We start from the raw sequence: 51,455 nt of genomic DNA, 5'->3' as shown, positions 1-51,455 counted from the left end.
GTCTGCAACAGGGGCTTAGCTCAACAGGTAGAGCGCCGGTCTTACAAGCCGGAGGTCGCGGGTTCGAGTCCTGCAGCCCCTACCATTTTCGTCGCATATCGGAGGTTTTCATGGCACTGAAAGGCCCAGGCAGCACATCGGAAGTACCGCATCACCAGATTCCACATAGCGCAGATTCCAGTCAGGAAAACCGATAGGACGGTGCTCCGCGAGTCTGCCTCGCAGAAGGAGCATCCACATGACCATCGTTTTCCGCACTTCCTCTTTTTTCCTGGTGATCGTGTTGACCACCAAGATGGTGGCCGTTTTTTCTGAGGCCATCACCGTCCCGGACGATTCGGCCACCCATGCTTTTGTCGAGCGGGTCGAGAAACTGGTGGACGAAGCCGTCAAGACCCATGGCGAAGCCCGGGAGGCCGCCGAGCAAATCGAAACCATGTCCTTCGCGTTGCGTTTGTTCGGAGATCGGTCTATCGAGTGCCTGCGGGCCATGGCCGGAAGCCTGACCCGCCGTCTTCGGCCGGTTTCCCGGTGGCTGTCCGACAACTTCTCCAGTCTGGAGCGGTTGGCCGAGAACGCCACGATTGGGCCGATGTTCGGCAAGCCTGCGGATAACCAGTCAGGTTATCCGGGGCAATGGTCATTTCTGCACACTCAGCTCATCGGTAGAGCAAGCGACCGATAATCGCTAGGCGGGTGGTTCGATTCCACCAGTGTGCACCACTTTTCGGGACGCCAACTCAGCGGCCAGGGTACCCGCCTTTTAAGCGGGGAGCCCAGGGTTCAAATCCCTGGCGTCCCACCAGCGATTGACAGCTAACCAATACCATTGGTAAACTGTATTCGTCTTGAACGAAAACTTCAGGTTTCCCGATTTCAGCTTCATCGGAGCGTAGCGCAGTCTGGTTAGCGTACCTGGCCTGGAACCAGGGGGTCGCTGGTTCGAATCCAGCCGTTCCGACCATTTTAGTCTTATCGGCGGTCAGCACTTTGGGTGTGCTTTCCGGACAGGAAGCCCGGGCAACGCACTGGCCAGTGCCCAGCCGGGATAACGGAAGACCTGCAGACGCGGGGCCAGCTTCCGTTGGTGGGGTTCGAATCCCCTGCCGCCGACTTTATTTCGGGCCCGTAGCTCAGTTGGGAGAGCGTTCCGTTCGCAACGGAGAGGTCGCCGGTTCGATCCCGGCCAGGTCCACCAAACCTCCTTGCAAGTGACGTGTTCTTTTGCTATACTGTGCGTTGTTCCTAGCAAGGACAACGCCGTCCCACGGACCGGTGAACTGCCGCACAGACAGCTAAGAAACGGCTTGCGCCCATTCCCCGCCCAGGCCGGTAGCCTGGTGGCCAGGCCACGGCCATTCCGATCTTCGGGCGTGTGGCCCGATGGCCTCCTATCGATAGAGGCCCGTAGGCAGGCGAAAGCCGGCTGCGTACTCCGAGGCAGGACGCTGATCTCGTCGACAAGCGGGTTCAGGTGACGCACTGCCGCGTCGGGGAGTCGTCGACTCCCAAGGCTTGTCGCCCGTCCCGCCGGGTAATGCGGGGGCTGGCGGTCGATTCCAGCCGCGGAGCCGGTTGACATCCGGAAATCGAACGTCGTGCAGGGTTGGAAACCTGGGCGCGCCTATTTTGCCGATATCGTCCAATGGCCAGGACTCCGGTCTCCAAAACCGGTAATCGCGGTTCGAGTCCGTGTATCGGTGCCAGTTTCTGATGCGGGATAGGGCAGTCAGGCAGCCCGTCGGGCTCATAATCCGAAGGTCGGTGGTTCGAATCCACCTCCCGCCACCATTCTGAGTAAGTAGAATCATTGCTCCCATCGTCTAGGGGTCCAGGACGGCTGTTTTTCAGGCAGCGTACGTCGGTTCGAATCCGACTGGGAGTGCCAAATTCGGAGCGCCCCGCGCGGGGCACCGAATCCCTGTTGTCCCGGGGGGCCTGGAGCCGGGGACAATCGTTCGGTTGGCCGACCGTCCAACCGTGTTTTGCTCGGAAACGAAGCCCATCGGGCACCGGGAAGCCGTGCCGGCCGTGCCGGGGCGCGAAACTTCGCCTCGCTGGTGGAACAGCAGACACGCCGGTCTCAGAAGCCGGTGCCGAAAGGCTTGCAGGTGCAACTCCTGCGCGGGGCACCAATTCGCGGTATCGAAGCGCCAGGCTCCGCTCGGCCAGAGGCCCAGGCCGTCGGGTTCTCAGCCCGAAAACACCGGTTCGAATCCGGTGCGGAGTACCAATTATGGCGGGGGCTCGCCGCAAATCGGCGCGAATACCCCACTACGCAACGATAGCTCAGCAGGTAGAGCACCTGGTTGAAGACCAGGGTGTCGTCGGTTCGATTCCGGCTCGTTGCACCAATCTGGAGGATTGCGAGAGCGGCCTATTCGCGCTGCTTGGAAAGCAGATGGCTGGGGAACCGGCACGCAGGTTCAAATCCTGCATCCTCCGCCAATGCCAGGGAACGGGCATACGCCTGCTTCCGGAACGCGTGTAACCCGGTCTGGTTCTTTCTTCATACGGCGGGATAGCCCACACCAATTTCATCGGTGGTACATCACAGCGGAGAAGCTCATAATGATCCCTGAAAACACGAATAATCCCGGAATATTCTGGACTGAACACCTGCAGCTTGTGGGTCGCTCCGGAGTGGGGAAATCGACGGCAGCCGCACAACTCGTGTTGGCCAGGCTGGTCTTAGGCCGTCCTGTGGTGATCCTTGATTACGGGCGTTCGTATCTGCATTTGGCCCGTCTGCTCCACGGCAACTATATAGACCTTCGACCTGAACAGCAGTATCACCAGGTGTCAAAAGGAGACTGCTCCCTGTTCGTATATGACTTCGAGTCATTGTGGCTAGACCGCGGTGCGAAACAGATCCCAACCCTTTGGAAAGGTGATCTTCCAGAAGACTCCAGCATTCCCGGAGATCTGCGAGACGGCCTGGTTATCGTAGACGAGCCTGTAAACATTTCGCCGGTGTATCCAGCCTTGCTTCCTACTTTGGCCGAATTTGTCCAGCGGGGGGCGTCAATCGCGGTAACTGGACAGTGTCCAGAAGACGTAGAACCGTTCCGTCCGGTATTAAAAAACGCCAGATTATGGGACATCACGTCCAGTCCCATAGGCTGACAAATGTACTTTTTTGGACCGACCGCTGGCGGGGTTTTATATGGCGGGAATAACGGCCCTGGTAGCTCAGTGGACAGAGCACCTGGCTTCGAACCAGGGGGCCGCGGGTTCGACCCCTGCCCAGGGCGCCAATACCGGCAACTGGTAAGTAATCCTTACCAGTTGCCCAACACGCACATCGGGGTGTAGCGCAGTCTGGTAGCGTGCCTGGTTCGGAACCAGGAGGCCGTGGGTTCGAATCCCGCCATCCCGACCAATAAAAGGACGCTCTCAAATCAACACAAGCGAGGCAATCATGCTGAAAACCGAAATGTACCACCAGATCAAAAACCGGCTGGCCGAAACGGTGCACCTGAAACTGGAGAACGCCGACCCGTTTCAGCTGGGCCTGTTCGACATGCTGGCCAAACTATTGGCGCTGCATGTATTGGTGGCGTTGTCCGATGCGTATGCCCTGCCGATCGATGACGTCAAATCGGCTGTACGGTTTTCCGCGCCGGAAGACCCGGACGCGGACACCGATCTGGCCAGCGCGACCTGGGAGTCTTACCCAGAAGCCCTGCTCTCGCCAGTCACCGATGCCGATTTTCGACGGAAGCTGCGCAGCGCGCCAATACGGAATGTTTTCCAGACCTTACAAGCCTTGTGGGGCCTGCAGGAGATGCTGCGCGGGAAATTGGACCGCGCATCGGTCCACTAAGCCATCGGGAGATCTCTACCCTGTATCCGGCCTATCGACAGTTGCGGATTGACCGGCACCTGGATCTGTCTCGTCCGTTGGCCCATAGCTATCGGCCCGGAATGGTCTTGTGCGGCAACGGCTGGTTTGAGTTGATCGACCGGCTGTGTCTGGACCTCGAGAGCGGCGGTATTCTACACCGTATGCCAGAGTTCGAATCTCTTGCGTCACGCCAACAAAAGCAGAAAGTAAGCCTTGTGCTTTTTTCATTCAAAACCGATCAGGAGGCGTGAATCGACCGGAATAGTGGTAGCTTTTGGAACAATTAGCAGCCTAACGGACGTAGCAGGTTTTGCGGCAACCGTTCATGTGGATAGCGTTCCGCTCAGCAGCGATTGGCTCTCGACGGCCGGGATCCGGACTTGTGATACATTCCGAACACCTATTCCCATGCCGAGGCGTTGGGCCGCACATAACCGGTGGGGACCCCAGAATTGGCCCTTTTGGCGCAGAGGAAAGCGCGTCTGGTTGCGGACCAGAAGGTCGCAGGTTCGAATCCTGCAAAGGGCACCATTATTATGCAAAAATGCGGCTGTAGTTCAGCGGAAAGAACAGCGGCTTTCTACACCGCGTGCCGGGAGTTCGAATCTCTCCAGTCGCGCCATTTCAACCGTAGGGGAGCAGGATCATGGACGTTTGGAACGCTTTGGAGCACCTAACAAAAATCGCCGCGCAACCCGGCGGCCAAGATCTAAACTTAGCGATCCCCGTGTATGCCCCGGGATCGATCGGTGCCTCGCCGACCGTACCGGTAGCCGCCATCTCCGCCGGTATCGATTGGGATCACGGCCGAGTCTTCATGCATCCCGAAGGGCAGCTGTCCCGGCTCACCCCGGAAACGCAGGCGGCCCTGGATCGGTCCATGGCGAAGCTCCGGCTCGAGCGCGAGCACGCGGCGCTCTTGGCCGTGCTGGCCAGGGTTCACGATGCCTGCGCCGATCCATCCAGGCCGAGGCAAGCGGTCGGGGAAATGCTGGCGGCCGCCCTGCGGAAGTTCGGCGAACCGGCCGATCTGGACCGGTAAGAGAAAAATTGAGGTGGCCGGCGCCATGGGATGGAAACTAATCTGGAACCTGCTACTCTTCGTGCTTGTTTTTCATTTTATCACGAGGAGTAAAGTTTTGGCGGAAAAGCCATATGCGGCGTATGCTATTTGGCGAAACGCGTTTGGCAAGTCGTCCCCTTCTCTTGCTGGTGGACAGAGCGCGGCGCTAAGGCTTAACGCTTGGGCCACTGGGGGATTTCTGGCAACACATGGAATGACCGGCGCACCGCTTTGGAGGTTAGGGAGAGTGGCGGTTACTATCGCCTGGTGGTTGTTTGGTTCGTTATTGGCGGCGTTGGTTGGCATCGGCGCATTGCGTGAACAGCCGGACCATTTCGCTGGTTTTGACCTTGCGCTGTACCCGGCTTTCTTGTTTTTTCTGCTGCTTGATGTGTTGCTAGGATCTCTGTAGGCGATATTGGAGCGTGTAGCTGGCATCCCATTCGCGGCGCGGAAGCGATTTGAGGTCTGGTTGAAGCGTAATCCGCTTGGTCCGGCGACGGATGCTGAACAACCCGCGATGGTGTTCGCTAGACTTGCCAAACTGGTCTTTGGGCGCGGACTGAAAGGAGTGCCATGGTGGTTCACGCCCGGCAATCCATTGGTTCGCTGGCCCAGATGGATCCGAGCGCTCGCAAGTCCGCTGGCTGCTGTTTTGGCCGTCATAGTATACGGACTTTTGGAAGGTACACACTTCGCGTTCGGTGACGCTGGCGATATCGTAGTATCTGGGCTTTTCCTGGTGTTCACTTGGGCGGCACCTTTAGAACGCACTCTACAAGCTGCCCCCTGGACAGGTTACACTGATGCTGGTCCGGCGTTTACCGTGTCTTGGATGTTGGAAGATTTTGGAGTTTTCCCAGATTAGTCTCGCCCCGGTATGGTTTGTTTTTTGAACAACAACAGCCACAACCAGGAGGCTTTCTGAACAGTCTGGAGCACTCCGGCTTTGGCCAGGCTATACAGAGCGCACTCCGTTGGCGCAGCAGTGCTTCGTGAGCACATCCAGAAGTTGCAAACGGTAAGAAAAAAAAATGGAGAAAACCATGCTGGCGAAAGAAAACTGGCCATAGTGACGAAAATCTCGCCGAAAACCGGGTTTCCGGAGGAAAGTTGCAAAAAATGCAACCACTGCCAGCGCCCTTCACTCGCCAAACGAAAGGAAACTCTGGATCGGCTGGTGGCCGAGGCCCAGGCGCACGGCGAATACGAGTAACCCGGCCCCTGTAGCTCAGCAGGACAGAGCGCTCGGCTCCTATCCGGGAGGCACTGGTTCGAATCCGGTCAGGGGCGCCATCCCAACTGGCGTGTTTCAATCCACGCCCCTTGCGGGGCGAATTTGGAAGAGGCCACCGGTCAGGCTTTGGTGAAAAATGCACCAGTTCAGTTCGTGCAAAAATTGCACATTGCTTTCATGCTCTCGTGGTGCAATTGGCAGACATGCCGGCCTTAAACCCCGGCGGCTCGCTTTGGCGGGTGTCGGTTCGAATCCGACCGAGAGCACCAATTTCGGATTGCTAACTCAACTGGCAGAGTGCCGGACTCTTACTCCGGAGGTTCCGGGTTCGACTCCCGGGCAGTCCACCACTTCTCATGTATGTCCCCCACAACGCCCCCGTGGTTGGAACAGCAGACACGCCTGCCTCAAGAGCAGGTGCCCGCAAGGGCGTGCCGGTGCGAGTCCGGCCGGGGGTACCATTTCCAGCCATGGGCCAGGAGGCCGCCATGCTCCATCTACTGCGCTTTCCCGTATTCTCCCGGTTGCGCTCGCACCGGGTTCCCGAAGACCGTTCCCGGCTGCGCGCCGGCCGCGGCGAGGAATCCGACCAGCGGAACCAGAAATCTTTCGGCCACAGCGTGGTCGCCTTCGGCACGGGGACCCTTCGCCTGCCTCGGCCCTGACTGATTTCGTCCCGGTAGCTCAGTGGACAGAGCGCTCGCCTCCGAAGCGAAAGGCCGCCGGTTCGATTCCGGCCCGGGGCGCCATATCCCCCCCTTTGCGAGTGTGGCGAAATAGGCAGACGCGCCAGATTTAGGATCTGGTTTCCTGCGGGTTCGACTCCCGCCACTCGTACCATTTCCCGCGTCCTTGGCTCAGCGGGAGAGCGCCTGCCCGACACGCAGGAGACGGCTGGCTCGACCCCCGCAGGACGCACCATCGTTCCGTACTTCCTAAATTATACTTAAACGTGGGAACGATAAGTATAAATTTGGTCAGCGAGGTTGATCCGCATGCGCGTACCACTTCCGAGGTCCAGTTTCTTCCGTTAGGTATTTTCACCTGACAGGAGAAACTCGTGCCTGAGTACACCATCTGTTCCAAATCCAGCCAAGTGTTCGGCCCTTATTCGGCCGATTGGTTGCGCGACTGGATCCGCCGAGAGCGGCCCGCCATCAGTCCGGACGGCACTTTCGGATACTGGACCTGGTCCTGCGGAGAACCGGCGCGGCAAACCTATGATTGGGTCATCCGCGATGCCCAGTTGGAGATTGTCCCCCTGGTGGCGCTTTTTCCGCGCCGGTCACCTCGTACCCGGTTTCGTCGTTTCAGCGGCCGGCATTGCCGCGCACGCCACCGGTGGTTCCGGCGCTGCACGGCGTCACGTACCTATCGGGAGAGCCACGGCTGGTCTCCGGATACCGAGAACCCGGAATGGGCGGAACCGCCCGTTCGTGGGCGTCGCAAGGGCTGGGCCACCGTTTTCGACGACTTCCCCCGGAAACCGGAGAAAAGCTGGAAGTCCCACCGACGCACGCAATACAAGGCCGCCCGGTAGACGGGCAGCCGCCCTTTTCTTTTCGCCGTCGTAGCTCAGGGGCAGAGCACTTCCTTGGTAAGGAAGAGGCCGTGGGTTCGAGCCCCACCGACGGCTCCAATTCCGGATTGGCATCCAACCATACCAAATGGTATACTGTATTTAGATATCTCTGAGGATACGAAGCCATGTCGAACCCTATTCCTCGAGCCCAACAGGACGTTGTCCTTTACCTGCTGCGTCACGGCCAGTGCCGCGGCGATCGGCAACGCCTCTGGTCTCTGCTCTACCTGCTCGACGCCATCAGCTTTGCGGAGACCGGGGAAGGCGCCACGGAGATCCCGTGGGTGGCGGGAATATCCGGCCCTGAACCGGAAGCCGGCACGGTGGTCGCCGAAGATCGGCTCCAGGACCTGGGAAACCCCGAGTTCCAGGGCCGGCTGAGTGAATACCTGGCAGGCTGGCTCGGGTACCTGACCACCGAGCTGTCCGAGTCCGAACTGGAGCCCGCAGTCCTGCCCGGGTGGCCCGCCCGGAATCGGGCCATCGGCCGAAGGCTCCCGTACGCGGGCGCCTTTGACGCCACCCCGTTCGGCAAACAGCGAAAACGGGAGGCCTCTGCCCAACAGAAGGCACTGCGCTGGGGCCGGAGTATCCACACCGAAGCGGCCGGAGGATTCGTTGAAAACGAAAATCATGATCAGGGCGACGGAGGCCTGCCTGCAAATCCTGCATCAGCAGGAACAGGGTCCCTTGCCACGGGAAAAGGCCTACCGGATGATCTTCCTCCTGGACTTCGCTCAATATGGCGAACTGGGCCGTAGTGTCACCGGTACCATCTGGCAGGTTGGTCCAGACGGCCCGGTTCCGGCTCGGAACGATCTGCCAGGCCAGGAGTTTTTGCAGGGGGACCCCATTCACGGCCCCGTCGACCAATGGGACCTCACCCCAAACCAAAGCCGGATGCTGGGGGTTCTTCGGGAGTATGCGGGAGACTGGCTTTCCGCTGCGGAAATCGACATAGGCCGGCTGTTGGAGGACCTGCCATTAGGGGCGGATATTCCGTACACCCGGGCCATCCAGCCGGAATCCGAGCATGGCCGGCTGATCCTGGAACTGGCACACGACCAGGCCCAGTACTGGGCCGCCATGGCCGCCTTCCGGGCGTCGGAACCCGATGTCTGACCAGGATTCCAGCCTTGGTCCCGGATGGGCCATCCGGAGTCTGCCGCAACCGCTTACCAGGGGTGACGCCAGAACCCTGGCCCATCTGTCCGGTTCTCTTTTTGGGGACGGTTACCTGACTGCCCGCCAGCTCCAGATGGAAGCTCCTGCCGTGCTCCTGGCAATCGTGGACGGAAACATCGCGGGCTGGACCACCGCCTACCGCTGGACGGGCCAGAACGAAACTCCGCCCCGGTATTACGCGATGCTGCAAGCGCTCGACGCACCCGTCCACTGGCCGCTTCACGTACTGGGGGAGATCGCCGTACTTCCGGGCTACCGTCGCCGAGGCATCGGCACCGCCCTGCTTCGAGAGGCCCTGGCCAGGCATCGTCATTGGGCCACCTTGCTCTGGGACCGGTCCGACGGGGCCCCCAATCCGTTTCTGCGGTTGGCGGAGGCCAACGGCTTCTCTGGCCAGAAGCGGATCCCCCGTTATTGGGAAGCAGATTCTCTCCAGCGCAAATACGTCTGCCCCGCCTGTCAAGGCACTTGTCACTGCGATGCCCTGCTGATGTGGCGCTGAAACCGGCGCCAAGCTGAAACCGGTCGAGTGGCGTAATTGGTAAACGCGCCAGCTTGAGGTGCTGGTGTCCGCAAGGACGTGCGGGTTCGACTCCCGCTTCGACCACCATTTTGTCTCGCCTGGAGGCCTGTCATGCCAACATCAACCCCGCTCCGGGCTTCGCCCGCAAAGAACCGGAAGAAACCCGTCCAGGCCGTTCTCTCGATACCCGTCCCGGTCGGCGTCAAGCCGGAACTGGAACAGTTGCTGAAGGACTACCTGGCGCTGGAGCCGCTCGACCGCAGGAAGATACAGGCGTTCCTGGATTTGCGGCTACGGCGTAAGCAGCGGCCAAAGCCGGCCCCTACACGGATTAGCCGGCATCCAATTTCGGAATATGGCGCAGCCTGGTAGCGCACCGGTCTGGGGGACCGGGGGCCGCGGGTTCGAATCCCGCTATTCCGACCATTTTCTCGCCCGATTCCACCCATTTTTCAGCCAGGCTCCGTCAGGGGCTTCCAGTGCCGCCGCTATACTCGGTAGGCCAACTACGGAGTACCTCCACATGGGACAATCCAACCCACCCAATCCATTCCGGCAAGCCACCCAGCGCATGCTGGATTATGGCGTGCATGCCGTGGAATTTCTGGTCACTGGCATCGTGCTGACGTTCGCCGCCATCCTGAGCGGCCACCTGCTTGTGGTGCTCTGGCACGTCATCGAAACCTTCGACAAAACCAGCACGGCCATCGGGATCCGCACCGCGGTCACCGAGGCACTGGACGTGCTGATCATGCTGGAACTGGCCCAGGTGTTCATCCGCCTGGAAGCCAAACAACAGATCGGTGTCACCCTGGTGCTGGACACGGCCATTCTGTTTTCCGTGCGGGAAACGATCCTGGAGCTCTACGGCGCCCAGGCGCACCTGACTTCCACGGAAATGGCGGTCGCCGTCTTTGTCGCCCTGCGGATCATCTATTCCTGGAAGAAGACAACCGCCAAGCAACCATCGGCGAAGAAAACGGACGTGTCGGGGGAATTCCCCGGACGGCAGCCCGGTCCGGCACACGAGAACTCACTTAGGGAGGAAGCTTGATGGACATCGAAATTATTGCAGGCGGGAAATCGACGCTCGCTTCGCCGCAACAACGCTGGACAGATATCGATGGCGAATGGGAAGTGATGCAAGTCGCTCGTTTCGCCGGTCAGGAAATGATCGCGATCACGGATGACGCCGGCGCGTTTGACCTCCTGTATTTGGGATTTGCCGCTCGGGGTTTTCCAACCATGGAAGCCGCGAAGGCGGCGGCGCCCGAGTTCGCGAAGCGCGTCCTGGGCCGGATGCTCGAGGCGATCATCGGCTAGCTCGCCATCAGATGGTTGTCCCGCCCAAGCACCATATTGCCCTTGGAGGTTTCTGATGTTGAAACAAGTCATCGTCCTGCGCAAGGACCTCGGTATGCGCAAGGGCAAGATGGTGGCCCAGGGGGCGCATGCCGCCCTGACGGCGGTGCTGGCCCTGCAGGACCAGTATCGAGGCGCGCCGAATCCCGATTGGAAACGCTGGTTCCATGGAGAGCAGACCAAGGTGGTCGTCAGCGTCAACAGCGAGGCGGAATTGCGTGGGCTGCACGCCCGGCTCTGCGCGGCGGGATTGCCAGCAGCCCTGGTCCAGGATCGGGGTCATACCGAATTTCACGGAGTGCCCACGTATACTGCGCTGGCCGTAGGCCCCGCCGACAGCCGGGAGCTAGACCCATTCACCGGAGAGCTCCCCCTTCTTTGAACTTCGCCATTCAAGCCGAACGATCCTTCGTTCGGCTTTTTGTATGGCAGGCGCTTTGATTCGACGGCGGCATCCATGGCGATCCGCCACGGCCTGGCTGGCAGGAATGCCATTCCACGGTTGTTCATAAGCCTGCGGTACGCTATAATATCAAATAAATAGCTCGTCAGGCCGAGCTCCGCGACCAGAGGAAGCTCGAATGCGTTGTCATAGCCTGTGGATTCATCAAGCCTGGGGGCCGGACCAGATTCCGCTGCTACAGTGGCCAGCACTTCAAGAGGAGGCCAACATCCTGGTCCTGAAGGGCACGGAATCCACCCAACATGGGGTCAATACCAGCGTGTGGATCGTTCCCCTGCAACCGGTTTGGCGGGATACCGACCTTTCCGATGCGGATGGTGAGGCGGCTCAGTCGCTTACCTGTCTTGTCCACATGGCCGACGGCGACACTTCGCTACAGGAGGAGCCCACGGGATCCGCGATAAGCCCCCCCCCGATAGAACGCATTGTGCATTCTATTATGAGCGTGGAATCTGGTGGTCCTTGACCGATGAGGACGGTCATGTCTGGGAAGCCGCTGACTCCGCTGTAAGCCAAACACTCACCCGGCAATTGCGGAGCGCCTACCGAAGGGAAGTCGAGGATCCCCGGCTCGAACCGGAGGCCCTGGTCTATCTTCAGGAGTTGGCGGAAACCGGCAGGCTACGGCAGCACGCCGTGCCTATGGGAGACCTGCGCCACCCCGAGGCGATCACGGCGGCGGTAAGCGCCATCTGGAATTTTTAGCCGGGAGATCCGAGTCAGGCAACACTCCGGTTTGTCTCTGCTTCGGATCCAGAACGCTCTGCCGATTTCCGGCAGGACGAGTGCCGACGGTTGGAAACGGTTGACGGCCCTGGCTTCTGGCATGCATGGCAGCAACGGCGGTGTGCCGCTCTGGCTGCCCGCTCGGAAGCGAGACTCGCCGAGGCCTCCGGACCCTGACCGGAATCCCGCGTTGGCGGCCTATACTGGGCAGGCCAAACCATTAGAGGACTTCGTATGTATTCCGCCGATATGATAAGATCTACCGCTACGTTAGAGGAGGCCGTCCGTCGCTATGGCACGCCCCTGGACTTACGCTTGCATTTCCCATTCACTTGGCCGCTCTCGCCCGAGAGTCAGGTCAAGTTCGAGATCCGGCGTTCCCTGGAGGATCCCAGAGACGGGCGGTGCCCCGCAGCCTTGTTGTTGTGGCCGAAGTCCGCGGCTCCCTGGTGCCTGTTGATGGGCCTGCCGGAGTACTCCGGAGATACTGCCGAACAAGGTTACGCCGAAGAAAGGCTTATCCGGTCACTGGTCCAGTCATTCCGCAGGGAATTTAGCGACCCCCTTCTCCGGTCGAACGTGGCTGTCGGCGATTATGGCCTCTGCACGCTCAACCCCCAGGGCCGGGTTACCGGCTGGCGGGAAATATCGCTATGGTCTGACTTTAGCCTGGATCGTTACCCCTGGGAAACCTACCCCCAGACGGTCAAAGCACAGCTCGCGCTCGAACGCACCGCCGGTTACCGGCAGACCGCCGCCGTCCGGGCTTGGAGCCCCATCCTGCAGGAATTGTTTCCCAGCCTCATACTAGACGGCGGCCGCCCATTGCTGAAACCGGAGACACCGCCACGAGACCCTGGCGTTTGGCAATTCTGAATCGGTTCCCTTTCCGCGGCGGGACTCGCATCTGAGTCCCGCCGTTTTTTCGGTATAAAGAATTCCGGTCGCGCGCACAATGAAAAGCCCCTGAAGCAAACTTCAGGGGCGAAACAGGCATTCAGGTGGCTAGACCGGACTTCGTTCTCCGGCGTGGGCGCGGCAATTGGTATGGCAGCGGCCCGAGCGAATCATGCACGTCGATGGTGAATCCCACCATGGATGGCGCCTTATGGCCGAGAACACGGTCCCAGTCCTGCTCTCGCCGGGTCCATGTCTTCCGGGGTATCCCGGATGGCCGATCGGTACTGTTCCAGTACCGGTACTCTCGCACCCCCGGCTGCCGCAGCCAATGGCGAAACCACGAATAATGCTCGGTATAGGCGATCCCCAGGCAGCGTTGCTGTTCGGTATCCGGAATGAATACCAGCCGAAACTCCGTATCGACCGATGGCTCACGGATGCCCTTTTGTACCGTTTTCTCCCGGAGATCGGCCCACAAGCGCCAACCTTTGGCGCGATTGTCCACCATCCCGGCGTTCTGGAGGAACCGTTGTAGCAACTGGATACCCTTCCGATGGATGTACGGCCGGAAGGCGCCCACCGTCGACTGGATTTCCGGCAGGGAATTGGCCTCGATCAGGAAGCCTTGATAGATTCTGGTGCTCATGAATTCCTCCGGTGATGGTCCTGCCCAAGTATAGGCCGACCGTCGGAACCAGAAGATGCACGGGCCGCCAGTCTGGCCAGGAAAAAGCCCCTGAAGCAACGCTCAGGGGCTGAAAGCAGAAAACAGGTCAGGAGATGTTGATATCTCCCGCATCGGTCAGGGCGATTTGGGTGTTTACGTCGTCATAATTCATGGAGATGTTGATCCGCCAGGAATCCGACAATCGCTCCGCAAACAGGTAGCGGGGATCCGCATGGTTGGGCGAGAGCAGCCGTAACTCGGCGCCTTGGACGGTTAACCCCGCCCGGATCGTGGTGGCGGCGGGTTCGTGCTCGTCGACGGCGTACTCCCCGGCGTTGGCATCCCAAGTGCCTGTAATTACCTCGGCGATAGCGCTGACGGGACTTCCCACGGTAAACGGCAGGAGGCGTGCCCCGTACCGGGTCATGTCCTCGGCGGTGAGCTCTTTGCCACGGGCGTCGGCCGGCAACTCCATGACCAGGTGGAGGTACGCTCCCCCACGCCGGCAAACCTCGTAGGCTAGGTGGATGGGCAATGTCCCGATTACCTGATCTCCGCCCTGTACGACCGCCGGGTCGAAATGCGGCGCCAGGACGGCGTCCTCGATCCCCTGTTGTGCCGCCCACTCTACGGCGCCGTGGTGCCGGGAGATGAAATACTTGGTCATCGTCTTATTCCTCTCGAATGTCACGGGACACCCAATACGGGGCCTGCCAAGTATAGGGACCGGTTTTGTTGGGGTATGCCATCCGTTCCGCGGCGCTACACTGGGGGTCCCCACCGATCATGGAGTTGTCTCATGTCCTACCTTGCGCTTACCGACCTGGAAAACCGGCATGCCCTGCTGCGGGAAGCGAGGCTCATCCATACGCCCGGCCTTCAGGCCCGGCTATGCTCGGCCTTGCAGGCCAGCCTGGAGGACATCGAACGACTGCAACGCGAATTGCAACGGAGACCTTTGCAGGCCTGCACGCCGCGCCGGTCTCCCCAACTGGAAGCGCGACAGCCGGTAGCCGACTGAGTGTCGACACTCCGGCTTGGGAACCTGATCCGCAGTTTCGCGCGGTTCGGGTTGCTTACGGCACCCATCCCCTTCCCGAAAACTCCTCCTGTCGGAAGCTACCGGATCGGGCTTTGGCGGTTTTTGATGGGCATAGGACTGCTGACCAGTCTGCTTTTTCTGGGAGCCGGATTGCTGGCGCTCGATTATCTCGCGGGACCGCTGGCCCGGCCGGGTCCTGGTTCCTCCTGGGGATGGACGATGGCGTTCGGAGTCATGGCCTTGAGCGGGGCTCTTTGGGCTCCCCTGTACTATCGAACGGCGCTTCGTTTGTGGGCCAGCCCGTTGCTAAATCACTATCGGTAATGTATTATAAAAAATATGCCTAACGGAGCCATACCATGTCCCCTGCTCGCGCCATGTCATCCCGTTTCCTGCATTCATCCGAGCGATCCGAGATCCTGAAACGCTTGCGGCAGGAGAGCGACCGACAAGGCTTGCCCTTGGATGAACGGCATGACGAGGATCCCCACCTCGCGTATGAAGCCTTGCACGTCCTCGCGGACGGCCTTCCTGATCGGCTGTATGAGATGCTCCACCCGGCATCACTGGGTAGCGACTCTGATGGCAACCCGGGAAGGACTTTCTTGGCTCTGCAGCGGATTGCCCAGCACGGCAGCGGTGCCTTTGACGCGCCGGAAGCCTGATGCTATATTAAAAAAATGGGCATCCGGATTTGAGTGTGGAGAACAACAAATGAGACTGACAACCAAGAAGCTACTTGACCGTCTGACCGCCGCGCGTCCGGGCGTATACCAAGTCGATGAAGCTGATGTGAATGAGGACTCCGAGGTTATTGGTCTTCACAACAGCTACGTGTTGGTCGTCGATGAAGATGCGGCGCTTGCGACGGTATCGCTTGATGAGTTGATGAAGGTGGGAGGTAATGTTCAGATTGCCGATTGGGTTATTACCAGTGACGCCGTTCTCGACCAAGTAGTGACGGTTGCATTAAATGTGTAAACCGGATTTCGGTGTGGTGAAACACAACCAAATCCGGATAGCCAAAAAAATAAGGGGGCGCTTGGCTTTGACAGGGCGTCGGAAGATTCGGATGCACGCGGAGCGGCAGATGCTCCTTAAAAACCTGCAAAACCAGTAACTGCCAACGACGCAGACTTCGCTCCTGCCCTTCTAGCGGCATGAGCCCGCCATGGTGAAGCGCTTGCTTCCACGAAGACACCGGGCGGTCATCAGAACGGAAGCTGGACCGGGGATCCCGTTATACCCGGTCAAGATCGAAAACGGGTAACGGAGTTCGGGTCGGTCGGAGGACCCGAAGGCTGCGAGTGGCACAAACTCCGGCAACGCGTGTGCATCATCCGGATTCAAACCGTTCTGGACGCGGGTTCGACTCCCGCCGCCTCCACCAATAAGCAAGCCCCTGAGTTTCTCAGGGGCTTTGTTTTAGGTGTAGCCCAGCTTGGCTTCCGACCAGGGCCGTAGCCGGCCCTATACTGGGCAGGCCCTGATAGGATAGGAGACGGACATGGGACTACTCAGCGCGAAAATCAGGCAGGCGATCCGGCGGGGTGCCTGGAGCAATACCGCCAGCCAAATGCCGGATGCCTGCCGAGCCAGGTACATTCGGATCAACGGCGTCTTGCGGTTCCACCGTTTAAGCCGGGAAGACGCCGCCTGGCGATGGGCAAACTTGCCGCTAAAACCCAAAGATCGGGCGGTGCTCGAGTACGCCGATGGCCAGGTGATCGCCCTGAAGATTGGCGAGGAACGCCGGCCAGGGTGACCACATCGCCAGCGTGACCAATTTCTCCGCCGCAGAATTCGTTCTGCGGCTTTTCTTTGCACCGGAGCCGGGCTCTGCGACAGGCTACCGCTTCACCGCCTAACCCGATACCTGCTGCAGAACCCGGAGTACGCGCCCGTTGGGGATGCTGATGCCCGGCGGTTCCGGAAGTTTCCGGTAACCCGCGATCCAGCGGGCGACGGCTGCCGACCGGCTCTGCCCCTTTTCGCAATGGACCCTGAACCGCGTATCCAGAGACTGGCGCTCCACGAACACGCGGATCGCTTCGGCCTGCCGCGGCGAAAACCATTCAATCCCGGACCACACCCAGGCCGGTAGGCCCGACAGCGGCGCTGCCACGGGATCCAGGCAAAAGGGCAGACCCATCGCCAGTTCGTCGGCGTCGTCGAAAGACAGCCGGAGCACCTGGGTCGGAAGGTAACCCGGCAGATCGGCCAACCGCTTGCCCGGATTGGTAATGCTGATAATGGCCATGCCGGGCGTGCCCGGCAACGCTTCAGCCACCTTGCGCGACAGGAATACCACGGGGAGGTCCGGCTCCAGTGCCTGGTTTTCCGGGGGAGAAAAAGAAGATTGCGGTTGGCGCGATGCAAGCATATACTGATGGTGCAGTTTAGTTCTCCCAATAATCTATCAAGAGGAAAAGCCGTGCATTTATATAGCAATCTCAAGCGGGGCAACCGACGGGAGGCTTCCGCCTCGGTAGCCTTGCGGCAGCTGCGAATTCTGGCGTCCAATCGGGAGCCGGGCGCCGAGCTGCCGACGCTGGGCCGGTTCCGGAAACATAAAGCCATGAACTGTGGAAAAACCGCCTGTCCGTTCTGTTGCAATCCCCGACATCCCCGGAGCTGGGCCAAGGGCCAGGACAAGCTCACTTTGCCCGAACGGAAAGCCCAGGCCGCCGCAAATGACGCGGTGGCCGACCTTTGGCCAACGTCGCCACTTGTAAAGGGAAAGCTGACGGTATACAATAATCGCCAACAACTAACAAAGGAGTCTGGAACATGCGTTTTACCCTGAATCGCTGGCACAAAATCAACCAACGGCTGGCCGAACGGGCCAACCGGTTACTGGCGGAAGCCCAGGCGGCTTATCGGGGCGTGGTGGTATCCGGCTATCTCAGCCAGGACCAGCAAGCGCAGCTTCGGCTCCAGCAGAAGAATGCCGCCGTGGCCTTGCAGGAAGGCCGTCAGCTCCTGCAGCTGGTCAGCACGGTTCGCGCCCAGATCTCCGAACTGAACAGCCGGACCCGGATCTCGCAGCTGTTGTCGGAAATTTCCGGCTGCCAGAAAGAACTGGCGGCCCTGGAAGGCATCCTGGAATTTCAGACCAGCAACCTGGTGCCAATCGACGAATTGCCGGCGGCGTTGGCGATGGTCGCGTCTGCGAACGCGGCCAGTTCCCGGCCAACGGGACCGGATCGGCTGCAAGCCAGGCTCCTGCCGGAGCACCAGCAGCGCCAGTTGCAGGCGGACGTCGAGTCGCTGCGGATCCAGATTTTCCAGTTGCAGGACCAGGTAGCCGAAGCCAACCAGCACAAGCTGGATATCCAGCTTTCGGAACAGGACGCGGCTCTGCTCCATACGGTTATCGGACAAGTCGCGTAAGCGGCTGGTCCCGTAACAGGCTGGCGGCGCCTGCCCGGTTTCCCGGGGAAGCCGCCCGGAAGAGCGGTACACCTGTGAGCCTATGGGGCTCCGATGCCCCCTATGGTTGACCTCTTCGTTTGATCGACTCCTGACCCGACGCTCCGGCTTGTGGCTTGTTCACATCGAAAACGGAAGATAAACCGTCCTCTCTTGTTGCAGGTTGCAGGTTGCAGGTTGTCCTCACCGCTCTTCCACCCTTTCTTCCCGGAAGGACCGCCCTGGTTGTTCCGGCTTCACCCCGAAAGTCTCTCGTTCCAGCCCCGATTCTATGCTATAATGAACATTATGTTGGATTTCAGACCGAATCAGACCGCTTTTGGACAGGAGGCCCCTGATGCCTTGGATGGATGCAACGACCGCCACTCGCGTTACCCGTAACCCGCCACAACGACCCATTCCGGATTCGGTCATCGACACCGCCACGGCTAAATCCGAACCGCGGTTGCAGGTGGAAGGTGTGGTCAGGTCCGTGACGTTCCATAACCAGGAAAACGGGTACACGGTGTTCCAGCTGCAGTCCGGGGTCTATGAATCGACCATCATCGGAACCACGGCGGGCGTATCCCCCGGGGAATCCGCCCGGTGCATCGGAACCTGGCAGCAAAGCGCCCAGTACGGGCGGCAATTCAAGGCCGAAAGCGTGCATCTGGCCGAACCTACCACCCGGGAAGCCCTGCTGAGATATCTCGGTTCCGGGGTGATCCCGGGCATTGGCGAACACTTTGCCCAGACGCTGGTGGATCACTTCGGTTTGCGCGTATTCGACGTTCTCGATCAGGAACCGGAAAAGATCGCGGCACTACCGGGCATCGGCAAAAAGCGGCGCGAGGCGATCCTCGCCAGCAGACTCAACCAGAAGGAGATGCGCGAGACCATGGTCTTCCTGATGGCGCACGGCCTGGGCGGCGCCCGCGCGGCCAAGGCCTACAAACAGTACGGGGCGAAGACCATCGAATGGCTCTCCGAGAATCCCTACCGGATGGCGCGAGAGCTGCATGGCTTCGGTTTTCAGGTGGCCGACGAGTTCGCCAAACGGCTGGGCATCGCGGCCACCGAACCGGCGCGGCTGTCGGCGGGTCTGGTCCATACGCTCGAAGTCCAGGCCCGTTCCGGGCACTGCGCACTGACCGAACCGCAGTTGCTGAAAACAGCGGCCGAACTGCTGGCCGTTCCGGGGGAACTGCTCCCGTCGGTACTCCGTAGCGAAGTGTCCGGCGGCCGGTTGGCCACGGAAGTCTGGAAGGAGGTTCCGCACTACTACCTGCCCCAACTCCAGCAGGCGGAACGCGCGGTGGCCGCCCAGATGATGCGGTTGCTCCGGGGCCCACTGCCCTGGCAAAGCCTGCTGACTCGTTCCGCGGTCGCTCCCGCCGGAGGCGTTCAGCTTTCGGAAAAACAGCAGGACGCCCTGGAAGCCATGCTCCAGACCAAGGTCGCGGTCATGACCGGCGGACCGGGTGTCGGCAAAACGACCTTGACCCGGAACCTGCTGGACCGGGTTTGCCAGGGTTCACTGCGCGTGCTGCTCTGCGCTCCTACCGGCAAGGCCGCGAAACGGCTGTCGGAGTCCACCGGGCGGGAGGCCCGCACGATCCATCGCTTGCTGGAATTCAATCCGATGGGGGGTTTCGCGCGAAACAGCAGGGATCCGCTGGAGGCCGACCTGATCGTGGTCGATGAGGCCTCGATGATCGATATCGAGCTGATGGCCGCGCTGGTGGACGCGATCGGCCCCGGCGCCGGGTTGTGGCTGGTCGGAGACGCCGACCAGTTGCCATCCGTCGGCCCCGGGGCGGTATTGCACGATCTGATCGCTTCGGCGCGGATCCCCGTCATTCGACTGACGGAGATCTTTCGGCAGGCCGCCAGTTCCAGGATCATCGTCAACGCCCACCGGATTTTGCGCGGCGAGATCCCGCCCAAGCAGGAGCCCGGCGACGTCACCGACTTCTACCTGTTCACGGAGGAAAATAGCGACGCCATCGCGTCTCGCCTGGTGGATATCGTTGCCCGCAAGATCCCCGCCAAATTCGGTTTCGATCCCTTGCGCGACGTCCAGGTGCTGACTCCCATGCGCCGGGGGCCACTCGGCGCCGAGGCCCTGGCCAACGCTCTGCAAGGCGTACTGAATCCGCATCCGGCAGGCGCCCCCGGCAAAGCCAGCGGGGCGCGCGCGTTGACCTATGGCTCGACCACCTACGCCTTGGGCGACAAGGTGATGCAGGTCGTCAACAATTATGAGAAGAGCGTTTTCAACGGGGAGTCCGGATTCGTCGTCCAGGTCGAACCGGAAGACCGGTTGCTGACGGTGGACTTCGACGGTCGACAGATCCTCTACCATGTGACGGAACTGGACGAACTGGTACTGGCCTACGCCCTGTCGATTCACAAGAGCCAGGGTTCGGAATACCCGGTGGTGGTCATCCCGATGACGACCCAGCACTACACCCTGCTGGAACGCAACCTGCTGTATACGGGGGTCACCCGCGGCAAGCAACTGGTGGTGCTGATCGGCCAGCCCCGGGCGCTGGCCGTGGCGGTTCGCACGCACCGGGCCGGCCTGCGGCATACCACGCTGGTGGAGCGTTTGCGCGCGGCCTGAGCCGGTTGTGGCGGCGTCGCCGTCCGGCTGGAGCAGCGGGCCGGTGTGACACACCCCGTAGCTATACTTCCGCATCGAAAAAGCTCAGGCAATCCCGCCTGAGATTTTCTTTGCCGAGGTTGTTCATGACCGACACCGTGGTTATCTGCTGGTCCCGGGCCAGCGCCAGCCGCCTCATACCCGAACACCCCCAGGGGAACCCCGTAGCCGACCACTACCGGCAGTTGTGCCGGCGACTGGTGGGTCTGGCCCTGTCCGCCGCGGCCCGGGAACCCCAAGCGTTGCTCGGAGCGCTGGCGGCTTCCGCCCATTCGGAGCTGGCTATCGAAGCCCGGGAGCTACAGACCGGACTGGCGTCTTGCCCCGAGTGCCTGCGCTATCTGCTCCAACACGAAATCGACCAGGCCGACGCGTGATCGGCGATCGCCCATTGCTCTCCGGCCCCCGGGCTCCGGCGGTATGGGACCTGTCTCCGGCACCGCCGAAGACTTCCCCGCCGGCACGCCCCCTGACTCCCGAAGAGCAATCCCTGCAAGGCACCAAGCGTATCGTCGGCTTTGGTTCCGATCTCCGGCACGCTTGCGGGGCCTGCGCCTCTTTTGCGACGGTCGTCTATCACGCCCGGGGGCAAGCGGATTCCACCGAACAGGTCACCTGGTGCGGTCGCTTCGGCTTCGAAGTCCATGCCCGGGATGCCGGTTGCGGGCATTGGGGACGGAAGCCCACGACCGCCACCGGCCAACTCACGGGGTAACCGTGAAAGGAAACCCTGATGCTCGCTTTTGATAGCGGTTCTTTTTTCATCCCCGCCTGCGAAACATGGAAACGCGAGGCGGCTGCCGGCGGCCATCCCGAATACCTGGGGGATCTGCTCCGGATCCGGACGTTGGTTCCGGCCCGCAACCCCCTGAAGCACCCGTTCGAAATCCTCGCCTATTTCGGCTTGGATGCCGCTCCGCATCGGGTGGGAGAGCGCGTATGGGAATACGTGGAAGACATCCGGCGGCAGGTCTTCACCGAAATGCTGGCCCTGACGTGCGAGGAATATCGCCTGGATTGGTCCCGGGAAGACGGCGCATTCTGCCTGTGGTACCGGCATCGGGATTGCCGGCGGGACGCCACTCGGGAACTGCAGTTCGTCCGGCAACACACCTTGGACCTGTTTCCAGGCACGGAGATCAGAAATAGCGGGATACACGGGTTCGGGTTATTCGCGACGCGAGAGGTCGAAGCCGGCCGGCGGCTGGCACTCCTGGACGGCCAGGTCATCCGGTATGACACGTATGAACGGCTTCGGGCCTGGATGGCTCCGGGCCTAGGCCGGCTGCGCACCCATTTCTTCATGGAGTGGAACGCGCTGGACCAGGAACACCTGCTGGTTCGGCCCTTCCGGACGACGTACAGCTTCATCAACCATTCGGACCATCCCAACCTGGAGCTCAGGAGGACGGCCGGCCAGCCAGAGCTGGAGCTCGCCGCCATCCGTGAAATCCAAACTGGGGAGGAATTCGTCCTGGACTACCGTCAGGAATCGCTCCCCCGCGGCTATTTCGAAACGCCGGGCGCCGCCTACCTTCGGCCAGGGTCTCCCCATGCGTAAGGAATTCCGCACGAACGCCCGTTTCCTGGCGGAGACTCTGCGGTTGGTCCTGCCGCCCCGCTTGCGCGGACTTGATGCCCGTCCGGCCCCAGCCTCCGGCGTTGGCCACCTTGCCCCGCCTCGCCGCAACCCGGTCGGCTCCTGCCGGACGGAGCGCTATCCCGGCGCCCAAGTCTTCGCTGGGCTCTGGTGACCAAGTTCCCAGGCCGGAACGGTGGCTACCGCATCCGGGTGACGAGCCGCAATTGACGACCGCGGGCGCCTACGGCTCCCCCGCTCATCGTAGCCGGAGCGGTGCCAGGCGCCCGGGCGATCCTCGTCAACCCGGTTTTGCTGGAATTATCCATATTCTTTTGCTATACTTAACTACGATTTTATCGCGCACAGGAGTTCCCCATGCAACCCGGATCCCCCCTGTTTCACGAACCATCCGTGGACACCACCACCTGGGGAGTGAGGCCCACCCCCGTACCGATCGACGTAACCACGCCGCGCGAGATGCCAGTCCCCGCGCCGGAAGATCAGGTCATCCGGCTGACGCCACTGGGGAAGATCCTGCGCAAGCTGCGAATCGACCTCGAGATCAGCCAATCCGCCATGGCCCGGGAGATCGGGATCAGCGCTTCCAAGCTATCCAAGGTCGAACTGGTGGACGGTTGGCTGCCGGAACCCATCCTGACTCGCGCGGCGGACGCCTTCGGAGTCGGAGAAACCGCCCGTCGGGAACTGTTCAAGGCGGCGGCTTTTTTCGCTCCGACCGTGACGTTGCGGGTTGCTCCGGAGAACCGGGCGTTGGTCCATCTCCTGGCCGAAAAGCTGCCGGCCCTGACTGATACCCAGCGCAGCCAGATGCAGGATATCCTGCAGATGCCATCCGTTACCGACAGTCCGCCGCCCCAGCTGCGGCATGGGATCCTCCGAGCGTCCGCGCAGCCCGCTCCGGAACCGACGGGCATTCCGGACGATGGTGAAAGCTGCGCATCGCCGGAAGAAGCGGATATAATCCTGGCCAATGTGTCCGCACGGATTCACCTGAAAGACAACGGACAGGGCGGCTTTGAGTATGCGGAAGCACCCATACCTGAACAGGGTCAAACGCCAGAACCGAAACTGGATGATTTTGCCGGTTCTCCCCCGCCCGGTACACCGCTTCCATCTTCGTCCGAAGATCGGTCCAAGCACCTGCTCGCCCTGGGCTCAACGGCCGGCGTCGACGGTCTTCTCTGATGCGCGGATCCGCCGTACGCTACCTGCTGCTGGCGGGGCTCTCCGCCATCGGCGCCATGTCCTGCTGCGTCATTCCGCTGCTTCTGGTGGTGCTGGGCTTCTCCGGGGCATGGCTCGGCATGTTCACCGCCCTGCACCCGTACGATCCCCTGTTCATTGCCGTCACCCTGGCGTTTTTCGCGGCCGCCGGGCGGCAACTCTATCGGAAGCCGCAAGCTTGTGCGGTCGGCAAGGCCTGCGCCTTGCCGGCGGTCCAGCATCGGCAGCGGCTGATCTTCTGGATCAGCCTGGCGATCGTGCTGCCCTTGCTGGCGGCCCCCTATGTCGCGTTCTACGGATTCGGCCAATAATGAAGCGCGTCTACATCGCGGGACCCGACGTATTCCGCCCCGACTGGCCGGACTTTGCCCGGCACGCGACGGCCACGGCCGCCGCCCTGGGCCTGGAAGCCGTCCTGCCCATCCCGGCCATTGCGCTCACCGGACCGGGCGTCACCGAGCCCGGCACCCGCGCCCAGGCCGACCGGGTCTTCCGGGGCTGCCTGGCGGCGATTGCCACCGTAGACGGCATGGTGGCCAATCTCCATCCCTTTCGCGGGCGCGAACCGGATTCCGGGACCATTTTCGAGCTGGCCACGGCACGGGCACAAGGCCTCCCCGTGATCGGTTATGTCGATTCGGCTCAAGCGCTGGAAGACCGATTCGGAACGCCAGACGACGATGGCGCCATCCGTGACGAGGCCGGGTACCTGGTGGAGCGTTTCGGCCTGCCCGTCAACATCATGCCCGCCATGGGCTGCACGGAAATCGTGGTCGGTTCGGTGGACGCGGCCTTGCGCCGATGCGCGGAGCTTACGGCCGCGTGCCCCCGCTGCCAGGGCCATGGCTATATTACGGAAATGGCCCAGGTCGGTACCCCCTATCCGCGGCCCATGTCCTTTCCCTGCCCGGTCTGTCACCCCACCCGCCTTCTGGAGTAAACCGCATGCGCCCCGGTATCCGTTCGATCTTTCCCCTGCTCGTTCTCCTCGCGCTGGCCCCGGTTTCCGGGTTTGCCGCCCAGGCCCCCCTGGGGAACCCCGCACGGGTCGATCCCGGCCTGATGGGTTCCCTGCCGGTCACGCTCGGAACCGCGTTTGGCGACGCCACGTCCTGCGGCGCCAACCCGGTGGCGACCAAGGCCGTTCAGGCCGTGAAACCCGTGGCGGGCACGGCGGTCGCCGTAATCTACGTTCCGGACATGACCTGCGGCCTGTGCCCGCTCATTCTCAAAACGGCACTCGGCCATCTGAACGGCGTCCTTCACACGACGGCGGACCCGGATACCCGGACCGTCACGGTAGCCTTCCAACCAGCGCGGACGTCTGTCCATGCCGTGGAGAAAACCATCGTAGACGCGGGCTACCAGGCCCGGTTGCGCACCCTGGACGGGAAGACCTGCACCACCAAGAGCTGCTAGGCGTCTGCCCATCGGTGGCCATCGCGAACCGGCCCTGCCGGTTTTTTTCGCGCCTTGATTCCGTTCCGGGCTGGACGCCGCCCCATCGAACGGCGTATCCTCCTTCTGATCAGGACTTGAAGTTGGCCCTTCGGGCCGACGACGCGCAACATGACAGGAGGACATTCCCATGGCACTAGGCACCAAAGCAGCGATGATTCTGAGCGCTTTGAAACAATCCGGAGACTGGAAGACGCATGATGAACTCTATAAACAATCCCCCATCCTCCAGCGTGAGTTCGCCACTCCCCTGCTGTTGAGCCGACGGCTGTCGGATTTGTACGGCAATGGCCAATATCTGGACCGGAAACGGGTGGAAGGACCTGGCCAACGACTGCAATACGCCTACAAGGCCAAGGAAGTGGAGGTCGGCATCCGGCCCGCCCGGGAGGCACCCGTCAGCCCGGCCCCCGCTTCCACCGGAGCGCCGCTCAGCCGGATGGCCGCGCTCCGGCAACGCGCCGGAGTGGAAATTCCTACCAGCGGTGGACATCCAACCCTTGAGTTCGCCCCGGAGCCCGCAGTGGCCCGGGCGGCCCCGGAGATTCCCGCCAAGGGGCCGACCGTTCTGCCACCTCCTGCGGCGGCAACCCCAAAGCCGGTGCGGAAGCCCGTTGCGCCCGCCCGCGCGAGCGAAGCCAGGGAAGCACGCCCCGCGGCAGCGGCGATCCCGGAATCCCCCACGGAAACCGGGGCGCCGTCGGTACTGGACTGGGACTCCTGGCCCCAGCCGAAGCCGGCATCGGAGAACCCGCTGGTGGATCTGTTCACGGATCTCTTTTCCGGCCTTTTCGTGCAGGTGATCCGGCAGACCGGACCGGCCTTGCGCGAAGCCCTGTTCCGGGCCAGCAGCAGCCCGGAGGTGAAAGAAGCCATCGCCGAGGTGCTGCAGACGCCGATCGACCATGCCCCGGAGGAGGCCGCCCCGGAGCCCGAGCCGTCGGCGCCGACCGTCCCCCGGGAGGCCATGCCCAAGGTGTTGATCGTCGGGTTGCTGAACCAGCAGGCGGACCAGATCCGCAAGCAGTTCGGGGAACGTCTGGATCTGAGGTTCTGGGCGGCGGATCGGCCGAACCCCCAGTTGCAGGCCTTGCTGGACTCCGCCGATGTGGTTGTCGGGGCCACCAAGTTCATCACCCATTCCATCGACGGCGCTCTGACCCGCTCGAAAAATTACATTCGCATGCATGGGGGCGTCAGCCGCCTGCGGCTGCAGTTGAAAGAACTGCTGGACAGCCACCCCGCCTTGGCCTGACCCTTCTCCGGTAAGAGGCAGGACAACAAGAACGGCGAGCCCAGGCTCGCCGTTTCGATGAAAACTTATCTCGTGCCCGTATGGTCCAGCAGCAGGGCAGCTCCACTCGGGAGTTGCCGAATCACGTCGACGATCCGGCTATCGGGTACCCCGAGATCGCCGACGAGGAGATGTTGTTCCGTGCCCACGGCCCCCAGCAGATACACCAGATCCGTCAGGGTGGCCATTCCATACGTTTCCCCAATTTCGCCAATCGTGCCAAACGTGTCCAACAATTCCTCCAGCAGCGCGGGAGCTTCCATTTCCAGTCCTCCATGGAGAGTGTCTTCCTGGCCTAGTGCCAACCGCAGACCGTCCCGGGGGACGGCCCTTCCCGATACCAATGAATTACTGCGGAGTACCGAGCAACAACCGGAGCCCGGCTTCGTCCACAACCGGGATCGTCAGCGCCACGGCCCTGTCCAGTTTGGATCCCGCCTCCGCGCCGGCCACCACATAGTCGGTTTTGGCCGAAACGGAGCCGGTGACCTTGCCGCCGGCGGCCTCGATGCGGGCTTTGGCTTCCTCCCGGGACCAGGCCGGCAACGTGCCGGTCAGTACCAGGACCTTACCGGCCAAGGGCCCGGTGTTCGCCCCCATTCTGGCGGCAGGCGCTACCGGAGCAACCCCCTGCCGCAGCAGATCGGCCACCAAGGCCTGGTTCGCCAGGGCTCGGAACCAATCGTGGATCTGCTGGGCGACGACGGGGCCCACATCGGGAACCGCCTGCAGGTCCGCCAGACTGGCGTGTCCCAACTGGTCCAGCGTGAAGTGCCGGGCCAGATGCTTCGCGGTCTCGGCCCCGACCTGCGGGATGCCCAGCGCGAACAGGAAACGGGACAAGGCCGGAGTTTTGGCCTCCTCGATGCGCCGCAACAGCTTGGCGGAGGACTGTTTCCCTTGCCGGGGCAGGCCTTCCAGATCGGCCGCCGTTAACCGGAACACGTCGGCCAGGGTGGACACCAGCCCTGCCTGTACCAGCTGTTCGGAAAGCTGTTCCCCGATGCCTTCGATATCCAGGGCGGGACGCGAAGCGAAATGCTGCAACGCGGCGCTCCGCTGGGATGGGCAGTTTCCCCCGCCGGTACACCGGTGGGCGGCCTGCCCGGCTTCCTGGACCACGGGGGATCCACAGGATGGACAGGTGGCCGGCAGGGTCCAAGGCCGGGTCTGCGCCGGGCGATCCGCCAGACTGACGGCGATGATGTCGGGAATGACATCCCCGGCGCGTTTGACCCATACCAGGTCCCCTACCCGCACATCCAGCCGTTGCAACTCTTCCTGATTGTGCAAGGTGGCGCTGGATACGACCACGCCGCCTACCGCGACCGGCTCCAGGTTGGCCACCGGAGTGAGAACCCCCGTACGGCCTACCGACGCCTCGATGCCCAACACCCGGGTACGCACTTCCTCCGCCGGGAACTTCCAGGCCAGCGCCCAGCGCGGGGCGCGGGCCGTAGCCCCCAACGCCTGCCGCAACTGGGCCCCGGACAGCTTGAACACCGCCCCGTCGATCTCGAAGGGCAGCGCGGCCCGCGCCGCCAGCAGCTCGGCATGGTACGCCGGGATTTCCGCCGCGGACAGATGCCGGAGCCAGGGGGAGAGGCTGAACCCCCAAGTCCGGAGCCGGGTGAGCGTTTCGAAATGTTCTCCCAGACGGGAGCCTCCAACGCCGACCCCCCAGGGGAAAAAGGCCAAGGGGCGTTTTGCCGTGATGGCCGGGTCCATCTGCCGGAGACTGCCGGCCGCCGCGTTGCGCGGATTGGCGAACGGTTTCTCCCCGGCAGCCTGCCGTTCCAGATTCACCTGGGCAAAGGCCGCTTTGGGAAATACCACCTCACCCCGGACTTCGAGGATTTCGGGCCAGCCGGAACCCTGGAGGCGCAAGGGTAGATTCCGGATGGTCCGGGCGTTGGCCGTAACGTCTTCGCCGGTCGCTCCGTCTCCCCGGGTGGCCGCCTGGGCCAGCAGGCCGTTTTCATACCGGACGGCCAAGGACAAGCCGTCGAACTTGGGTTCCCCGGTAAACCGCAGGGTATCCAGAGGCGGCAGATCCGGAGTGAGAAGCCGATTTTGCCAGGCCGTGAACTCCTCCGGAGAAAAGGCGTTGTCCAGCGACGTCATGGGCGCGGTGTGGGTCACCGTGGGAAATCCGGACTGGACCTTGCCGCCGACCCGTGCCAAGGGTGAATCGGGCTGGCGCAGATCCGGATGCCGGGTCTCCAGCTGTTGCAGGAACTGCAACAGCTGGTCATATTCGGCGTCAGGGACCAGGGGGTCGTCCAACACGTAGTAGTGGTGATCATATCGCTGGATCTGTCTGATGAGTTCCTGCATCTGCATGACCGGGTCCATCCGTTACCTCCTTCTGGCAATGTCCTGTTTGGGTATAGCGCCGAGACGGCATCAGGCCTCCGCGAGCCGCTCGTTGGCGCCGGGCTGAACCGCCTTTTCGGTCTGCGGGAGATTTTCCTTCCTTCCCTGGAAAATTTCCCGGTAGACCAGATAGGCCAGGGCCGGCCCGAGCGCGCTGCAAGCCAAACCGATGCCGGCGACCAGCCCCAGCGGCGCACCCAGCGCCAGCACGATAATGATGGCCATGGCGCTGGCCGACAGGAATCGTACAGCCCAGCGGATGGTGGTGAGGTCCACGCCTTGGTGTTCGGGAGGCAAGGCCAGCGGGATGCGCAGATCATACAGGATCCAGCAGGCCTTCCATATCCGCCGGGCCGGCAACGCGATGAAGGTCACCGCCGGGGCGAACAGGAGGCCGATCGGCGCCCAGAACACCATCAGCAGGGCCGGCTGCAAGGCGGAAGCCTGGTTCAGTCCCAAGCCCGGTACTCCCGGCATCCCCGGCAGTTCAGCCAAGGCCGCCAGCACGGCCAGCGCCGTCACGGTGACCCCGCTGAGCACGCCGGCCGCCAGCAGGGCTCCCCGCCACTGCACCTGGCGCCAGGACTGGTCATCCGACCGGCTGGCCATCACGATACCCAGCACGTACAGGAACGGATAGGCGGCGGGCATCAGGTCCGGCCCCCAAGGGGCGTAGCTCAGGAGCATCTGGGCCGTCAGCAGACCGGAGAAGCCCAACGGATGCCGAAACACCAGGATCAGGCTGTGTCTCAACCAGCGGACCAGCGTCCGTCGGATCAGGGGGAAGTCGGGGGCCACGCCGTGTCTCCTTGCCATTATGTTTATGTTAGTATACCATAGGTATTTGTTTAGCGACCACACCGTCCTTCCCGCCAACAGGAGCCTCCGCTTGGGCAGTCAGAAGATCGCGCGTCCACCTCGATTCCCGAAGGGAACCGCCTCGTTAGGCCGAACGGAGGTCCCCCGCTTGCGGGCTGAGCAGGATCTGAAGGGGAAGTTCACCCTGGAGATCGCTTCCCTGGGAGATGCGCCTCCCGCCTTGCTGGCGCTGGACCCGGAAAAGCCCCTGATCCATATCCAGGCGGAGCACCCCAGAGCGGAGCACCTGGCCCAGCAGATGGCGGAAGCCCTGTGCGCCGACTTCGGTTTCAGCCAAATCGGCTGGCTGCTGTTCAACGATGACCGTCCAACCCTGGTGCCGCAAGGGCCGCTGATCAAGCCGATCGTTCTGCGCAAAGAGAACCAGTTCGAACAACTGGCGGAGAAGCTGCTCGAAGACTCTGGCCTGCTGGTCGTCAGCTCCCCCCGAAGCCGGGATTTCTCTGCCGGAAAGCTGTGGTATCTGCTCACCCCGCTGATCGACACCTGCATGGCGATCGGGATCCCCCTGCTGCTGATCGCCAATACTCCGCAGGAAGGCATCCTGGCCCGCCCCACGGATGGCCGCTTCGTCTCGCAGTGGGACGCCAGCGTGGAATGGCAGTTTGTCGGGATGGCCGACCATCCGGGGGAGTTCCTGATGACATACCGCCCCACGGGGCAATCGCAGCTCGTCCGGGTTTCTCCGGAAAACACGAAGCCCTAGACGGAAAGACCAGGCGGAACCCGCCTGGTAGCGCCGATTTCCCCGATAAGGCCTGCCGTCATCTTCGCCTCGAGCCCCGGCGGGTAAACCAGAAAGTAACCAGGCCCGCCAGGCCCAGCCCAACCACCGTACAAACGAGTACTTCCCAGATTCCCATGCCCCTGAACAGCTGAAAAATCAGGCCATAGACCAGTCCGTGGATAATGGCGCTGAGCACGGTATGCCCGAACCAACCCAGATGATGTCCGGCCGCTCCGTACGCATGGTAGGCGGGGTGAAATGTTTCAGCGTGTGCATGCCACATGGTGAGCTCCTCTTGCGCCATTCAGGTATAGCGCCTGACAGTCCGATCCGCCCGGTTGGCGAACGTGGGACGGGACCGCGGGGGGCTGGCATTAATTGGGCAGTGCCCTATAAGCCGGACGGAATGATTCCACCCGGGCCGCAACTCCGCATGGCTTACGACTCTTGCTCTGAACGAGGTGCGCATCATGACGAACGAGCACCTTGAGCGGAACTATTTGGAGCACATGACGATGAACCGTATGGGCTGGTGACCAAACTGGCCCACAGAATGAACAGGGGCGGTTTTATCGAATGTATTTTCCGGTCTGAAGCTTCCCCTGAAGAGGATATTTGGAATTGGACAGCGCACCGTCCGGCTTGCCATCCTTACCGGTAACCTCTTCGGTTACGGATTGAAAGGCCGCAGTCTTTAAGACGAAAGATCGCCGCCCGGTAGGGGTGGCGATGAAAGCTTCAGTTCACCCGCTTCTGCACTAGAGACCCCCATATATCCGGCCCTTGACCAGGGCGATCAAATCTCGCGCTCGACGTGTCGATTGTGCACGGGTCCTCCTCTCGATTAGATCAGCCCGATCGCAACCCATCGTCTCAACCATGTCCACCAGCATGAATCCACCCCGAGTAACCACCACCGCACCAAGTTGGGCGGCGTACAAGGTACGCACGTGTCTTTTCGCGGAAAGAAACTCCGGTTTAATCCTTGACGAGTCGTAAGCGTTTCCTGCAAATTGCAAAGGGAAAGCTTTGAGAAATCCTGTAGCCACGCCATGGGTCATCATGTGCCAACGAAGAAGCATTCGCAGTGCCGCCATTCCGTACCCGTTGCTTCTGTGCTCCGCGTTAACCTCTATTCTGTCTATAGTGCAAATGCCGCCTACAGCAAAGGACGTGGCCAGTAAATTGCGACGATGAATGATCGAATCAGCCATATGGGAGTCACTGGAGGAGTACTTATCAAGCGTCCAGTAAAACTCCTCATTAAGTTCCTTGACGCTGTTAAACCAGGCCGCCTTCTCGGCGACATCATGGATTTTTAGAGAAACGCTGCCTACCTCCTTGCATATTCCAGGTAGATGAATGGTCGCCTCAGGCTCCCACACGCTAAAGTAATCGCTATATGGGTTACGCATTATCTGCGGTTTTCTTCGGGTATGAACTTCCAGAATAACGGAGGCGCCCATCATGACGGACAGGATGACGATCTTTGATTTTCTGGCGGATTGAATCGAGGCGATATCCGACTGTGCCGCATTCGACATGGCATTACTCCCAAAAGGACTCTCTGGTTACAGTATATAGTGCGTATTCCGCCTCCACAGCCGGAAATCTCCATGGAAAAGGCCCGGAAAATCCGGGCCGGAAACCACATCAATCCCAGTCCCGCCCTTTATGTTTGGCGGCGCGAGTGCTGGAACGTGCCGCCTTGCGTCGGTCCTGGTGCGCCTGGTTGGCGGGCAGCTCGAAGCCCCGGCGCGGCCGGGACCACGCCGCCAGTTCCTTCAGGTTACCGGCTGCTTTCATGGCTGGCCTCCGGATCGTTGGCGGGGGCCATGGCCCGAAGCTCCTCTTGTTGCTCCGGGGTGAGCGCCAGATCCTGGCGCACCAATACCGGAACCGGCTTGCCGTCCGCATTCCGGTGGACGGCACGACTCATGAACATCACTTTCATCGGGATCCCCTTGGCCTGGTCAACAGTCCCTAATATAGCGCCGCTCTTGACTGGCTTGCCTTCCGAGCTCGCGTTCCTGTAGAACTTCCGAAAGCTTGCGCATGTCCCGCCATAGTCGGGGGGAAACGCGCTTGGCCCGTTTGGGCAGCACGGTGCCGTCGGGACCAGTCGCGTCCGGGTCCTCACGTAATCCTTCCAGATCGGCCCACCAGTTCCAGCCGTGCAGAATGACGCTTGGTTCTTGATCCGTTTCCTGACTTTCCGCCCATACCACGAGGTCCGTGCGGATCTTTTCGAGAAATTTCTCGACCGGCAGCAGGCATCCCAGCCGCCGGATGTCGTACCGATCCGCCTTCAGGTCGCACTTCAAGTTGCCGGGGAGCAGGAAGTCGACGAACGGCGGTTGCACGGCGCTGTTTTCACGTCGGTAGGTGATCGTAAAACAGCGGGCCGAGAAGGAGATATCCTGTCTGGTGAGCCAGGCGGAGAAGGCCAGTTCGGCGGCCTGCCCCATCAGGTTGTTGGCCGGTCGCTGATGTCGGCGGGCGGTCGCCCGTAGCGAGACGTCATTCCCCTTCTCCTGCAGAAACGTCCGGTACTCGGCCAACTGCCGAGCCAGTGCCCAGGCTCGGGGGCTGAGTGATTCTCGAACCGGAACGGGTTCATGGTTTTGTGTGGGGATTGCGGCGGCGCCAGTCATGATGTTAAGTATACCATTGGTATACGAAAGTACAAATAATAGCATGTCGCCCGGTCCCCGGCGGGAAGTCGCCTCCGTTCGTGACCACAAAAAAACGCGCCGGGAAGGCGCGTTTTGCAAAACTACGTCGTTACGCTCGGAGTATCATCTCCGCGACTTCCTGGAACGCTTTCTCGCCGAGAATCGGTTCCAGCCAGGGTTTGGCTTGTTCCAGGCCGTATCGCAGCTGCGCTTCCGTTATCTCTGCATCGGACGCCCCCAGGAAGTAGGGGGTCAAGGCCTCCTCCGGGCCTTCGGTGTCAGAATCCACCAGTTCGAACCAGGCCGGTCCGCGGACGATCGTATTCAGCCGTTGGGCCAATTCGTCCAAGGCCGTATCGGAGTAACCACCTCCGTCCCCGTAGGTGCTGAGATCCAGGTCCAGGATCAGTTTCTGCTCCCGCCAATCGATTTCGTCGTTTGCGAACGCTTGCTGGAAGCTGGATCCCTTGGTTCTCAAGTAGGGATCGAACACCGCCGCCAGTTTCTCATTGGATACGTCGCGGACCGGGATGCTGCCCCGGATAAGGCAATCATGAGACATGGCAATTATCCTCTGGTGATGCGGCGATCGCCGCGTGAATGGCGCCGGTAGCTACCGGCTTTACCGCTAAGATGCCTATGGGGGCAGTTCCCGTCAGGCGGAGTCCTCGAACAGCCCCGGCTGCACGCCGGCGGCACAGGAGCGCTGATACCCGGCCAGCAGGCAGCGAATGAAGCGGGACTCCATTCCGTCGCCTTCCCAATGTTGCTTGCCGGGGGCCTGGGCTCCGGTGCGGTGCGCACAGTTCCGTAGAAACCGTTCGCCGCCCCGCTGGGTAATGGCTTGCTGCAATTTCGGATGCTGCCGCAGCTTGGCATGGATGATCTGGATCAGGAGTCCTTCGTTCTGTTGAGGATCCGGCCCTTTCCGGCCCTGGTAGGCCGCCTCTGCGTCCAGATAGACGACGCCCTGGAACCGTACCGGGTAGGCCTTCTTGATGGCCCCCTTCTGTCGGGCCAATTCGGTCATGTTGGTGAGCGCGCCGCCCAGCCCTGGAGCCCCGCTGTAGATATTGATGCCGGGAACCTCCTGCTGTTCGACCCAGTTCCAGACCGCGCGGCAGGCCAAGGTATCAGCCAAGGCCCGATGCGCGTCTCCGGTCCACTGATGGCCGATGATGGCCACGGCCTTGTCCAGGTTTTGCACCCGGTAGGGAAGCTTGCCCGGATTGCAATGTTCATGCCGATACCGGGTGAACCGGTGCATGGCGCAGGAGACCTCGGCGGCGCAGTCCAGCGCTCCGGGGAAGAATTTCCGGTCGTAGGCCACGTTGTAGGCCACCACCCGGTGGCCGGTCAGCCATTCCCGGATCCGGGGCCAGAGTTCGGCCAGGGTCGGTGCGTTCTTGACCATGGCGTTGGTAATGCCGTGCACATCCGTGGCCACCTTTGGGATATGCTTCCGTGGGTTCACCAGAGTGTCGAGCACGATGCCTCCGCGCTCGTCGACGATGGCGATCTCCACGATTCGGTCGGTTTTGGGGGACAACCCCGTGGTCTCGGTGTCCAGAAAATAGGTGTCCATCGCGCTATCGTTCCTTTGTTGGAATGGTCCTGGCCTCAGTATAGCCAGCCCATCCGGGAAAGCCTGAAATCCCCCAGGAAAAACCGCATGTTCGGAATAGTTCAGCAGTCCAAGGGACTTCGGGTGTTCGACGACGCCCAGTCCGGCATCGTGTTGCGGGCATGGCCTGAACGAGGCCCTACGCAAGAAAACGGAGGCCGGTTAGGGCCTCCGTTGGAAGGGTTATCACTACCCGTTCAGGGCATCATCCCGTACTGGCTGGCGAATTCCTGCGCGTAAGCGGCGGGGATCTGGGCCTTCAAGGCCGTGTCGTAAGCGGCGCCGATCTGATTGTGGTTGGCGTCGATCAGGACCGCTCCGGTAGGCGTCACCACGGTGAAGGCATCCACCCGCGCGTTGGACGTGGAGATGCTGGTGTCATTGGTCCCGATAAAGCGGCGAACCGTATTCATCGTCGACCCAAAAAGGCTGAATACCGGAGTCTTGACCCCCGATTTCAACTGAAGAACCCCTACGGATAGCTGAGACCCGAAATGGTTGGCGCCCATCTGCCGAACTTCGTACGGAGCCACCGGCGACCCAAACAGGGCGTATCGACGGGAAAAATAAATCGTCTGTCCCAAGCTCAGGGCGGTCGTGGCTTGCGTGTAATTCCCGTACGGGCCGGAGAGCGCACTGTTCGGGTTCTTCAGGTAGTAAGCCGCGAACTGAATCGGAGTGTTCCCCGGGTCGATGGTATTTAGGCCAACGATCACGGCGAACATGAAACCGGTGCGCTCGGAGTCCACGATCGGGGGCTCATTCACAAAAGCCGCTGTCGTATGGAAGTACACTTCCGGCTGCACAAAGGAATTGCCCTGGCCCGTTACCGTGGACAAAATGGCCCCGTTCTTGGTCAGAACTTCATGGGCGGAGTACTGATCATAGTTCACGCCGGTAGCTTCCAGACGATACCAACCGCCACCGGGGGCAGGCGTCGCGAAAATCGCGTTGGACGGCCCGGATACCCGGTGTCCTCCGGCAGTCAATCCAAAGTAGCTGAACAGTGGAACCCGGCCATCCCCTGCATTGGGGTTTTCCCGCAACCATCCCGACAACCGCTGCACATAGAAGGCGGCCTTGGTCTGAAACACCTGATCCGTCGGCCGCAGGTCCAGATGGGCCACTTCCTTGACCGTCTGGCCCGCCGCCGTCACGTCGAACAGTTCCAGCTTGGCCGCACCCTGCAACTCGGCGACCGGATAGCCATAGTCATTGGTGACCCGGGTCGGCACCGGCACGTTTTCCACGGCGACGACATAGCCGCCGTCGGCCTGGGGGATGAAGCCCATGACGTTGCCCGCTCCGTTCGGCGACCGGTAGCGCTGGCCGTCGATGAACAGGAGATTGTCGGCACCGCCCGTATAGAAGGCCGGAACGTAGACCGTCTTCGGATGGCTGAGGCCGGCCTGTTTCAGCGTGGTCTGAGGCGCCGTGGCGGCCGCGGGAGCCGGTAGGGGCTTGGGCGGGTTCATGACCGCACAGCCGGCAAAACTGGTCAAGGCCAACAGGGCCAGTACGGCTTTGATTCCTTGCTGCATGCTTGTTCTCCTTATTGATTGTCCTGAGCCCCGGAGATATTCCGGTTACAGAGGTATAGCACCCGCCCAGGTTCGGCACATGCCCGACGCTATATTAACACGTAGCAGAGGCCCATATCCACAGAGGAGAACAATATGCAGTTGGAACCAACGCTATCGCGGTGTCCCGCCGCAGTGCTGCTGATGGTTCAGGATCGCCCGGAACAGACCGCCTTCTGGTTGCATGCCAGCCTCTGGAGCGGCGAACAGGAAAGGCTGTCGGAGGAAACCGTGGTCATCCAGGCATTGAAGGCCCAATCCGGCGCCTCCCGGATACTGGAACAGCTGTACGGCGGGACGATCGCCACCAGTTACCATCCGGTCTGGTCCCGGAATTCGGAGGAAGTTCTCCGGGTTCTGCGCGCCGCGGCGCAAGACTGGACCGAAGTTCCGGACGAAATGACATCAACCGTGACCCGGCTCGCCCTGGACTCGCTGGTGTCCGCCGTGTTACGGCAACCGAAACCGAAGATCGTGTTCCGATCCTGGCTCGATAGAATGGTACCGAAAGCGGATTGGCCAGCGCAGTCCGGTAAGGTCTGGCAATTTTAGGGAGGTATTCCGATGGCCGCCCGCAATGGCAGTTTGGATCTGGAACCAGCCGCGTCTCCCGAATTGGCCGCCGCTTATCGGGAAATCACCCGCCTTCACCAGCAGCTCAAGACGGAAACCGAAGGCCGGCAACAAGCCCTGGCCCGCAACCGACGGTTGGCCATCGAAGTGGCGCGCCTTCGCGTCCAGCTGGCCCAGGAATCATTATTCTGACCGATTAAAGCCCCGGAATATGGGGCTTTTCGCTGCCTAAAAATCGCCGTCCACGACTTTCCGCATCTCCGGGGAGCAATGCGCCAACCAGTGCTGCGCCAGCAATTCCTCCAGGTCTTCGACGGTGAGCGCCCGGCGGGGGTCCCAGCCCAGCTCCCGGACAAACGGTTGCAGTTCGGTGCGACCGGTGGCCGTCAGCCGGAAGGTACCGCGCCGCAGGTCCTTGACGAACCAGGTGCTGCGGGGAGTGATGGTGGTCATGGGGATATCCTGATGTCGGGGCAATCTTTCATGCATTATATCACGACAGCTCGGCAGACCGGAATCACCTGGACCGGAATCAAGAAAACGGCGGGATCCGGAGATCTCCGCCGTGAATCGGTACATCGAAGGTTCAGTCCTTGACCCAGACTTCGCCCAGCGCTGGGGTACAGGCGCTGGGCACTCCGTAGGGCATCAGGAACCGGTTGGCGCACTCGTCCATGATTTCCCCGAGTTGCCGGGCATCGGCTTCTGCCGTTTCCCGGTCCAGTTCGAAGACCATTTCGTCGTGAACCTGGTTGATGGCGGTGGCGTACAGCCGGGGATAACGCATCTGCAGCTCGTGAACCACTTCGCCCAGGATATCCGCCCCGGAGCCTTGGTCCCCATAGGCCAAACCGGCATTCAGGCCCAACGGGTACATGACCCGGCCGCCCAGCGTTTCCGCCCGGAAAAGCTCTTCCGTCCGAAACCCGGTACGCCGGGACTTGTCGGGGACCGTCACGGTTTCGATGGCGTTCAGGGAAGTCCATACCGCCCAGAGGTCGATTTCCGGATGGCTGTTCAACCAGTTCTCCCGAATACGGATGGTTTCGTCCAGGGTCCAATGGATGTTGAACAGTTTGGCCGCGTAGTCCTTGAAGCCCTGGGCCTGCATGTAGTACAGCAGGCCCAGGTTGGCCACCTTGCCACCCTTGCGCTTGTCCCCCAAGGCGTGCTTGGCTTCCTTCTGCTTGGCTTCCAGCTCCTTGGGTCCCAATCCGGAGAACATCGCCTTCGGATCCTGGTTCTGCATCCGCAAAGCGGTCGACGTGTGCACATCGACGCCCAGCCGAAACGTGTCCCGCAAGGCCGACCATTCCGTTTCTCCGTTTTCGGTCGCCCGAATCAGGATTTCCGTCAATCGACAAGCGAAAGTGCCCAAGACGATCCGTCGGCGCATCTCCCGATACGTTTCCCAGTACTTGTTCCGTTCGCTGGCCTCCACGTTGTCCCGTTCGCCCTGGTGGTCCCGGAACTGACGTTCCAGCGTGATCAACCGGCTACGGGCGTCCCGCAGGTAAGCTTTGAGGCCGTCGGCAGGTACGCTGTCCGGGTTGCCGAAGATCCAGGGCTTGTCTGTTGCCTTGCGGCGATCCCGGGGCTTGGCGAGGACCCGCAACCCGTACACCTTGCGGATGATGTGCAACACCTTGTCCGCAACCGGGTGGCCATGATACCGCCCGGTTTCCCGGGCTTCGGCGATTTCCCGTTGGGCCCGGATGGCCAACGCCGCGCCCACCCGCATGTCCAGGGCGGAATAGTCCACCGCACAGATCAGGCGAGGTCCGGTCTCCCCTTGGTCAAACGCCTCGTGACCGGCCCGAACAATCGCCCGGAACTGTTCGTCGGCGGGAAACTGCTGGGCGTTCGGTTCGGCGCAGGACAACCGTCCGGTGGCCGGACCGTGCGACAGCAAGGGGTGGACCCGGAGATCCGGTGCCCGGCGGGCAAAGGCCGCGACATCCTCGGCCATGTTGCCCACCTTCTTGGCCTTGTTCAAGGCCACCCAGGCGCCATACAGGTTCCGGGCTTCGGCGGAGTCCTGGGCGCCTACCAGACGGAGGTCCTTCTCTCCAATCTTGTAATCGCCCTTGGCGTCCGTAACGGCGAGGTCCAGCCCCCGCTTGATGAAAGCCTTGCCCAGCGCTTTCTTGAGCGGGGCGGAAATGCCTTTGTCCCAGTCGGCGATATCGGCCTCGAAAGGCTGCAGTTCCGGCTCGATTTCCGTCATCTGCCTGGCTTGCAGGGCCAACTCCGCTTTCTTGTCCGCCACATACCGGGATATCTGCTCGAAATCGATCGGCATCCCCTTTTCGCGGATCGGGATCAAATCCCAAACCTGCGGTTCCTGCCGCAACATCTCCGGATGGTCCTTGCATGCCAGGCAGTAGGCCTCCAAGACGGGCAAAACTCCGGGTAGGCGGGGGTCGCCTTCCGGCCATAGCCCCAACAAAATCGCCAGCACCTGGTAAGTGCGAATGACGTCGTCCACCGCGTAGGTGTAATGATCCGGGCCCAGGGCGAACCCGGTCCAGTTCTGGGGCAGCTGCAGTTCCTTGGGCATCACCACGCCCAGCAGGACCGCAGCCACATCCGCCAGGGCCCAACCGCTCTTTTCCGCTTGTACCGTCTTCAGTAACGCCTGAACGACGGCGTCGTCCGGTTTGTCCTGGTACTGGGCGGCGATGCCGATGAGTCTACGGGGCAGTAACGGTTCCAGGACTCGGGCGATCAGCATGGTGTCCAGCACCCGCTTGGGCGCCACCTGGCTATGCTGCCGCAGCCAGAACAGGTCGAACCCCGCATTATGGGCGATGAACGTCTCGCTCAACGCGGCGGAACAGATCGCCGTCACCCAGTCCCCTGGCAACGTGCGGAAGGGATCCAGGTCGAAGCTCTCGATCCGCACCTGAGGTCCTTCCGGCCACAGTACCGATACGACCCGGACCCGAAGGTCCGTATCCGCGCCGGCACGCCGGCTCTTGGCATTGGCATTGACGGGCGCGGAAGCGGGCGTCAATCCGGTGGTTTCCACGTCGACCACCTTCCAGGGCGCGGCCTGAATCGAGGCGATGAGCCGCCTGGTTTCGGCCGCTTCCGTTTCCCGCGAAGGAATCCGGACCCAGGGCGCCGGTTTCGATCCGGCCTCCCAAAAGTCCTGAGCGGCGAATAGCTGGGGTTGCGCTGACATCGTGACCTCCTCTTCCAGTAGTCCTGATGATCAGTATAGGCTGGTTAACTACAGCACCTGATGGTATACTATAATTGTCATACTCGCCACAAACCGCAGGTGGCCGGCCGTTCCGTCGCCATCCTTGGAAGGACACCGCTCATGCCCTATGCCTCGAATCTCAGCCAAGCCGATTTGGTCGCTTTGGGCCGGCAGGATCCCGCCGGCCCGGAGACCGGGAAGCTGACCGTCGAAGAAGTAGAACACCTGCTGCGACGCGTTCTCGCCCGACAGGACGGAAATGCCGACCGGGCCTGGGTACGGATATTTCCCCCCGCGGTAGCCCCGGTCCGGGACGCCGCGAATCCGGGCCGGGTATATCTGGCGCTCCGGAGCCAGGAACCCGCCCAGCAAAATGCCGCCGAAAGCCGGCAGGTGGCCGCCACCCTGGCTGCGGTCACCGACGCGCTGGGGCTCCTGCTGTCGATGGATCGGCAGACCTTCCGGCAAAGCCTGCCCTTGGCCTGGAAAAACGATCGTCGCGTCCGCCAAGGAATGGAAGACTGGCAGAATCTGTTGCGGGGCCTGGAGGCGTTGGACCAGGCCGCCGAGCGGTGGTCCCGGAACGCGCAACTCAAACCCTTGCGCAACGCCTTGTTCACCGTTCGCCGTCTGGACGGAGCCTATCGCGCCTGGAGACAGGCCACGCTCAGCGCGCCGCGCCCCGCGAGTCCGACCGGAATGGCGCGGACCTGGGCCACCCTGGCCAACCTGCGGCTGCTGGCCAACCAGGCGGTCAACGGATCCTGACGCTCCGCCTATATTACGACACCCCCATTTTCCGGAGCTGCTTATGACCGCCTCTTGCCGTCTGGGTCCCGAACGGTGCTCCGCCTGCCTGCTGCAGGCGCCCTTGCCCGTCGAACATCCGCATTACGATCAGGTTTACCTGCTCGGCCTGGTCACGAGCGGTTACGCCCGAACCCAGGTGAGCATCTCGCACGGCATGCCGACCGTGGCCGCCACTCCCGCCCTGGCCGAAAAACTGGGAGTTCCAACGGTTTCCGACGTCCGGCGGGGGGCCCCCAGTATCCCGCCCCGGCACCGGGAGCTCTGGCTGTTGTCATCCGGGGTACTGCTCCTCTCCCGCGACGGAAAGCTGCCCCTGCTGCGCCGGGACGCCGGCGCGCCCACGGCGGCCGGGGCCTGGACGGAGCCGGCAGGACGCTGCGACCGCTCGTTTGCCGCTACCGGACTGAACGAGTTGAACGAAGAACTATTCCTGGCCTTGCTCGGCCCAGACCCGGAACGGCAGCGCGTCGTCGCGTTCCAGGCTCGTGGCCTGCCCGACGCCCTGCCTGGAAAGGAGTTGCAGCGGGCGCGAGTGGCGGAACGGCTCGTTTCGGCCGGTCACCCTGGATGGGACGACCTGGCCCGGCGCCTGAAGGCGGCCGAAACCACGCAGTGGCTACTACCGGAAGGTTCCGGTCTCGACGAATTGGTCCTGTTCCATGATGGGGCGGAAATCGAGCGACTCCGAGGAGCGTCCCTTCTGGACCGGGAAAACCACACCCTGGAATGGCGGTTATGCTATCGGCTGGGATTGCCCGCCGACCACTGGCTGCTGCTCGACGGGGAGGACTACGGGCGGGAAGCCCGCTGGTGGACGCCGGGCCCGGAGCTGGCCGCCCAGCCGCTCACTCCCGCCCTGCGTTATTGGCTGACCTGACGGGCCAGGCCATGGCCAAGCCGCCGTCGCTTTCCATCCTGGAAGCCGCCCGGGTCCTCGGCGTTCAGCCCGATGCCGGGGCGGCGGTGGTGCGCGCCGCCTACCGGGCGCTGGCCGCCGAATACCACCCGGACCGAAATCCAGACCCCCAGGCTCCACTCCGGATGCTCCAGGTCAACCTCGCCTATGACCGGCTATCGGTGCTCAGCGCGGAAGCCCGTGCCTACCAGGCCGAACAGGAAGCCGTGGGCGCCCGGCATCCGGAAGCACGCCTTTCCGGCCCGCCCGTGGTCGCGCATCCAGACGAAATGCCGAGCGCGGTTTCCGGGCCCCGCCGATCCGGATGGGGAGTACGCCTGCTGCTGGCGGTGCATCAGGGGCTCCTGCCGTTCTGGCGGCTCCTGGGACGGCTCCTGGCGGCCTTGACGCTGCTCGCGGCCTGGGCGGCGACCGGCTGGCTGCTGTACCGGCAATGGGGCTGGATCGCGCCTGCGGCGGCCGGGGCGCTGACCTTCCGGATCCTACGAAAAACCCTGATTCGGCTGATTCGTTTCGGCTGGCATGACGCCCTGACCTACCTGTACCACCTGAGTGCCTAGCGGCTCCCGGCGGTCGTCCGGCCGAGCTATACTCGGGCAGGCCATGTTCGCCCAAGGAGGTACTCGCGTGCGGAACTATTATCCGATCCCGGCCAGAATCCCCCGGCTGGCCCCGGATGGAAGACTCAACCTGGACGTTTTCCTCGATTGCCCCGTCGATCAAAGCACCGCGCTGGTCCTTTTGTTCCCGGAAGGTGCCAGTCTCGCCGGCCGCCGCCTGGCCGGGCTGATCCTGGACACCTCGCAACCGGCGGTTCTGGGCCACGCCCAGGCGCAAGGTCAATCCTTGCTGCGGCTCCTGCAGAATGAGGCGAGGCTGAAAACATTGTCGAAATGGGCGCTCAGCACGACCGATGCCTGGTTGTGCCACCTTCGGGATGGCGGCGGCTGGCAAACTCCCGATGGCCGACTGCTCGGTTGGGTTCCTATCGGGGGTCCGGCGACCTCTGGGCGGATCTGCGGGTGACCTTGCAGCGGGAGGAATGGCTGCCCGTTGCAGGGGCTGTTGCCGGGACTTCGGCGTTTCACGCCCGGGTCCTGGCCGAGTTACCGATGAAGCTCTCGGCGCGAAGTCCATCCACTGCGGAACAAAAGCCCATTTGGCGCTTCTGATCGAGGAAAAGCTCCTTCTGTTTTTCGGCCTGGACCAGTTCCGGGCTTTTTTGATGGGCGGTTCGGTATCTGGCCGGGATCGGCCATCCCGGTTGGCTATACTCCGTCAGGAATTTAGAAATGAGGATCCGCGCATGGAGCTGTATTTGCATCCGAACCGAAAGAATGAAGGCCCCTTCCTATGGGGCGGAGAGAGCGGAGGCGCCAGCGGGGGCTACTGGTTTCTGCACGGCCCGGTTCCCTGGTTAACCGGGCAGAACTTCGAACTGCGCCCGGCCGGCACCCGTCCGGACTGGTTGATCTACAGGGACGACGGTAAACAGATGTTCGACGCGTCCGAGATCCAGCGGTTATCCGCCATCGGGAACTGGGGTTTGTTCCTGGGTCGGGCCCAGAAGCGGACCTTGTCGAGCGTTCAGTCAGGGAAACAGAACGAAGGCTATGTCCGGTTGGGGATCAACCTGGATTTGGAAGCCACCCTGCAACAGTTTCCGGTCTACCCCCTGGAATCCCGGCATTTCTCCGGATCGGGCGAGTTCCTGCAGGAGGAAGTACTCAAAGGAATCCCTGTGGCCGCCACTCCCCCGGGCAGCATCCTGGACTGGCTGGCGGTTGCCTATCCGGCGACCATCCGATTTTATGTCTACATCCGCCACTTTGTCTTTTTGCAGGCGACCGGCCCCATCCGCACGCCCCAGGACCGCTACCGACCTTGGTCGTTCTGACCCTTTCCATCCTCGGCCCGCATCGCGGCCGGGGATTTGTTTTCACGAGAAGCGGTCGTCCGGACCGGGGTTGACAGACGCAGGGGCCGGCGGGCGGCCGGGAGCGCGCAGGGCCGTCGCCAAGCGGGAATGCCCCGGACAGGCCGCCTGTACGGAGATCGTCACAGTCAAGAGTTTTCCGGGGGGGGGGACGAGCGGGGAATACCGGATCTGGCCACAAAGGGGATGGCGGACGCCGGGAAACCCCGCCGCCGCGTAGGCCAGCACTCCGAAGTGTGCCGGGTCCGTTCGCCAGACCGGCAGTTGCGTGGCTCAAGCTTCGCCGGGCCGCACCGGAACGGCTAGCCCAGAACGACGGCCGTCCCGTAGGCGGTCACTTCGTTCAGCGCCATGTTCTTGTCCCCGCCGCCGAATTGGCCGGAATCGAAGCGCATGCAGAGCACCGCGTTGCCCCCGACGTCCGCAGCCCGCTGGGCGAGCGCCGCGATGGCCGCGTCCCGGGAGTCCGCCACCAGCTTGGTGTAGCCGCTCTGTTCGCCACCAAAGGACTGCCGGATTCCCCCGAGGAAATTGCCGACCGCCGTACGGGATTTGACGCTGGTCCCGTACACGGTGCCCAGTACGCGGATGACCTTCTGGCCGGGGCAATCATTGGTGGTCAAGACCAAAACGGAATCAGACATCGGGAGTACCTCGCTCAGGATCGGACCCGAATATAGGCACAAAAACCCAGGCGGGATGGCCTGGGTTCCGAAAACAGCTTCGTTACCGCTCGCGGGTGCCGAAGGCGGTCAGACTTGCGTCCAGCTTGGGTCCTTCGGCCTTCAGCCACTCTCGCAATAACGCAGATTGGGCCCAGCTACTGAGTCCAGTGAACGGTTGTTCGTCCCGCTCATATCGATCCTGGAGTGCCGCGATGGCTTCACTGGGCAGAAAGCGGATGCTCTCGTCTCCAGCGTCCCATTGCAGGGGTACGGGCGGTTCGGATGGCGTTTCTGGCTGCAACGCCAACCAGTCGATTTCGTCCGAGAAGTTGGACAGCGTGTCTTCCAGCCATGCGACATAGATCGATAACCGTTTTTCCTGTGCCCGCTGCTCGATGGTGGGCTGATCCGTCTCCATCGGGGATGTCAGCCGGTCCAGGAGATCGGAGATCCGGTATCCGGAATTCCGGTAACCCCGTGCCAATACCTGCTCGTCATCGATCCACTTCCACATGAGGACGTACGCCCCCCGGTCATCGCCCCTGGAAACGATCGACTGGTCATCCAGCTCGAGATCGCCGTCCTTGCTCGCGAGCTTCGCCGCCATCAGGTAGGGATCTTCTTCAGGCGTCTGGCCGTAAACGGCGATAACGTCTGAAAACATCAAGCCCTGGTCCTTCAGCGCCCGCAAGGCCTCCCGCAAGTCTTTCGTGCAATCCTGTTCCATGTACTGCTCCTTCCGTGTCCTGAATGACGCCTAATATAGGCATGCGGCTCCACTGCGGTTATGTGACCAACGCCCGGGGACCCGTAGGCACAATGTAATGGGGAAGCTCTCCCAGGTTCTCGAGGTACTCCGGCTGTTGGTGGACGCACCCTTCCCAGCCCCGCCGAGTCACCGGAAGCAGGATGGTGATCTCGAAAGGCTCCACCGGGAACCGCGCCTCCAATTTCTCCCGGAGATCCGGAAAGTCGAAGGCCACCCCGATCGCCGCTCCCTTTTGACGATGTTTTCTCGATAGCCCGGCCAAATCCCACATCAGCACGACCCGGTGGGTGCGTAGCTCGACCGTGGTATGCGTCAACCGTCCGCTGGCGAGACCCTGCACCAGCGCCAGATGCACCCAGGGACGGGTATCCGCCACCATCAACAGCAACGCCTTCTCCGTGATAACGGGAGTGGCGGCCATATCCAGGCTGTACCGGCGCCAGGGAGCCTGGGCCACGCCCAGCTGCCCGCCCGCCCGTCTGGCCTCCGCCGGCGAGTCCCAGGGATCCACCGCCTGGAACTCCGGGAAATTCTGAAACACGCGCGGTTCGAACCGGTGAAGCCAGGCTGCCGCTTCCCGCTCGATCTGGTCGGCCTTCGGGGTTTCCGAGTGGGAAAACGGCAGAATTCTAGGGATGGCGTCTCTCGGAGGCATGCGAACACTCCTGTTCTAAGGGCTAAAGGGGGGGGCCGGTGACGGCCAGGATTCAATCAAACCGCGCTGCGTAACCGTGCTCCGCCCAGCAAACGCGAACGGAGCATCAACCCCTGCTGACGGTGGCCGGCATATCCGGGGTGGCCAATCACCACGTCCAGGATCTCCAGCAAGGCTTGGCGGCACCGCGGACGCCTTGGCGCGGCCGCCGCGGCGGCCATCGTGTCAGGCAGGATCGGAAGGGCGCCCGCTTGGTAGCCGGTAATCGCCCATTCCAGGGCCGCCCAGGGGAGTTTCGCCTTGCGGGCGGATTCGAGCGCAAGGCCCAGCCAGTCCAGCCAGTCCGTTTCCCGGTAGGCCTCCGGTCCCCGTTGCCGGGTTGCCCAGCCATGGGCCACGGCGGTCAGCGCCAAGGGGTGCCGGCGGCGCATGGCCGCCAGCAGGCAGCAATAGCCTTTCAGGTCCAGCTGGGCACGATCCCACTCCTCCAGAGCCAGCCTGGATTGTTCCTGAAAGGCCAGATATCGCTGATACTCTCGAAGGCCGGGCTGCCCCCATAAACGGATCAAGGGCGACCTCCCGCCCGGCCGCCACCCGTGTCCGGGGCATCGCGCAATTCCAGATAGCGTTGGACCAGCAGATCCCGGTACATCCGGCAATGCTCCAGCGACATCCGGCCGTAGAAACCCAACGCCCAACCGTCGTTGACCTCGACCAGCACCGTACGGCCGTTGGCCAGCACTCCGACGTCCAGGCTGTAACCGGCAGGCGCGTCCAGCGCCCAGCGCGGTTGGCTCAACATCGCGGTAACCATCTCGAGATCGGGGCGGGGCGCTTCCTCGACTCCGTACGGGTCGTAGCGTTCACTGAAGAGGATCCGCTGCTGCGCGATATAGAACCGCCATTCGCTGAGAAAGGTGACGGGCGGCGCCGCCCATACCGGAAGTTCGTCGGGAAGCTCCGGGTCGAGATCCAGCGGAGTCCCCGGCGGAAACGGTTTTTCGTGCCCGTCTGCTTTGCACCATAGCGGTTGCGCCAACGCCTTCCGGCGGGCTTCGGCCAGGGACATTCGAGCCACCCGGCGGCCCATGAAGCAGAAACTCCGCAATGGCTTGGGGTAATGAATCACAGGGGGTTCCGGGAGGCCCTGGGCGTGGAAAGCGTCCAGCACGAAACGAACGCTCCCGACGGGCATCGTGCCGGCGGGGACGTCCTGCCCGTGCGCGATACCGACCACCGTGCCACGTTCCATCCGGTGGACATAATACACCGCCAGACTTTCCGGGCTCCCCCGGTTGGCCATCTCGATGGCGATAGACAGCATGGCTTACAACTCCTTATGGTATACAAAAATTATAACATATAGGCCGCCGCGCAACAAGATTAGCCGAGTCAACAGATCCAGTCTAAAGGGCAGAGCTTGCATCCAGGCTCCACCGATAGTCCAGTGGGGTGAAGAACCAAAATAGGGGTCTCCTTCAGAGCAGGCCGTCGTCCGGCGCCGGCCGACGGGTGGGCTTGGCTGCGGTTTTCCCCCGCTTGGGGGTGGCCGATGTCTTACGCGGAGTCGCCTTTTTCGCCCCGGGCCGGGCGGAAGGCTCCTTTGACTTAGCCGGGGCGGCCCCGCTGTTCTTGGCCGGAAAGGGTTTCACCTGCCCGAAAGCCTCCCCCGGAGCCCCATCCCGATCACCGAACATCGCCGTGCATTTGGGGTAGCCGGTGCATCGCCAATACGGCTTGCCGCTGGTCTTGCCGACAGCCTGCACCAGAGGATGCCTCTGGCAGACCGGACAGACGGGAGCGCCTGCCGGCGCTTCCGGGCGTTCGCCGAAGCGGCCTCCCGGTTGGCCCTGGTTGTCGCCGAAGGCCGCCTTGCATCCCGGATTCGCGCAGGACCAGTAAGCCAGCCCCTTCCGGCTGCGGGCGGCGTATAGCGTGGCCTGCTGACAGGCCGGGCAAATCTTCGCTGGCGCCGAATGAGTGCGCAAGTGCGCCAGCTCCCGTTCCAACTGCGCGTGGGTCGCCTGCACCACGGCCAGATACCGACCCTTCCCTTGGGCGATATCGTCCAGATCCGCCTCCATCCGTCGGGTGAACGGCAAATCGATGAACTGGAAAGTGCCGACCATGGCATCCACCAGTTGCTCGGCGATTGGCGTGGGCTGGAGAAATTGGCGGGAAACCGTGACGTAATTTCGTCGCTGGATATTGTCCATGATCGCCGCATACGTGGACGGCCGGCCGATCTCCTCCGCTTCCAGCTTCTTGACCAGGCTGGCCTGCGTATACCGGGCCGGCGGCTTGGTCTTCTTCGCCAGGAGCTTCCCGGAAACGGGTCGCAGCACCTGGCCCGTCTTCAAGGCCGGTACGGGGTTATCCGGTGCCCCGTCTCCGGACTCGTCCGTCTGGTCGCCACCGGTGGCCAGCAGCCACCCCTTGTAGACCAGCGTTCGGCCCTTGGCCTCGAACTCGATCGGCTTCCCGTCGAGATCGGCGCCTTTCATCCGGGCGGTACGGACCGCATACCGGGCATCGTCCATCTGGCTGGCCAGCGCCCGCATCCGGATGAGCCGGTACAGGGCCTGTTCCTCCGGGGTGGCGCCGGCCGCCTTGGCGGCGACCTGCGTGGCGCGGATGGCTTCATGGGCCTCCTGGGCCCCCGGCTTGGCCTTCCATTTGCGCTGCTGCGCCAATACCGGCAATTTCAACGGCAGAGCGTAAGCGCGAATCTCGGCAAAGGCCTCCTCCGACAGGTTGGGGTTATCCGTTCGGTGATAGGTGATGGCGCCCTGTTCGTACAGTTTCTGGGCGAGCTCCATGGTTTTCTTGGGATCCATCTTCAACACGACGCTGGCCGCCTGCTGCATGGTCGAAGTGGTGAATGGCGGCGGCGGCGATCGTCTGGATTCGCTATCGGCACAAGACCGAACGGTGACCGGCGAGGTCTTCGAAACCCGGCTGGCAAAAGCCTTGTCCATGAAATAAGGGGCGTCTTCAGAAACGAAATGGGGCGCCAGCGCCCACTCCGCCGTCCAGATCCCTTCCGTTCCGGAAAACGTCAGTTGCGCCGAGTAATGTTCCGTAACCCGGAAGGCCCGGATTTCCCGTTCCCGCTCCACGACCAGGCGAACGGCCGGGCTTTGCACCCGGCCCGCCGACAAGGTGCCGCCCACGCTGCGCGAAACGGCGGGGCTCACCATGTAGCCCACCAGCCGATCAAGGACCCGGCGCGCCTCCTGAGCCTCCGCCAGATGGGTGTCGATCCTTCGGGGGTGGGCCACGGCGTGGGTAACCGCCGTTGCCGTGATTTCGCCAAAGGTCACCCGATGGGGATCAGGCAGCTTCAACACCTGTTGCAGATGCCAGGCGATAGCCTCCCCTTCCCGATCCGGGTCGGTGGCCAGGTACACGGCGTCCGCCCGCGCCACCAGGCTCCTCAGCTTGGTCGCCACTTCCCGGCCACGGGTGGTCAGTTCATACTTCGGCTGGAAATCCGGGGGGGAAACCCCGATGTCATTGGCGGGCAAATCCCGGATATGCCCCACGCTGGCGGCCACCATCCAGCCAGTGCCCAGGATTTCCGTCAGATGCCGGACCTTGCCCGGGGACTCCACGATCAACAGTTTGTCACCCATGGGCGGGCTCCTTGAAACCAGGGTTCGACTGGACGACTCGAGCCCCGGCTGGTACCGGAATAGACGGTTTCCGGCTGGCCCATGCGGCGATACGGTCTCCGGGGGCGGGGACCGGCTGCCCTGGAAACTGCCGGCGCCAGTCTCGCTCGAACGCGAGCCAGACCGCGCAACGCTCCACCAGCCCGGCGGGTAGCACGTCCACCAGCCGAACGGCGTCGTGGGCATGCGCCGCAGCTTCGGCCCCCAGCCAGCGCAGCAGCCACTGGTGTACCGCTTCCGGTTCCTGGCAACCGTCAGGGACCCGGCCGGAAACGGCGGCGGCCTCTCGCCGGCGACACTGCCATTCCCGCTCCACCGTCTGCGCCATCGCCAGTTCGGCAATGGCCCGGCCGATCGCGGACTCGGCCTCCGGGCAGGAAACCCGTCCCGCCAAGGCTTCCAACGCCCGGATGACTGGTAGCGCCTCCCGCTCCAGCATGGACAGGCGGTCTCCCGGTTCTGGTTTACTGACCCAGGTTGCCATAAGGCGCCCCCAGCAGACGGGAAAAGCCGTTTCCGGCCGAGGACGACGCCGGGTTTGGCCGGGTTGGAGCCGTTCCGGCCTTCGGCGCGATCATGCCGGTTCCCGCCGCGATTGCCAGCATGCAACCCTTCTCCTGCGCCATGGTTTGCGTGGCCAGCGCGGCGTCCAGAGCCGCGACTTTCTTCGGGTTCATCCGGGCGCTGGCGGTAAGCGCATGCCATTCGCCGGGGGTGGCCAGTATCGAATCCACCGCACAAGTGCAAAACGCACCGGCCACCGGCTTGGCGCCCGGCCCCATCCTGGAAATCATGGCCGATGCGCATTGGGGCATGAACTGTCGGCGCATCCGGCTTCGTACGGCAGGCGGAGCGTAATCGTGCGGGAAACCGGATTCCGCAGTGCCGGCCTGGCAATAGTGGCCGGACAAGGGACATGCGGGCACGGTGGCGGCAGGCGCCGTGGCCGAAAGAGCAACGCCCAGGGTGATGATAACGGAAAATGCGGCAAAGGCGGAACGCATGAGGACTCCTTCCGGGCATTGATCGATGTATATTCTCAGTATAGCAGAAGTAGCGTTCCAGGCCAATCGCCCGGCTTCGACCGGATGGCTATATTCGGGCAGGTACTCCACCAGAGGACATCGCCATGTATCCCGAACAAGCCAAGCAACAACTCGTTCAGCGCGAAGACGAAATACGGCGCGCGTTAGCCTGCGCCGAAGAGGCCCAGGACCTCCAGGATCTGCTGGCCGAACTGGATTTCGTCCAGGAAGAACGGGCGGCCCTGCCTTTCGACCGTTGAGGCCGAACCGATGGCCGCGATCACCGAAGCTGAGGACGGCGCCAAAGTCGAAAACGAAGTCCGGCGGGTGGAACTGCGCTATCGGGCGCAGGACCTCCGGCGCCAAATCGCGTCAGGCTGCGCGCGCAGCTTGACCAGATCCAGGCGCAGCTTCGCCAGGTCCTCTAATCTTTCCACGGAAGGCTCGCGGTTCGCGGGTCTTTCTTCGTGACCGGCACCTCGCGGACGCGCGATGGGACTAACGGTTTCCGGCGTTTCCCCCCCAGAAATGTCTGGTTTCAGCCGGTATTCCCGCCGTAGGCCGCTTGTGCCGCGTCCCATGCCTCCTGAAGCTCGTCCCAAGCCGCCCGGTCGCCGCCCCGATCCGGATGATGCCGCTGCGCCATCTCCTTGTATCGGCGCTTGGCAGCCCCCAGGTTTTCCGGATGGCCCAGGACCTCGCGCCAGTCCCGGGCCGCCTGCGGCGCTGGCAGGGCCTCGAATCCGCGAAAGGCCCGGTCCAGCAGGTCGGAGGCGCCCCACCGCGCGATTCCGCGCAGGGCCTCGATCGTTTTGGCGATAGCCCGGATATTCTCCTGGACACTCAGGTACTGGTCACAGGCAAAGCACATCGGCCGGCCCTGGTAGGCGAAATAGACGGCCACCCCGGGGTCCGCCGGACGCTTTGCGCTGGCTTGGGGCAGTCCATCCCGGCGCAGCGGAATATTGGTGGACAGAACGGGAGAGGTCCCGCCCAGGCGCCGGATCTCTTCCATCAGGCCATCCCGCGCCACGGCGAAACCAGCGCTGAACCGCGAATAAGTGCGGGATTCGACGCGCGGCCAGCCTTCGGGCCAGTACAGCGGATAGGC

General features: G+C 62.4%; 64 protein-coding genes, 26 tRNA genes and 1 other RNA gene (1 of these 91 only partly in view). 66 read left to right on the top strand and 25 right to left on the bottom strand.

Annotated elements, in window-relative coordinates; translation table 11 throughout:
- The first annotated feature begins 9 nt into the window (after positions 1 to 9).
- From ACYCUK_RS01100 to ACYCUK_RS00895, 42 genes are all read left to right on the top strand, one after another.
- A tRNA-Val gene (locus ACYCUK_RS01100) sits at positions 10 to 85 on the top strand.
- A gap of 153 nt (positions 86 to 238) precedes the next feature.
- Positions 239 to 685 carry a hypothetical protein gene (locus ACYCUK_RS01095; protein ID WP_461593013.1) on the top strand — a complete coding sequence of 149 codons (447 nt, stop codon included), beginning with the start codon at positions 239 to 241 and terminating at the stop codon, positions 683 to 685.
- Positions 649 to 723, top strand: a tRNA-Ile gene (locus ACYCUK_RS01090). The genes ACYCUK_RS01095 and ACYCUK_RS01090 overlap by 37 nt, the downstream gene beginning before the upstream one ends.
- 6 nt (positions 724 to 729) lie before the next feature.
- Positions 730 to 805 (top strand) — tRNA-Lys (locus ACYCUK_RS01085).
- An 81-nt stretch (positions 806 to 886) separates the two neighbouring features.
- Positions 887 to 964, top strand: a tRNA-Pro gene (locus tag ACYCUK_RS01080).
- 158 nt (positions 965 to 1,122) lie between these two features.
- A tRNA-Ala gene (locus ACYCUK_RS01075) sits at positions 1,123 to 1,198 on the top strand.
- Between the two features lie 433 nt (positions 1,199 to 1,631).
- A tRNA-Trp gene (locus ACYCUK_RS01070) sits at positions 1,632 to 1,706 on the top strand.
- A gap of 8 nt (positions 1,707 to 1,714) precedes the next feature.
- A tRNA-Met gene (locus tag ACYCUK_RS01065) sits at positions 1,715 to 1,791 on the top strand.
- A gap of 21 nt (positions 1,792 to 1,812) precedes the next feature.
- Positions 1,813 to 1,888: transfer RNA gene (locus ACYCUK_RS01060), tRNA-Glu, on the top strand.
- Positions 1,889 to 2,051: 163 nt separating this feature from the next.
- Positions 2,052 to 2,135 (top strand) — tRNA-Leu (locus ACYCUK_RS01055).
- A 22-nt stretch (positions 2,136 to 2,157) separates the two neighbouring features.
- Positions 2,158 to 2,233: transfer RNA gene (locus ACYCUK_RS01050), tRNA-Glu, on the top strand.
- Between the two features lie 45 nt (positions 2,234 to 2,278).
- Positions 2,279 to 2,354 (top strand) — tRNA-Phe (locus tag ACYCUK_RS01045).
- Positions 2,355 to 2,358: 4 nt separating this feature from the next.
- Positions 2,359 to 2,448 (top strand) — tRNA-Ser (locus ACYCUK_RS01040).
- Positions 2,449 to 2,571: 123 nt separating this feature from the next.
- Positions 2,572 to 3,126 carry a hypothetical protein gene (locus ACYCUK_RS01035; RefSeq protein WP_461593012.1) on the top strand — a complete coding sequence of 185 codons (555 nt, stop codon included), beginning with the start codon at positions 2,572 to 2,574 and terminating at the stop codon, positions 3,124 to 3,126.
- Positions 3,127 to 3,181: 55 nt separating this feature from the next.
- A tRNA-Arg gene (locus ACYCUK_RS01030) sits at positions 3,182 to 3,257 on the top strand.
- Between the two features lie 48 nt (positions 3,258 to 3,305).
- Positions 3,306 to 3,382: transfer RNA gene (locus tag ACYCUK_RS01025), tRNA-Pro, on the top strand.
- A 39-nt stretch (positions 3,383 to 3,421) separates the two neighbouring features.
- A complete protein-coding gene (locus ACYCUK_RS01020) occupies positions 3,422 to 3,826 on the top strand; it encodes a hypothetical protein (RefSeq protein WP_461593011.1) in 405 nt (134 codons plus the stop codon).
- 476 nt (positions 3,827 to 4,302) lie between these two features.
- A tRNA-Arg gene (locus ACYCUK_RS01015) sits at positions 4,303 to 4,378 on the top strand.
- A gap of 15 nt (positions 4,379 to 4,393) precedes the next feature.
- Positions 4,394 to 4,469: transfer RNA gene (locus ACYCUK_RS01010), tRNA-Arg, on the top strand.
- A gap of 24 nt (positions 4,470 to 4,493) precedes the next feature.
- Positions 4,494 to 4,889: a hypothetical protein gene (locus ACYCUK_RS01005; protein ID WP_461593010.1), complete on the top strand. Its 396-nt coding sequence runs from the start codon at positions 4,494 to 4,496 to the stop codon at positions 4,887 to 4,889.
- Between the two features lie 13 nt (positions 4,890 to 4,902).
- Complete coding sequence (locus ACYCUK_RS01000) at positions 4,903 to 5,322, top strand: hypothetical protein (protein ID WP_461593009.1); 420 nt, start codon at positions 4,903 to 4,905, stop codon at positions 5,320 to 5,322.
- A gap of 576 nt (positions 5,323 to 5,898) precedes the next feature.
- Entirely contained in the window at positions 5,899 to 6,126 is a 228-nt protein-coding gene (locus tag ACYCUK_RS00995; protein ID WP_461593008.1) for a hypothetical protein, read from the top strand.
- A gap of 4 nt (positions 6,127 to 6,130) precedes the next feature.
- Positions 6,131 to 6,206: transfer RNA gene (locus ACYCUK_RS00990), tRNA-Arg, on the top strand.
- A 120-nt stretch (positions 6,207 to 6,326) separates the two neighbouring features.
- A tRNA-Leu gene (locus ACYCUK_RS00985) sits at positions 6,327 to 6,416 on the top strand.
- Positions 6,417 to 6,421: 5 nt separating this feature from the next.
- A tRNA-Lys gene (locus ACYCUK_RS00980) sits at positions 6,422 to 6,497 on the top strand.
- A gap of 24 nt (positions 6,498 to 6,521) precedes the next feature.
- Positions 6,522 to 6,608: transfer RNA gene (locus ACYCUK_RS00975), tRNA-Leu, on the top strand.
- Between the two features lie 27 nt (positions 6,609 to 6,635).
- Entirely contained in the window at positions 6,636 to 6,812 is a 177-nt protein-coding gene (locus ACYCUK_RS00970; protein WP_461593007.1) for a hypothetical protein, read from the top strand.
- An 8-nt stretch (positions 6,813 to 6,820) separates the two neighbouring features.
- Positions 6,821 to 6,896: transfer RNA gene (locus ACYCUK_RS00965), tRNA-Arg, on the top strand.
- A gap of 13 nt (positions 6,897 to 6,909) precedes the next feature.
- Positions 6,910 to 6,987: transfer RNA gene (locus ACYCUK_RS00960), tRNA-Leu, on the top strand.
- 6 nt (positions 6,988 to 6,993) lie between these two features.
- Positions 6,994 to 7,068: transfer RNA gene (locus ACYCUK_RS00955), tRNA-Val, on the top strand.
- Positions 7,069 to 7,207: 139 nt separating this feature from the next.
- Entirely contained in the window at positions 7,208 to 7,687 is a 480-nt protein-coding gene (locus ACYCUK_RS00950) for a hypothetical protein (protein WP_461593006.1), read from the top strand.
- Between the two features lie 24 nt (positions 7,688 to 7,711).
- A tRNA-Thr gene (locus ACYCUK_RS00945) sits at positions 7,712 to 7,786 on the top strand.
- A gap of 561 nt (positions 7,787 to 8,347) precedes the next feature.
- Positions 8,348 to 8,851, top strand: a complete 504-nt coding sequence (locus ACYCUK_RS00940; RefSeq protein ID WP_461593005.1) for a hypothetical protein — start codon at positions 8,348 to 8,350, stop codon at positions 8,849 to 8,851.
- Complete coding sequence (locus tag ACYCUK_RS00935; RefSeq protein WP_461593004.1) at positions 8,844 to 9,416, top strand: GNAT family N-acetyltransferase; 573 nt, start codon at positions 8,844 to 8,846, stop codon at positions 9,414 to 9,416. The genes ACYCUK_RS00940 and ACYCUK_RS00935 overlap by 8 nt, the downstream gene beginning before the upstream one ends.
- A 21-nt stretch (positions 9,417 to 9,437) precedes the next feature.
- Positions 9,438 to 9,524: transfer RNA gene (locus ACYCUK_RS00930), tRNA-Leu, on the top strand.
- Between the two features lie 24 nt (positions 9,525 to 9,548).
- Complete coding sequence (locus ACYCUK_RS00925) at positions 9,549 to 9,809, top strand: hypothetical protein (RefSeq protein ID WP_461593003.1); 261 nt, start codon at positions 9,549 to 9,551, stop codon at positions 9,807 to 9,809.
- Positions 9,787 to 9,863, top strand: a tRNA-Pro gene (locus ACYCUK_RS00920). Before ACYCUK_RS00925 ends, ACYCUK_RS00920 begins: the two co-directional genes overlap by 23 nt.
- 145 nt (positions 9,864 to 10,008) lie before the next feature.
- Complete coding sequence (locus ACYCUK_RS00915; RefSeq protein ID WP_461593002.1) at positions 10,009 to 10,491, top strand: hypothetical protein; 483 nt, start codon at positions 10,009 to 10,011, stop codon at positions 10,489 to 10,491.
- A complete protein-coding gene (locus ACYCUK_RS00910) occupies positions 10,491 to 10,760 on the top strand; it encodes a hypothetical protein (RefSeq protein WP_461593001.1) in 270 nt (89 codons plus the stop codon). Before ACYCUK_RS00915 ends, ACYCUK_RS00910 begins: the two co-directional genes overlap by 1 nt.
- Positions 10,761 to 10,815: 55 nt before the next feature.
- The gene (pth2, locus tag ACYCUK_RS00905) at positions 10,816 to 11,181 is read left to right on the top strand and encodes an aminoacyl-tRNA hydrolase (RefSeq protein ID WP_461593000.1); all 366 of its coding nucleotides are present in this window, start codon (positions 10,816 to 10,818) and stop codon (positions 11,179 to 11,181) included.
- 543 nt (positions 11,182 to 11,724) lie between these two features.
- On the top strand, positions 11,725 to 11,967 hold the full coding sequence (locus ACYCUK_RS00900) for a hypothetical protein (RefSeq protein ID WP_461592999.1): 243 nt from the start codon (positions 11,725 to 11,727) through the stop codon (positions 11,965 to 11,967).
- A 336-nt stretch (positions 11,968 to 12,303) separates the two neighbouring features.
- The gene (locus tag ACYCUK_RS00895; protein WP_461592998.1) at positions 12,304 to 12,864 is read left to right on the top strand and encodes a hypothetical protein; all 561 of its coding nucleotides are present in this window, start codon (positions 12,304 to 12,306) and stop codon (positions 12,862 to 12,864) included.
- Positions 12,865 to 12,985: 121 nt separating this feature from the next.
- On the opposite strand, the gene ACYCUK_RS00890 is transcribed toward ACYCUK_RS00895, so the two are convergent.
- Together ACYCUK_RS00890 and csx16 are read right to left on the bottom strand one after the other, a co-directional pair.
- Positions 12,986 to 13,534 (bottom strand): hypothetical protein, encoded by a 549-nt coding sequence (locus ACYCUK_RS00890; protein ID WP_461592997.1) that lies wholly within the window; start codon positions 13,532 to 13,534, stop codon positions 12,986 to 12,988.
- 127 nt (positions 13,535 to 13,661) lie between these two features.
- Positions 13,662 to 14,222 carry a CRISPR-associated protein Csx16 gene (csx16, locus tag ACYCUK_RS00885; protein WP_461592996.1) on the bottom strand — a complete coding sequence of 187 codons (561 nt, stop codon included), beginning with the start codon at positions 14,220 to 14,222 and terminating at the stop codon, positions 13,662 to 13,664.
- Between the two features lie 132 nt (positions 14,223 to 14,354).
- Between csx16 and ACYCUK_RS00880 the strand changes: the two genes are divergently transcribed.
- The 5 genes from ACYCUK_RS00880 to ACYCUK_RS00860 all read left to right on the top strand — a co-directional run bounded on the left by ACYCUK_RS00880 (position 14,355) and on the right by ACYCUK_RS00860 (position 16,362).
- Complete coding sequence (locus ACYCUK_RS00880; RefSeq protein ID WP_461592995.1) at positions 14,355 to 14,576, top strand: hypothetical protein; 222 nt, start codon at positions 14,355 to 14,357, stop codon at positions 14,574 to 14,576.
- Positions 14,577 to 14,956: 380 nt separating this feature from the next.
- Complete coding sequence (locus ACYCUK_RS00875; protein WP_461592994.1) at positions 14,957 to 15,262, top strand: hypothetical protein; 306 nt, start codon at positions 14,957 to 14,959, stop codon at positions 15,260 to 15,262.
- A gap of 49 nt (positions 15,263 to 15,311) precedes the next feature.
- The gene (locus ACYCUK_RS00870; protein WP_461592993.1) at positions 15,312 to 15,578 is read left to right on the top strand and encodes a hypothetical protein; all 267 of its coding nucleotides are present in this window, start codon (positions 15,312 to 15,314) and stop codon (positions 15,576 to 15,578) included.
- Between the two features lie 53 nt (positions 15,579 to 15,631).
- Positions 15,632 to 15,987, top strand: a transfer-messenger RNA (tmRNA) gene (gene ssrA, locus ACYCUK_RS00865).
- 117 nt (positions 15,988 to 16,104) lie between these two features.
- Positions 16,105 to 16,362: a hypothetical protein gene (locus ACYCUK_RS00860; RefSeq protein ID WP_461592992.1), complete on the top strand. Its 258-nt coding sequence runs from the start codon at positions 16,105 to 16,107 to the stop codon at positions 16,360 to 16,362.
- A 99-nt stretch (positions 16,363 to 16,461) separates the two neighbouring features.
- Here ACYCUK_RS00860 and ACYCUK_RS00855 read toward each other — a convergent pair whose 3' ends face one another.
- A complete protein-coding gene (locus tag ACYCUK_RS00855; protein ID WP_461592991.1) occupies positions 16,462 to 16,980 on the bottom strand; it encodes a hypothetical protein in 519 nt (172 codons plus the stop codon).
- A 503-nt stretch (positions 16,981 to 17,483) separates the two neighbouring features.
- Between ACYCUK_RS00855 and ACYCUK_RS00850 the strand changes: the two genes are divergently transcribed.
- The 9 genes from ACYCUK_RS00850 (at position 17,484) to ACYCUK_RS00810 (ending at position 26,213) form a co-directional block, all read left to right on the top strand.
- Complete coding sequence (locus ACYCUK_RS00850) at positions 17,484 to 17,990, top strand: hypothetical protein (protein ID WP_461592990.1); 507 nt, start codon at positions 17,484 to 17,486, stop codon at positions 17,988 to 17,990.
- A 376-nt stretch (positions 17,991 to 18,366) separates the two neighbouring features.
- Positions 18,367 to 20,634, top strand: a complete 2,268-nt coding sequence (recD2, locus tag ACYCUK_RS00845; protein ID WP_461592989.1) for an SF1B family DNA helicase RecD2 — start codon at positions 18,367 to 18,369, stop codon at positions 20,632 to 20,634.
- A gap of 125 nt (positions 20,635 to 20,759) precedes the next feature.
- Positions 20,760 to 21,050: a hypothetical protein gene (locus ACYCUK_RS00840; protein WP_461592988.1), complete on the top strand. Its 291-nt coding sequence runs from the start codon at positions 20,760 to 20,762 to the stop codon at positions 21,048 to 21,050.
- A 356-nt stretch (positions 21,051 to 21,406) separates the two neighbouring features.
- The gene (locus ACYCUK_RS00835) at positions 21,407 to 22,234 is read left to right on the top strand and encodes an SET domain-containing protein-lysine N-methyltransferase (RefSeq protein WP_461592987.1); all 828 of its coding nucleotides are present in this window, start codon (positions 21,407 to 21,409) and stop codon (positions 22,232 to 22,234) included.
- A 432-nt stretch (positions 22,235 to 22,666) separates the two neighbouring features.
- Complete coding sequence (locus ACYCUK_RS00830) at positions 22,667 to 23,461, top strand: helix-turn-helix domain-containing protein (protein ID WP_461592986.1); 795 nt, start codon at positions 22,667 to 22,669, stop codon at positions 23,459 to 23,461.
- Positions 23,461 to 23,811 (top strand): mercuric transporter MerT family protein, encoded by a 351-nt coding sequence (locus ACYCUK_RS00825; RefSeq protein ID WP_461592985.1) that lies wholly within the window; start codon positions 23,461 to 23,463, stop codon positions 23,809 to 23,811. Before ACYCUK_RS00830 ends, ACYCUK_RS00825 begins: the two co-directional genes overlap by 1 nt.
- Complete coding sequence (locus ACYCUK_RS00820) at positions 23,811 to 24,440, top strand: nucleoside 2-deoxyribosyltransferase (protein ID WP_461592984.1); 630 nt, start codon at positions 23,811 to 23,813, stop codon at positions 24,438 to 24,440. Before ACYCUK_RS00825 ends, ACYCUK_RS00820 begins: the two co-directional genes overlap by 1 nt.
- 5 nt (positions 24,441 to 24,445) lie before the next feature.
- The gene (locus ACYCUK_RS00815; protein WP_461592983.1) at positions 24,446 to 24,919 is read left to right on the top strand and encodes a heavy-metal-associated domain-containing protein; all 474 of its coding nucleotides are present in this window, start codon (positions 24,446 to 24,448) and stop codon (positions 24,917 to 24,919) included.
- A gap of 169 nt (positions 24,920 to 25,088) precedes the next feature.
- A complete protein-coding gene (locus ACYCUK_RS00810) occupies positions 25,089 to 26,213 on the top strand; it encodes a hypothetical protein (RefSeq protein WP_461592982.1) in 1,125 nt (374 codons plus the stop codon).
- Positions 26,214 to 26,278: 65 nt separating this feature from the next.
- On the opposite strand, the gene ACYCUK_RS00805 is transcribed toward ACYCUK_RS00810, so the two are convergent.
- The 3 genes from ACYCUK_RS00805 to ACYCUK_RS00795 form a co-directional block, all read right to left on the bottom strand.
- Positions 26,279 to 26,515 carry a hypothetical protein gene (locus tag ACYCUK_RS00805; RefSeq protein WP_461592981.1) on the bottom strand — a complete coding sequence of 79 codons (237 nt, stop codon included), beginning with the start codon at positions 26,513 to 26,515 and terminating at the stop codon, positions 26,279 to 26,281.
- Positions 26,516 to 26,600: 85 nt separating this feature from the next.
- Positions 26,601 to 28,607 (bottom strand): NAD-dependent DNA ligase LigA, encoded by a 2,007-nt coding sequence (gene ligA, locus ACYCUK_RS00800; protein WP_461592980.1) that lies wholly within the window; start codon positions 28,605 to 28,607, stop codon positions 26,601 to 26,603.
- Between the two features lie 51 nt (positions 28,608 to 28,658).
- Positions 28,659 to 29,426, bottom strand: coding sequence for a hypothetical protein (locus ACYCUK_RS00795; RefSeq protein WP_461592979.1), 768 nt, complete (start codon positions 29,424 to 29,426; stop codon positions 28,659 to 28,661).
- A 91-nt stretch (positions 29,427 to 29,517) separates the two neighbouring features.
- Here ACYCUK_RS00795 and ACYCUK_RS00790 point away from each other — a divergent pair, with 91 nt between their 5' ends.
- Positions 29,518 to 30,213, top strand: coding sequence for a hypothetical protein (locus ACYCUK_RS00790; protein ID WP_461592978.1), 696 nt, complete (start codon positions 29,518 to 29,520; stop codon positions 30,211 to 30,213).
- A gap of 58 nt (positions 30,214 to 30,271) precedes the next feature.
- Here the strand turns inward: ACYCUK_RS00790 and ACYCUK_RS00785 are convergent, their stop codons facing one another.
- The 8 genes from ACYCUK_RS00785 to ACYCUK_RS00750 all read right to left on the bottom strand — a co-directional run bounded on the left by ACYCUK_RS00785 (position 30,272) and on the right by ACYCUK_RS00750 (position 36,074).
- A complete protein-coding gene (locus ACYCUK_RS00785; RefSeq protein ID WP_461592977.1) occupies positions 30,272 to 30,517 on the bottom strand; it encodes a hypothetical protein in 246 nt (81 codons plus the stop codon).
- Positions 30,518 to 30,992: 475 nt separating this feature from the next.
- Positions 30,993 to 31,778: a hypothetical protein gene (locus tag ACYCUK_RS00780; protein WP_461592976.1), complete on the bottom strand. Its 786-nt coding sequence runs from the start codon at positions 31,776 to 31,778 to the stop codon at positions 30,993 to 30,995.
- A 109-nt stretch (positions 31,779 to 31,887) separates the two neighbouring features.
- Complete coding sequence (locus ACYCUK_RS00775) at positions 31,888 to 32,040, bottom strand: hypothetical protein (RefSeq protein ID WP_461592975.1); 153 nt, start codon at positions 32,038 to 32,040, stop codon at positions 31,888 to 31,890.
- A complete protein-coding gene (locus ACYCUK_RS00770) occupies positions 32,024 to 32,188 on the bottom strand; it encodes a hypothetical protein (protein ID WP_461592974.1) in 165 nt (54 codons plus the stop codon). Before ACYCUK_RS00770 ends, ACYCUK_RS00775 begins: the two co-directional genes overlap by 17 nt.
- Before the next feature lie 19 nt (positions 32,189 to 32,207).
- Positions 32,208 to 32,888, bottom strand: a complete 681-nt coding sequence (locus ACYCUK_RS00765) for a hypothetical protein (RefSeq protein WP_461592973.1) — start codon at positions 32,886 to 32,888, stop codon at positions 32,208 to 32,210.
- A 130-nt stretch (positions 32,889 to 33,018) separates the two neighbouring features.
- A complete protein-coding gene (locus ACYCUK_RS00760) occupies positions 33,019 to 33,471 on the bottom strand; it encodes a hypothetical protein (RefSeq protein WP_461592972.1) in 453 nt (150 codons plus the stop codon).
- Between the two features lie 93 nt (positions 33,472 to 33,564).
- Positions 33,565 to 34,494, bottom strand: a complete 930-nt coding sequence (locus ACYCUK_RS00755; RefSeq protein WP_461592971.1) for a 3'-5' exonuclease — start codon at positions 34,492 to 34,494, stop codon at positions 33,565 to 33,567.
- Between the two features lie 236 nt (positions 34,495 to 34,730).
- On the bottom strand, positions 34,731 to 36,074 hold the full coding sequence (locus ACYCUK_RS00750; protein ID WP_461592970.1) for a hypothetical protein: 1,344 nt from the start codon (positions 36,072 to 36,074) through the stop codon (positions 34,731 to 34,733).
- A 135-nt stretch (positions 36,075 to 36,209) separates the two neighbouring features.
- Here ACYCUK_RS00750 and ACYCUK_RS00745 point away from each other — a divergent pair, with 135 nt between their 5' ends.
- Positions 36,210 to 36,665 carry a hypothetical protein gene (locus ACYCUK_RS00745; protein ID WP_461592969.1) on the top strand — a complete coding sequence of 152 codons (456 nt, stop codon included), beginning with the start codon at positions 36,210 to 36,212 and terminating at the stop codon, positions 36,663 to 36,665.
- Between the two features lie 12 nt (positions 36,666 to 36,677).
- Positions 36,678 to 36,878, top strand: coding sequence for a hypothetical protein (locus tag ACYCUK_RS00740; RefSeq protein WP_461592968.1), 201 nt, complete (start codon positions 36,678 to 36,680; stop codon positions 36,876 to 36,878).
- Positions 36,879 to 36,914: 36 nt separating this feature from the next.
- Here ACYCUK_RS00740 and ACYCUK_RS00735 read toward each other — a convergent pair whose 3' ends face one another.
- Both ACYCUK_RS00735 and ACYCUK_RS00730 read right to left on the bottom strand, forming a co-directional pair.
- Positions 36,915 to 37,139, bottom strand: a complete 225-nt coding sequence (locus ACYCUK_RS00735) for a hypothetical protein (RefSeq protein ID WP_461592967.1) — start codon at positions 37,137 to 37,139, stop codon at positions 36,915 to 36,917.
- A gap of 133 nt (positions 37,140 to 37,272) precedes the next feature.
- Positions 37,273 to 39,873, bottom strand: coding sequence for a DNA polymerase (locus tag ACYCUK_RS00730; RefSeq protein WP_461592966.1), 2,601 nt, complete (start codon positions 39,871 to 39,873; stop codon positions 37,273 to 37,275).
- Positions 39,874 to 40,014: 141 nt separating this feature from the next.
- Between ACYCUK_RS00730 and ACYCUK_RS00725 the strand changes: the two genes are divergently transcribed.
- The 5 genes from ACYCUK_RS00725 (at position 40,015) to ACYCUK_RS00705 (ending at position 43,517) form a co-directional block, all read left to right on the top strand.
- Complete coding sequence (locus ACYCUK_RS00725) at positions 40,015 to 40,662, top strand: hypothetical protein (RefSeq protein WP_461592965.1); 648 nt, start codon at positions 40,015 to 40,017, stop codon at positions 40,660 to 40,662.
- Positions 40,663 to 40,705: 43 nt separating this feature from the next.
- Entirely contained in the window at positions 40,706 to 41,581 is an 876-nt protein-coding gene (locus tag ACYCUK_RS00720) for a hypothetical protein (RefSeq protein WP_461592964.1), read from the top strand.
- A gap of 11 nt (positions 41,582 to 41,592) precedes the next feature.
- On the top strand, positions 41,593 to 42,180 hold the full coding sequence (locus ACYCUK_RS00715) for a DnaJ domain-containing protein (RefSeq protein WP_461592963.1): 588 nt from the start codon (positions 41,593 to 41,595) through the stop codon (positions 42,178 to 42,180).
- Between the two features lie 43 nt (positions 42,181 to 42,223).
- Complete coding sequence (locus ACYCUK_RS00710) at positions 42,224 to 42,646, top strand: hypothetical protein (RefSeq protein WP_461592962.1); 423 nt, start codon at positions 42,224 to 42,226, stop codon at positions 42,644 to 42,646.
- A 133-nt stretch (positions 42,647 to 42,779) separates the two neighbouring features.
- Complete coding sequence (locus ACYCUK_RS00705) at positions 42,780 to 43,517, top strand: hypothetical protein (protein ID WP_461592961.1); 738 nt, start codon at positions 42,780 to 42,782, stop codon at positions 43,515 to 43,517.
- Between the two features lie 341 nt (positions 43,518 to 43,858).
- Here the strand turns inward: ACYCUK_RS00705 and ACYCUK_RS00700 are convergent, their stop codons facing one another.
- From ACYCUK_RS00700 to ACYCUK_RS00665, 8 genes are all read right to left on the bottom strand, one after another.
- On the bottom strand, positions 43,859 to 44,200 hold the full coding sequence (locus ACYCUK_RS00700; protein ID WP_461592960.1) for a heavy metal-binding domain-containing protein: 342 nt from the start codon (positions 44,198 to 44,200) through the stop codon (positions 43,859 to 43,861).
- Positions 44,201 to 44,282: 82 nt separating this feature from the next.
- On the bottom strand, positions 44,283 to 44,948 hold the full coding sequence (locus ACYCUK_RS00695; RefSeq protein WP_461592959.1) for a hypothetical protein: 666 nt from the start codon (positions 44,946 to 44,948) through the stop codon (positions 44,283 to 44,285).
- 58 nt (positions 44,949 to 45,006) lie between these two features.
- Positions 45,007 to 45,645: a hypothetical protein gene (locus ACYCUK_RS00690; RefSeq protein WP_461592958.1), complete on the bottom strand. Its 639-nt coding sequence runs from the start codon at positions 45,643 to 45,645 to the stop codon at positions 45,007 to 45,009.
- Between the two features lie 56 nt (positions 45,646 to 45,701).
- Positions 45,702 to 46,214, bottom strand: a complete 513-nt coding sequence (locus ACYCUK_RS00685) for a hypothetical protein (protein ID WP_461592957.1) — start codon at positions 46,212 to 46,214, stop codon at positions 45,702 to 45,704.
- Positions 46,211 to 46,969 carry an ATP-grasp domain-containing protein gene (locus ACYCUK_RS00680; RefSeq protein ID WP_461592956.1) on the bottom strand — a complete coding sequence of 253 codons (759 nt, stop codon included), beginning with the start codon at positions 46,967 to 46,969 and terminating at the stop codon, positions 46,211 to 46,213. The genes ACYCUK_RS00685 and ACYCUK_RS00680 overlap by 4 nt, the downstream gene beginning before the upstream one ends.
- Positions 46,970 to 47,123: 154 nt before the next feature.
- Complete coding sequence (topA, locus tag ACYCUK_RS00675) at positions 47,124 to 49,280, bottom strand: type I DNA topoisomerase (RefSeq protein ID WP_461592955.1); 2,157 nt, start codon at positions 49,278 to 49,280, stop codon at positions 47,124 to 47,126.
- Positions 49,273 to 49,803: a hypothetical protein gene (locus ACYCUK_RS00670; protein ID WP_461592954.1), complete on the bottom strand. Its 531-nt coding sequence runs from the start codon at positions 49,801 to 49,803 to the stop codon at positions 49,273 to 49,275. The genes topA and ACYCUK_RS00670 overlap by 8 nt, the downstream gene beginning before the upstream one ends.
- A complete protein-coding gene (locus ACYCUK_RS00665) occupies positions 49,784 to 50,434 on the bottom strand; it encodes a hypothetical protein (protein ID WP_461592953.1) in 651 nt (216 codons plus the stop codon). The genes ACYCUK_RS00670 and ACYCUK_RS00665 overlap by 20 nt, the downstream gene beginning before the upstream one ends.
- A 14-nt stretch (positions 50,435 to 50,448) precedes the next feature.
- Between ACYCUK_RS00665 and ACYCUK_RS00660 the strand changes: the two genes are divergently transcribed.
- Both ACYCUK_RS00660 and ACYCUK_RS00655 read left to right on the top strand, forming a co-directional pair.
- The gene (locus tag ACYCUK_RS00660) at positions 50,449 to 50,604 is read left to right on the top strand and encodes a hypothetical protein (protein WP_461592952.1); all 156 of its coding nucleotides are present in this window, start codon (positions 50,449 to 50,451) and stop codon (positions 50,602 to 50,604) included.
- 10 nt (positions 50,605 to 50,614) lie between these two features.
- The gene (locus tag ACYCUK_RS00655; protein WP_461592951.1) at positions 50,615 to 50,815 is read left to right on the top strand and encodes a hypothetical protein; all 201 of its coding nucleotides are present in this window, start codon (positions 50,615 to 50,617) and stop codon (positions 50,813 to 50,815) included.
- A gap of 67 nt (positions 50,816 to 50,882) precedes the next feature.
- On the opposite strand, the gene ACYCUK_RS00650 is transcribed toward ACYCUK_RS00655, so the two are convergent.
- Positions 50,883 to 51,455, bottom strand: the 3' portion of a protein-coding gene (locus tag ACYCUK_RS00650) for a J domain-containing protein (RefSeq protein ID WP_461592950.1). It continues 9 nt past the right edge of the window; only the last 573 of its 582 coding nucleotides appear in the window; its start codon lies beyond the right edge, outside the window; it ends in the stop codon at positions 50,883 to 50,885.

It is taken from the genome of Thiomonas sp. (genome assembly GCF_054608695.1).
The sequence above is the reverse complement of the archived record's forward strand: the minus strand, read 5'-3'. Positions and strand labels throughout refer to the sequence as shown.

Excerpts from the sequence above, each read along its gene's own strand:
- ACYCUK_RS01095 (WP_461593013.1), top strand. The coding sequence starts at position 239 with ATGACCATCGTTTTCCGCACTTCCTCTTTTTTCCTGGTGATCGTGTTG.
- ACYCUK_RS01035 (WP_461593012.1), top strand. The coding sequence starts at position 2,572 with ATGATCCCTGAAAACACGAATAATCCCGGAATATTCTGGACTGAACAC.
- ACYCUK_RS01020 (WP_461593011.1), top strand. The coding sequence starts at position 3,422 with ATGCTGAAAACCGAAATGTACCACCAGATCAAAAACCGGCTGGCCGAA.
- ACYCUK_RS01005 (WP_461593010.1), top strand. The coding sequence starts at position 4,494 with ATGGACGTTTGGAACGCTTTGGAGCACCTAACAAAAATCGCCGCGCAA.
- ACYCUK_RS00970 (WP_461593007.1), top strand. The coding sequence starts at position 6,636 with ATGCTCCATCTACTGCGCTTTCCCGTATTCTCCCGGTTGCGCTCGCAC.
- ACYCUK_RS00935 (WP_461593004.1), top strand. The coding sequence starts at position 8,844 with ATGTCTGACCAGGATTCCAGCCTTGGTCCCGGATGGGCCATCCGGAGT.
- ACYCUK_RS00925 (WP_461593003.1), top strand. The coding sequence starts at position 9,549 with ATGCCAACATCAACCCCGCTCCGGGCTTCGCCCGCAAAGAACCGGAAG.
- ACYCUK_RS00915 (WP_461593002.1), top strand. The coding sequence starts at position 10,009 with ATGCTGGATTATGGCGTGCATGCCGTGGAATTTCTGGTCACTGGCATC.
- ACYCUK_RS00910 (WP_461593001.1), top strand. The coding sequence starts at position 10,491 with ATGGACATCGAAATTATTGCAGGCGGGAAATCGACGCTCGCTTCGCCG.
- pth2 (WP_461593000.1), top strand. The coding sequence starts at position 10,816 with ATGTTGAAACAAGTCATCGTCCTGCGCAAGGACCTCGGTATGCGCAAG.
- ACYCUK_RS00890 (WP_461592997.1), bottom strand. The coding sequence starts at position 13,534 with ATGAGCACCAGAATCTATCAAGGCTTCCTGATCGAGGCCAATTCCCTG.
- csx16 (WP_461592996.1), bottom strand. The coding sequence starts at position 14,222 with ATGACCAAGTATTTCATCTCCCGGCACCACGGCGCCGTAGAGTGGGCG.
- ACYCUK_RS00880 (WP_461592995.1), top strand. The coding sequence starts at position 14,355 with ATGTCCTACCTTGCGCTTACCGACCTGGAAAACCGGCATGCCCTGCTG.
- ACYCUK_RS00875 (WP_461592994.1), top strand. The coding sequence starts at position 14,957 with ATGTCCCCTGCTCGCGCCATGTCATCCCGTTTCCTGCATTCATCCGAG.
- ACYCUK_RS00870 (WP_461592993.1), top strand. The coding sequence starts at position 15,312 with ATGAGACTGACAACCAAGAAGCTACTTGACCGTCTGACCGCCGCGCGT.
- ACYCUK_RS00860 (WP_461592992.1), top strand. The coding sequence starts at position 16,105 with ATGGGACTACTCAGCGCGAAAATCAGGCAGGCGATCCGGCGGGGTGCC.
- ACYCUK_RS00855 (WP_461592991.1), bottom strand. The coding sequence starts at position 16,980 with ATGCTTGCATCGCGCCAACCGCAATCTTCTTTTTCTCCCCCGGAAAAC.
- recD2 (WP_461592989.1), top strand. The coding sequence starts at position 18,367 with ATGCCTTGGATGGATGCAACGACCGCCACTCGCGTTACCCGTAACCCG.
- ACYCUK_RS00840 (WP_461592988.1), top strand. The coding sequence starts at position 20,760 with ATGACCGACACCGTGGTTATCTGCTGGTCCCGGGCCAGCGCCAGCCGC.
- ACYCUK_RS00835 (WP_461592987.1), top strand. The coding sequence starts at position 21,407 with ATGCTCGCTTTTGATAGCGGTTCTTTTTTCATCCCCGCCTGCGAAACA.
- ACYCUK_RS00825 (WP_461592985.1), top strand. The coding sequence starts at position 23,461 with ATGCGCGGATCCGCCGTACGCTACCTGCTGCTGGCGGGGCTCTCCGCC.
- ACYCUK_RS00820 (WP_461592984.1), top strand. The coding sequence starts at position 23,811 with ATGAAGCGCGTCTACATCGCGGGACCCGACGTATTCCGCCCCGACTGG.
- ACYCUK_RS00815 (WP_461592983.1), top strand. The coding sequence starts at position 24,446 with ATGCGCCCCGGTATCCGTTCGATCTTTCCCCTGCTCGTTCTCCTCGCG.
- ACYCUK_RS00810 (WP_461592982.1), top strand. The coding sequence starts at position 25,089 with ATGGCACTAGGCACCAAAGCAGCGATGATTCTGAGCGCTTTGAAACAA.
- ACYCUK_RS00805 (WP_461592981.1), bottom strand. The coding sequence starts at position 26,515 with ATGGAAGCTCCCGCGCTGCTGGAGGAATTGTTGGACACGTTTGGCACG.
- ligA (WP_461592980.1), bottom strand. The coding sequence starts at position 28,607 with ATGGACCCGGTCATGCAGATGCAGGAACTCATCAGACAGATCCAGCGA.
- ACYCUK_RS00785 (WP_461592977.1), bottom strand. The coding sequence starts at position 30,517 with ATGTGGCATGCACACGCTGAAACATTTCACCCCGCCTACCATGCGTAC.
- ACYCUK_RS00780 (WP_461592976.1), bottom strand. The coding sequence starts at position 31,778 with ATGTCGAATGCGGCACAGTCGGATATCGCCTCGATTCAATCCGCCAGA.
- ACYCUK_RS00775 (WP_461592975.1), bottom strand. The coding sequence starts at position 32,040 with ATGAAAGCAGCCGGTAACCTGAAGGAACTGGCGGCGTGGTCCCGGCCG.
- ACYCUK_RS00770 (WP_461592974.1), bottom strand. The coding sequence starts at position 32,188 with ATGAAAGTGATGTTCATGAGTCGTGCCGTCCACCGGAATGCGGACGGC.
- ACYCUK_RS00765 (WP_461592973.1), bottom strand. The coding sequence starts at position 32,888 with ATGACTGGCGCCGCCGCAATCCCCACACAAAACCATGAACCCGTTCCG.
- ACYCUK_RS00760 (WP_461592972.1), bottom strand. The coding sequence starts at position 33,471 with ATGTCTCATGATTGCCTTATCCGGGGCAGCATCCCGGTCCGCGACGTA.
- ACYCUK_RS00755 (WP_461592971.1), bottom strand. The coding sequence starts at position 34,494 with ATGGACACCTATTTTCTGGACACCGAGACCACGGGGTTGTCCCCCAAA.
- ACYCUK_RS00750 (WP_461592970.1), bottom strand. The coding sequence starts at position 36,074 with ATGCAGCAAGGAATCAAAGCCGTACTGGCCCTGTTGGCCTTGACCAGT.
- ACYCUK_RS00745 (WP_461592969.1), top strand. The coding sequence starts at position 36,210 with ATGCAGTTGGAACCAACGCTATCGCGGTGTCCCGCCGCAGTGCTGCTG.
- ACYCUK_RS00740 (WP_461592968.1), top strand. The coding sequence starts at position 36,678 with ATGGCCGCCCGCAATGGCAGTTTGGATCTGGAACCAGCCGCGTCTCCC.
- ACYCUK_RS00735 (WP_461592967.1), bottom strand. The coding sequence starts at position 37,139 with ATGACCACCATCACTCCCCGCAGCACCTGGTTCGTCAAGGACCTGCGG.
- ACYCUK_RS00730 (WP_461592966.1), bottom strand. The coding sequence starts at position 39,873 with ATGTCAGCGCAACCCCAGCTATTCGCCGCTCAGGACTTTTGGGAGGCC.
- ACYCUK_RS00725 (WP_461592965.1), top strand. The coding sequence starts at position 40,015 with ATGCCCTATGCCTCGAATCTCAGCCAAGCCGATTTGGTCGCTTTGGGC.
- ACYCUK_RS00720 (WP_461592964.1), top strand. The coding sequence starts at position 40,706 with ATGACCGCCTCTTGCCGTCTGGGTCCCGAACGGTGCTCCGCCTGCCTG.
- ACYCUK_RS00715 (WP_461592963.1), top strand. The coding sequence starts at position 41,593 with ATGGCCAAGCCGCCGTCGCTTTCCATCCTGGAAGCCGCCCGGGTCCTC.
- ACYCUK_RS00710 (WP_461592962.1), top strand. The coding sequence starts at position 42,224 with ATGTTCGCCCAAGGAGGTACTCGCGTGCGGAACTATTATCCGATCCCG.
- ACYCUK_RS00700 (WP_461592960.1), bottom strand. The coding sequence starts at position 44,200 with ATGTCTGATTCCGTTTTGGTCTTGACCACCAATGATTGCCCCGGCCAG.
- ACYCUK_RS00695 (WP_461592959.1), bottom strand. The coding sequence starts at position 44,948 with ATGGAACAGGATTGCACGAAAGACTTGCGGGAGGCCTTGCGGGCGCTG.
- ACYCUK_RS00690 (WP_461592958.1), bottom strand. The coding sequence starts at position 45,645 with ATGCCTCCGAGAGACGCCATCCCTAGAATTCTGCCGTTTTCCCACTCG.
- ACYCUK_RS00680 (WP_461592956.1), bottom strand. The coding sequence starts at position 46,969 with ATGCTGTCTATCGCCATCGAGATGGCCAACCGGGGGAGCCCGGAAAGT.
- topA (WP_461592955.1), bottom strand. The coding sequence starts at position 49,280 with ATGGGTGACAAACTGTTGATCGTGGAGTCCCCGGGCAAGGTCCGGCAT.
- ACYCUK_RS00670 (WP_461592954.1), bottom strand. The coding sequence starts at position 49,803 with ATGGCAACCTGGGTCAGTAAACCAGAACCGGGAGACCGCCTGTCCATG.
- ACYCUK_RS00660 (WP_461592952.1), top strand. The coding sequence starts at position 50,449 with ATGTATCCCGAACAAGCCAAGCAACAACTCGTTCAGCGCGAAGACGAA.
- ACYCUK_RS00655 (WP_461592951.1), top strand. The coding sequence starts at position 50,615 with ATGGCCGCGATCACCGAAGCTGAGGACGGCGCCAAAGTCGAAAACGAA.